A 57,671-nucleotide genomic window follows, 5' to 3' on the forward strand; every position below is an offset into this window, starting at 1 on the left:
GATAATGAAACCGGTGCGGTTTGGGCTGAGCCGGTGGGGCTAGAACCGAACAAGTTGATTGCACCAAGCTTAGTCGATTTTATCGACATGCTGGCGTTCAAAAAGCACGATTAATGATTTACATGTAAAGTTGAGGATAGCCACTTTAAAATAGTGGCTACTAACATGAAAGAAGCTTTGCGGTTTCTTTAATACATGGCTTACCAAGATACGGATAAGCGTTGCTTTCTGTGATTCTGTTATGGCAGGCGTTTTTCTAACTGGTTTATTTGTTTGCTGAGCTTTGCTACTTGCTGATTTAATTCGCTGATTTGTGCGATTAACGGTGCTAATAGCTGCTCTAGTTGTTTGTCAGAAGCCTCTGCGCCTACAGATGAGTGTGCTGTGTTGTCTTTAGCTACAGTTTGCTCGGGTTTACCAAGCTCAGGGTTGCTTTGCCATGTTTGTAAACCTTTTATGATTTGAGTTAACGGCGTGCCTGGACCCAATTTTCCTTTGATTAACGCAACCGAAGGTGTTTTGCCTTGCTGAGCTAGTTGATAAGCTGTTTGATAGATATTTTGTAAATTGCTCATAATAAAAACAAATTTTGTTAAATTGACAAAATAATAGCGAAAATAACTAAGCTTGTCACTGGTTATTGTTGAGGTGATTTGTTAAATCCCTTTTAAAACAATAACTTAAAATAGTTGGCAACCTATTTGCTTTATTAGTCATGACAAATTTAAGAAAATACTCAGTAATGGATATTAAGAGAGAATAATATGAAAAAATCATTAGCCGCTTTATTACTTGCCGCCCCAATGACCTTAGCGTTGTCTGGTTGTATTGTCGTTGCACCTGGCTCAGATGGTGATTACTCACATTTTACGGCTGATCATGAAGAGCGTGAATATCAAAATCGCAAGAAAATTGCTCGCTTAACAGTTGGTATGGAATACTTAGCTGCACAAGATTATCTTGGTGTACCAGATTTTTCAGAAGTTTATGATAAAAATGGTGAATCTATTCAAGTGTTATATTACCGCACTAACCGAGTTCACGCTGATAGTCAAACGACCAAAGATGAGTGCACGCCACTGGTTTTCAAAAACGGCAAGCTGAGCAGTTGGGGCGATAGTGCTTACCAGCAAATCTAAACGGATTTGAGTGTGTTAGCTCGCTAACGCCATGTGCTTACAATATGTACTTTACGACAGGTATTTTACGTAGCGTAAGGCGTTTTACAGCGCCGGCTGTTCATTGTCATCTGAGCAGTTAAATGTCGCGAACGTTGCTAACGAGCAGACCCACTATTCACGACTAACCAATAGGCCAATGCGATAGCTTGGCCTATTTTGTTTCTGCAACCTTATACCAACATCATCACAGGCGCACCGAACGAGTTACTGTATCAAAGCATAATTGTTGGAGGGCGATGTATTTTAATGTTATTTGCTACGTAACATGCAGTCAAATGTATCAACCACTTCGCTCCAGTCTGAGTCTTGTTCTAGCGCTTGTTCGATAAAGCGTGATTGTGATGAGTTCCAAAATGGTGCTTCAGATAAACGCATATGCTCAGGTATGCCTTTATGCCGCTCTATAAATATCTTCATCGACTGTTGGTTGTTGTCCAAACCAAGTTGCGCAAATAAATTGCTAAGATTGTGTTGTGATAAATCCATAGAAACCTCACTGGCTAGCATTATTCGACCTTAGTTATTGCAGTATAGGTGTTGTATCAAATGCATCCAAAAATTCGTTGACTTATTTTCCCTTGCCTTGCTATGGTTCATTGGTAACAGTTTGTTTTTAATTTGGTTTTATGTATGTAATTGGTGTAAAAAAGACATCGATTCATATCTGTGAGGGCAATGATGAACGATGTGAAGTTAAAGACGGATAACGAGGTGAGAGTCGCCTACTTAACGGCTCCGGAGCTAAAACTTGCGGCATCATTGCTGTATCAGGCGTATCATGATGACCCTGTTTTCATGGAGCTGTTTGGCAACGATAGTGGCGACTATGAAAAAAAATTACGCGCGGCCATCCGAGAAGAGCTCGCTGCATTTTGGCAGGCCAAGCAACTCATACTGGGAATATACAGTGGTGAAGCATTAGTTGGCGTCGCCTGCTTACATAGCCCGACTGATGAATTTGGTGCCCAGCGATTTTGGCATTGGCGTTTGAAAATGATGTTATCGGCAGGCTATGTCTCGACTAAGCAAATGATGCAAAAAGAGCAGCAAATCATCGAAGCGGTTACCATGACGCGTTATCATATTTTGTCATTTGTCGCCATTCACCCCTTGCATCAACATCACGGCTTTGGTCACTATTTGATGGCCGCAATTAATACCGTGCTAGAAGAAGATCCTGAAAGTGAAGGCGTTGTTGTCTATGTGACGTCAGATAAATATAAGGCGTTTTTTAATGAGTGCCTTTATACGACGTTAACCGACATTAGCGTTGGTAAGGTGACAGGACCATTAATGGTACATTATCGTGAGCAGATGTCATGACACAAAAGCGCTACACCAGTTTCAAAGAGTTTTATCCGTTTTATTTGTCGCAACACCAACATCCCCGCTGTCGAGCACTACACCTTATTGGCAGTGCTTTAGTTATCGTCCTTTTTCTCTATGCAGTACTAACCGGTCAATATCGTTTACTGTGGCTATTACCTATTGTTGGCTATGGATTCGCTTGGCTCGGTCATGCAGTATTTGAAAAAAACAAGCCTGCGACGTTTACCTACCCTTTGTATAGCTTTATGGGGGATTGGGTGATGTTTTATCAAGAAATTCGCCGTCGTTTAACGCCATAATGTGTATAAGTTGGCATTGAATCAATTAGATAAGGCCTCGTAAACATAGGTGAGTGTTCGCTTTACGCTGAGCGTTACCTATAATACTGCTTTTGTTTTTAGTTTATTGCCATAGTGAAAACAATGACTGAAACCTTTGGATGTATTCCCCTAATTTCAATCAAACCCCAAATAAGCTAATAACCAACCATGAAACTAAATGCTCTGGCGTTTTTGCTTCGCATAACAAACATGACTATGACACCAATAAGCAAGTTTGCATACACAAATCTGCGTTTGTACGATACCAGCATTGTCAGTAAATTGATGACATAATTACCTACACGCTCGCTGGTGATGTAATAGAGTACCTTTGGGTAATTTAAATAACCATTTTTGAGAAAAGTAACATGGCTAAGCCACCACCGGTAACACCTACGCGCTCACGAAGACGCCTATCACATTGGTCAATAATACTCGCGACGGCATTTCTTATAGTGATTGGTCTTGGCTATTTTTTGGGGATAGTTTCTTTGCCATGGCTGTTAATATATGCCGTGACGAGTATTTTCACCTTTTTTGTTTACGGTATCGACAAGTGGTCTGCTAAGCGAGGATCGAGGCGTGTACCTGAAAGTAGCCTACATATTTTATCGTTGATTGGCGGTTGGCCTGGCGCTGCGTGGGCGCAACAGCTATTTCGCCATAAATCGCGAAAACAACCTTTTCGCTTGATCTTTATAGTGACAGTTTTTGCGAATCTGGGTTTGCTTATTTATGCTGTTTATTACGCAAGTCAGCACGGTATCGCCTTTTAACGAAAAATATAGGTGCCTAACATCAATACAATGTTGCCATAGCGACCAGCTGTCGCTAAGTAAGTAGCAAATGGTGACTCGCTTTCTACCGTAAGGAAGGTGGAGATAGGCATACGATATTCGTATTGTTAGTGAAAAGTGCTGTATTTGGTTATTAAATGTCACTTTCGTTTTAATTTTGCGCATACAGCGAATTTTTTCAAAAAAAGTGTTGACCTTGAATCCGAAAAACAGTTTAATAGCGCCCGTCTTCAGGACACGCCCAGATAGCTCAGTCGGTAGAGCAGGGGATTGAAAATCCCCGTGTCGGTGGTTCGATTCCGCCTCTGGGCACCATATTTTAGTTAACGGTGATATCACGGTTAACGGTGCCAAAGCATCAATGATGCTGCACACAGTTTAGTGTGCCGACTTAGCTCAGTTGGTAGAGCAACTGACTTGTAATCAGTAGGTCGCCAGTTCGACTCCGGCAGTCGGCACCATTTATTTGTCATAAAGACACGCCCAGATAGCTCAGTCGGTAGAGCAGGGGATTGAAAATCCCCGTGTCGGTGGTTCGATTCCGCCTCTGGGCACCACTATTTAGTTAACGGTATTTTATACAGTTAACGGTGCCAAAGCATCATTGATGCTGCACACAGTTTAGTGTGCCGACTTAGCTCAGTTGGTAGAGCAACTGACTTGTAATCAGTAGGTCGCCAGTTCGACTCCGGCAGTCGGCACCATTTATAAGAAAGCCCCAACTTCGGTTGGGGCTTTTTTTATGAGAAAAATTAAGTAGCGATGTAGCACGTTGCCGCCTAATTTGCTTGTATATCCTTTCGCTTGTGTATAACTCTCGACTATCTGACACTCATTTATTATGTTTTTACCTCACAGTTAAATACAAGCGCTCGATACTTTCTCTGACAACTTTTAATCTAATGGGATTGCTATAAGCGAGCGTTCAGCTGTTCTACGGTGTGACTGCTTCTCTATATATGTAGTCCGATAACGATAATTTTCGTTTGTTATTTACGCCACTTTATCACCGTCCCACACCAAAACTGGTTGATTTGTAGCCAGATTTTCGTTTTACTAAGTTCTGCTATGTCAATAACTTAAGGTCTACGGTCAAAATGAAAAAAGGTATTTTTGCGTTATTTCCTTTGTTGGTAATTGGGTTTGCCACGCACGCTGATGAGGAAGGTGATATGTCGAAACACACCAAGTTGAGTCCGCCTATTGCGGAAAAAATCCCTAAGACGTTGCGAATCCATGGTGATGAACGCACTGACTACTATTATTGGCTTCGTGACGACAGTCGCAGCGATGCAAAAATATTGGCACATCTACAGGCTGAAACTGATTACGCAGAGGCCAGCTTAGCACATACCGAAAAGTTACAAGCGGCCTTGTATGAAGAAATGATCGGACGCTTAAAAAAGGATGACAGCTCGGTACCGTACACGAAAAATGGCTATACCTACCAAAGCGCTTATCAGCCAGGTAAAGAATACCGCATTTACACTCGCAGTAAACTCGGTAGCACGACTCGCGAAGTGTTGCTTGATGCCAACAAACAAGCTGAGGGGCAAGAATATTATGCCAATGCCGATTTACAAGTAAGCCCTGACAACAAGCTCCTCGCGTATTCAGAAGACGTATTAAGCAGGCGGGTATATGCCGTCAAGTTTAAGGACTTAACGACTGGCAAGTTGTTAACGGATGAGTTAGTTGGCACCACAGGGCAAGTGGTTTGGGCAAACGATTCAAAAACAGTGTTTTATATTGCTAAAGACCCACAAACATTGCTTGGTGATAAAGTTTATCGTCATGTCTTAGGAACCCCACAAGCGGATGATCAGTTGGTGTATGAAGAGAGCGACAAATCTTTTTACACTTGGCTAGGGAAATCACTCGATGATCAATATATTGAAATTTTTCATAATAGTACGGTCAGTCTTGGTGTATCGTTGCTAGATGCAAACAAACCAGAAGGAACGTTTGCTTTAGCCCATCCCATTGAGCGTGATCTTGAATATAGTATTCAACCGCATGGTAATGAGTTTTACATCCTTACCAATCATAATGCGAAAAACTTTAAAATAGCCAAAGTATCCAAAACAGATATTGCTGATAAAACGAAATGGCAAGATGTGGTTAGCCATCAACAGGATACTTTAATTAGCAACTTGCTAGTTCTTAATGATGCGTTGGTTTATACGCAGCGACAAAACGGTTTGATGAGCCTTAAAATTATGGATTTGGCCACGCAAAAGGTAGCTGAAGTGCCATTTAGTGAATCGTTGTACTCGGTCGCGTTAGGTACTAATGTCGACTTTAATGCCGATAAGGTACGGATTAATTATCAAAGTATGATCACACCGGCATCGGTTTATGATATTAACTTGGATTTATCTGCGCGCAACTTGTTAAAGCAAGATGAAGTGCTCGGAGGCTACGATCCACAGCACTATGACTCGCAAAGGATCAATTTGACGGCTCGTGACGGTGTGAAAATTCCAGTGAGTATTCTGTATAAAAAAGACTTATTCAAAGCCGATGGTACTAACCCACTACTTCAGTACGCCTATGGCTCGTATGGTTCGACCAATGATCCTAGGTTTAATAGTTCAGTACTGAGCTTAGTAGATCGTGGCTTTGTCTATGTTATTGCTCATATTCGCGGTAGCTCAATGCTTGGCCGAGCGTGGTATGAAGACGGTAAACTGTTGAATAAGAAAAATACCTTTAACGATTTTGTTGATGTAACCCGCCAATTGGTTGAACAGAAATATGGGGCGAAGGATAAAATATTTGCTTATGGTGGTAGCGCTGGAGGTTTGTTAATGGGCGCGGTCATCAATCAAGCACCTCAGTTGTATAAGGGGGTCGTAGCCGCAGTGCCGTTTGTTGACGTGGTGACTACGATGTTAGATCCGTCTATCCCATTGACGACGAATGAATACGACGAGTGGGGTAATCCTGAAGATAAAACCTATTACGACTATATGCTGTCGTATTCACCATATGACAATATTAAAGCTCAAGATTATCCTAATGTTTTGGTCACGACAGGGTTACATGACTCACAGGTGCAATACTTTGAACCTGCGAAGTGGGTTGCAAAATTGCGTGATTACAAAACCGACAATAACGCGCTGCTATTTCACGTCAATATGGAAGCCGGTCATGGCGGCGCATCGGGACGTTATCAGCGTTATAAAGAACGCGCCATGGTTTATGCCTTTATGCTCGATTTACTTAAATAGCATATCGCTACAGTGACGTTAAGCTAAAAAAGCCTGTTGTTATACAGGCTTTTAACTATCGATGATGATATTTTGGGGCGTTACATTGCGACAATGTTGCGTACCAACATGGAAAGTTGCGCTACTCAGGTTGCTGTCGTTGTTTATTAAGTATGCAACAAAGGATTAGTTTGCCGACTTAGGTTGTTTTTGTAACAAACAATCAAATACGCGCACGTTACGTTTTATTTTATTGTTCATGTTTTGGGCATCGCGTTTACTGCCTAAATAGCCACTACGAACAATATACCAATTACCGCTTTGGACAACACTCATGTTAAACACAGGGCTAACTTTGTTGGCAAGGCGTAATGCATCACTGTATTGGCGAAACGCCCCACACCGCAGTCGATAAGGTGTCGGGTCCGGTACATCATAGGCGTCAATATCGATGTCTTTATTTTTTGTTAGTAAATCTGGGTAGACAAAGTCAGGCTCGGGTAACGCTGGTAACTCAGCTTGCTGTTGCTTACTGACTTTAACCGTGTTGCTGGTAGTCTCTTGGGCTACCTTAGTTTGAGCTTGGCCATCAATTTCTTGTTGTCTTGTGGCAACTTGCTCTGTGGCTATGTCATCAACGACGACTTCATCGGTCACCGTCGAATCTGATTGTGACGATATAGCGATAATGCTTATGATCAAACACAGACAACCACCAGCAATAATACCGTATTTTTTATACAGTGATGATTGTTGTTTGCTGTTGTCGGGTTGATCGTAGCGTCTCGGGCGTTTCCCTGACGTTTTATTAATGTAATCCATACCAGTGTTATTAGCGCTTATCTTTTAATTTGAATGCATAGGCAAAGGAGAGCGTGACGATTAGCATAATCCCAGTACCCGTTTATTTTTAGACGATTGCTTGATTGGCTATTTAACCACTGTGGTCAGCCAAATTCAAAGGGTTCCGTGCATTTAAAGGAAAAATTTTATGGTCTATGTTGTTGTTAACACGACATGGTGAACATTCGATGTGATAGCTCATCATAATGGTATTGCAGGAAACTATATTGTTAAACGCTAGAGCGGTTGCAGTTGGTAATAAAAAACGCCAACAGGTTGTTGGCGTTTACTAAGGACATTATCGGTTTATTCGTCTACCCGATCACCGATTTTATTGAGAACGTCAACCGCACCATCGCATACCGCGATGATCGATTTACCTTTTTTAAATTCGTCAGAAATAATGACACGACCACCGTTTTTTTGCGGGAATGTGGCAACTTCGTGATTTAACTGCAGTGAGTCGATGTCGTAGTAGAGAATGGTTACTTGACGTTGGATAATTTCATCAGCCATGAGATGTGTTTACTAACTCCAATAAATATAGGGTTGAAATCGCATTACACCGACCTTGGTATGCGGTTTTCAGCCTTCCTTTGTGTCCAGTCCATGGCCGTTAAATTCATGTTAATAGGGCTATTTATATCGAACTCAGCACGATAAGTAAACTAATAAACGAAAACAGTACTTTTATTATGGAAAAAGGGTGACAACCTGTTCGGTTTAGGGTTTAATCAATAGTCCGTGAAAATGCCGATTGTCGTGATATATCACACGATAATCTTAATCGCTTTTCGTGCCAAGTAAGGTGCAAATCAATACGCCACTACGGTTAAAAATAAAATCAATAATTCCGGCGTCGAGCGAAAGAATGCAGTGCAGAAACATAGCCATTTATGCTATGATTCTTGCGTGATAATAATAATTGAGAGTCCATCCGCTAGGGGTGTGTCTCAAGTTTAGGGAAAGCATCGTTTTATGACCGATCTGGCTAAAGAAATCGTTCCTGTTAACATTGAAGACGAATTAAAAACGTCTTACCTCGATTATGCGATGAGTGTTATCGTAGGGCGTGCTTTACCTGATGTACGAGATGGTTTAAAACCGGTACATCGTCGTGTGCTATATGCAATGCACGATTTAGGTAATGATTGGAACAAGGGTTACAAAAAATCCGCCCGTGTTGTAGGTGACGTAATCGGTAAATATCACCCTCATGGTGATACTGCGGTTTATGACACTATCGTGCGTATGGCGCAACCATTCTCATTACGTTACATGCTGGTAGATGGCCAGGGTAACTTCGGTTCTGTCGACGGCGACTCAGCCGCGGCAATGCGTTATACCGAAATTCGCATGCAAAAAATCTCGCATGCATTACTTGCCGATCTTGAAAAAGAAACGGTTGATTTTGTTCCTAACTATGATGGTCAGGAACAAATGCCAGCCGTACTGCCGACTCGCGTACCTAACCTGCTTATTAATGGTTCATCAGGTATTGCTGTTGGTATGGCAACCAATATTCCACCGCACAACCTAACCGAAGTCGTTAACGCTTGTGTAGCGATGATCGATAACCCAGACATTACCGTTGACGAGCTTATCGAGTATATCCCTGGCCCAGATTTTCCAACAGCGGGTATTATTTCTGGCGTTTCAGGTATTCATGAAGCTTACCGTACAGGCCGTGGTAAATTAAATATTCGTGCCCGTACCGAAATCGAAGTTGACGAAAAAACCGGTAAAGAAACCATTGTTGTTCACGAATTACCATATCAAGTGAACAAAGCTCGTCTAATCGAGAAAATGGCTGAGCTGGTTAAAGACAAGCGTCTTGAAGGTATTTCTGCGCTGCGCGATGAGTCGGATAAAGACGGCATGCGCATGGTCATTGAAGTTAAACGTGGCGAAGTCGGTGAAGTGGTTCTTAACAACCTATTTAAACTGACGCAAATGCAAGTAAGTTTTGGTATGAATATGGTTGCTTTGAGCAACGGTCAGCCAAAATTGTTTAACCTTCGTGATATGATCGACGAATTCATTCTACATCGTCGTGAAGTGGTCACGCGCCGTACTATCTTTGAATTGCGTAAAGCTCGTGAGCGTGCTCACATCCTTGAAGGCTTAGCGGTTGCATTATCAAATATCGATCCGATTATTGAATGCATTAAGAGCTCACCAACGGCTGCAGAAGCGAAAGAAAAGCTGACTTCGCAAGGTTGGGCACTTGGTAATGTCGCTAACATGCTTGAGCGTGCAGGTGTTGATGCCGCGCGTCCAGAATGGTTAGAGCCAGAATTTGGTATTCGCGATGGTAAGTACTTCTTAACGGTACAGCAAGCGCAAGCTATTCTTGATCTTCGTCTGCAAAAGCTTACTGGTTTAGAACATGAAAAGATTCTAAATGAATACAAAGAGTTATTAGACTTCATCGCAGAGTTGCTACATATTTTAGCTAGCCCAGAGCGTTTGATGGAAGTGATTCGTGAAGAGCTAGAGCAAATTCGTGAAGAGTTTGGTGATGAACGTCGCAGTGAAATTTCATTGGTATCGCACGATTTATCACTTGAAGATTTGATCACAGAAGAAGATGTCGTTGTTACCCTTTCTCATGAAGGCTACTGTAAGTACCAACCGCTAAGTGAGTACGAAGCGCAGCGCCGTGGTGGTAAAGGTAAAGCAGCGACCAAGATGAAAGATGAAGATTTCATCGAGCGCTTGCTGGTTGCCAACACCCACGACACCATTTTGTGTTTCAGTAACCGTGGTAAGCTGTATTGGTTGAAGGTTTACCAGTTGCCATTAGCGACGCGTACCGCACGCGGTCGTCCGATTGTTAATATTCTGCCATTAGAAAATGACGAACGTATCACGGCTATTTTGCCAGTTCGTGAATACGAAGCTGATAAGTTTATCGTTATGGCAACGGCATCGGGCACCATTAAGAAGACGCCACTTACTGCGTATTCACGTCCTCGTGCTAACGGTATTATTGCCTTGAACTTACGTGATGATGATACCTTAATTGGTGTTGATATTACCGATGGCACCAATGACATCATGTTGTTTAGTGATGAAGGTAAAGTGGTTCGTTTTAATGAAATGGCGCGTGATGCCGAAACGGGTGAGATTAAAATCGACCCTGAAACAGGTGAACAAGTTCATGCATTGCGTGCGATGGGCCGTACGGCTACCGGTGTTCGTGGTATTAAGCTTGAAGGCGATCAAAAAGTGGTATCACTTATTGTTCCACGTTCTGAAGGGGCGATTTTAACCGTAACGGAAAATGGCTATGGTAAGCGTACCGAGCTTGAGGAATACCCAGCTAAATCTCGTGCAACCAAAGGTGTTGTCTCGATCAAAGTCAGTGAACGTAACGGACCTGTTGTTGGTGCTGTTCAGGTAGACGATAACGATGAGATTATGTTGATCACTGATAACGGTACCTTGGTTCGTACTCGCGTTAATGAAGTGAGTGTTATTGGTCGAAATACCCAAGGGGTACGACTGATAAGAACCGCTGAAGATGAGCATGTTGTTGGCTTGCAGCGAATTGAAGAAATCGATGCAGATGATGATGAGCTAATTGATGGTGAAGTTACTGAATCTACATCAGAAGCGACATCTAACGAAGCTGATAATCAGCAAGCGATAGAAGATGACGCAAACAACGAGTAAGTTGTCATAATGACATAGTAAAATGAGCGGTTAATTCCGCTCATTTTGTTTTTAACGCCCTGTGAATATCAGATCCTTGGCAAAGATGGTTACCTGTCATTCTTCGATGCGGTAACGTTAAACCTCAATGTTAGGTAATACTCTAAATATAAGTAGCATAATGAAAGACGTATTTAATTTTTGCGCCGGTCCGGCAATGTTACCGAAACCTGTCATGCAACGTGCGCAGCAGGAGTTTTTAAACTGGAACAACACGGGCTGTTCGGTGATGGAATTATCTCACCGTGGCAGTGAATTTATGGCGTTAGCGGCCCAAGCCGAAGACGACTTACGCCAACTGATGAATATTCCAGATAACTACAAAGTATTGTTTTGCCATGGCGGCGGTCGAGGTCAGTTTGCCGCGGTACCGTTAAATTTACTCGGTCGCGAACAAACAGCTGATTATATTGTCAGTGGCTCTTGGTCTAAAGCAGCGGTAGCCGAGGCTGAAAAATTTGGTGATATTCGTCAAATCGACGTGTTGACTCAAGTGGATGGAAAGCATGCGGTGAAGCCGGCAAGTGAATGGGGTATTAATCCGAATGCCGCGTATGTGCACTATTGTCCAAACGAAACCGTTGACGGGATTGAAATTTTTGAGGTGCCCGACACTGGCGATATCCCTTTGGTTGCTGATATGTCGTCAAATATCTTGTCACGAAACATCGATGTATCCAAGTTTGCGTTAATCTACGCTGGCGCGCAAAAAAATATCGGTCCATCGGGTTTGACCTTAGTCATCGTTCGCGATGATCTGCTTGGTCGTCAGCAGCAAGGCACCCCGGTAATTATGGACTATCAGCAAACCGCTAAGTCAGATTCTATGTTTAATACGCCACCAACTTATGCTTGGTATTTGGCATCGCTTGTCTTCGAGTGGCTAAAAGACCTTGGCGGTGTGGCAAAGATTGAAAAACTTAACGCTGAAAAAGCCGCTGTTCTGTATGACTATATTGATCAATCAGAATTTTATTTGTCGAAAGTCGATAATGGTAATCGTTCAAAAATGAACGTGCCATTCTACTTAGCAGATGAATCTTTGAATAGCCTATTTTTAGACGAAGCAAAGCAAGCTGGTTTATTAGCGCTTAAAGGCCATCGTTCGGTTGGAGGCATGCGCGCGAGCATTTACAATGCGATGCCTATTGCAGGTGTGCAAGCATTAGTCGCCTTTATGCAAGCGTTTGCCATAAAACATTCATCGTAATAATCAACTAATCATCATTATTGTGTAAAGGAAGTACTATGTCGGGATCTTTAACTTTTGTGGCCAAGCCTGTCGCGGGTAATGTTGCTGGTGATGTTTTGGTACCGGGCGATAAATCTGTATCACATCGCTCTATTATGTTTGGCTCTCTAGCTGATGGTGTATCGCACGTTAAAAACTTTTTGCCCGGTGACGACTGTCTCGCGACGATGAACGCATTTAAAGCTATGGGCGTGCAAATAGAAGGACCTGATGCCGATAACAATGTCACCATTCATGGTGTTGGTATTCATGGTTTGCAACAGCCCAAACAACAAATAGATATTGGCAACTCAGGTACCTCCATTCGCTTAATGTCAGGCATTTTAGCAGGTCAAAATTTTGCTACATCAATGGCAGGAGATGTGTCATTGAATAAGCGACCTATGATGCGAGTAGTAACACCTCTGCAGCAAATGGGAGCCGATATTCACGCCAGTGACGATGGTACCCCGCCGGTCGTAGTAAAAGGTGGTAGTATTTTAACGGGTATTGACTATGTATTACCAATGGCCAGCGCCCAAGTTAAGTCATGTGTGTTGTTGGCAGGATTATATGCTAACGGCACAACGACGGTAACCGAACCTGGTATCACTCGCGATCATACCGAACGTATGCTCAAAGCGTTTGGTTACCAAGTAGATGTTGATGGTAATAAGGTATCTGTGCAAGGTGGTGGACGCTTAACGGCGTGTGATATTACCGTACCTGGTGATATATCATCAGCGACTTTTTTTATTATTGCCGCTTTGATTGCCAAACAGGGCAGTTTAACATTGCGTAATGTTGGTATGAACCCGACGCGTATTGGTGTGCTAAACATTGTTAAACAAATGGGTGGCAACATAGAGATCACAAACCAGCGTTTTGCCGGTGCAGAACCTGTTGCCGATTTAGTGGTACATGCATCCGCTTTACATGGTATCGATATTGAAGAAGCCGATGTACCGTTGGCGATTGACGAATTCCCTGCTATCTTTATTGCCGCAGCATGCGCACAAGGCACCACGCGTTTGCGTAATGCACAAGAGTTGCGTGTGAAAGAAAGTGACCGCATTCAAGCCATGGCGGACGGCTTAGTCGAGCTTGGTATTGACTGCACTGTGGTGGATGATGGTATCGATATTATTGGTGGAAAAATGACCGGTGGAAAGATAAATTCACACCATGATCACCGTATTGCTATGTCTTTCGCTATCGCATCGTTACGTGCAAGTGATACAATAACCATACTTGAATGTGAAAACGTTGCAACATCATTCCCAACCTTTGTCGACATAGCCAACCGTGTTGGTTTGCACATTGAACAGAACGTAGAAAAGCAACAATAAAACAAAATTAGGATAGTTATGCCAGATTCAATCCCTTTAATTACAATTGATGGTCCAAGCGGTGCAGGTAAGGGGACAGCAGCAAGGATGGTTGCTGATCAGCTTGGTTGGAATTTCTTAGATAGCGGTGCCATTTATCGTGTGTTAGCGGTTGCCACAGAGCATCATGGTATTGACGTCGATAACGAAGAAGCGGTTATTCCGTTAGCATCACATTTGGATGTTGAATTCACTATCGGTGACAATGGTGAGTCGCGTATCTTACTTGAAGGTGAAGACGTCACTGACAATATTCGTACTGAAGTGGTTGGTGCTATTGCCTCAAAAGTGGCGGCATATCCGCGTGTACGTGAAGCGTTATTGCGTCGCCAGCGTGCATTTCGCGAAGCACCTGGGCTAATTGCCGATGGTCGAGATATGGGCACGGTTGTTTTCCCTGACGCCAAAGTCAAAGTATTCCTAGATGCTAGTGCCGAAGAGCGTGCAAAAAGACGATTTTTACAGTTGCAAGAAAAGGGTGAAGATGTTAGTATCGAGCGCCTTTTGGAAGATATCCGTCAACGGGATGAGCGAGATCGCAATCGCGCAGTAGCGCCATTAGTCCCGGCCGAAGGTGCGTTAATTATTGATTCTACGCAATTATCAGCAACGCAGGTGGTTGAGAAAATCCTTGCATTTGCCAATGAAAAATTGAGCTAAATCAGCACATTTCTGAGTAAGAAATAAACCAAAATTAGCGCCGAAAGATTTTATGATATCAACCAATCCCGGTTGATATCTTTGTTTATGGCTTACTGCAAGGAAGCACGAAGTCAATTTAACAACCCCATGAAACAATGACGTTGATTGGATTAATAACTGAGTTACATACAAGTTATGACTGAAAATTTTGCACAGCTTTTTGAAGAAAGCTTAAAAGAAATCGAAACACGCCCTGGTTCAATCATCAAGGGTATGGTTGTACGCATCGAAAAAGATAACGTATTAGTTGACGCTGGCCTTAAGTCAGAGTCTGTTATCTCTATCGACCAATTCAAAAACTCTGCTGGTGAAGTAGAAATCAACGTTGGCGACGAAGTTGACGTAGCTCTAGACGCTACTGATGACGGTTTCGGTGAAACTATCCTTTCTCGTGAGAAAGCGAAGCGTTTCGAAGCTTGGCAGTTCCTTGAAAAAGCTTACGAAGAGAAAGAGACTGTTGTTGGTGTTATCAACGGTAAAGTTAAAGGTGGCTTCACTGTTGAAGTTTCTAACATCCGTGCCTTCCTACCAGGTTCTTTAGTAGATGTTCGTCCAGTACGTGACACTGCGCACCTTGAAGGTAAAGATTTAGAATTCAAAGTTATCAAGCTTGATCAAAAACGCAACAACGTTGTTGTTTCTCGTCGTGCAGTTATCGAATCAGAAAGCTCAGTTGAGCGCGATGCACTTCTTGAAAACCTACAAGAAGGTCAAGAAGTTAAAGGTATCGTTAAGAACCTTACTGATTACGGTGCGTTCGTTGACCTTGGTGGTATCGACGGTCTACTACACATCACTGATATGGCTTGGAAGCGTGTTAAGCACCCAAGTGAAATCGTTAATGTTGGTGACGAAATCAGCGTTAAAGTTCTTAAGTTCGACCGTGAGCGTACCCGTGTATCACTAGGTATGAAGCAATTAGGCGAAGATCCATGGGCAGCTATTGCTAACCGTTACCCAGAAGGTTCTAAGCTAACTGGTCGCATCACTAACTTAACTGACTACGGTTGTTTCGTTGAAATCCAAGAAGGCGTTGAAGGTCTTGTTCACGTTTCTGAAATGGATTGGACTAACAAAAACATCCACCCATCTAAGGTTGTTAACCTAGGTGACGAAGTTGAAGTTATGGTTCTTGAAATCGACGAAGAGCGTCGTCGTATTTCTCTAGGTCTTAAGCAATGTATCCCGAACCCATGGGAAGAGTTTGCTAAGAACTTCAGCAAAGGTGACAAAGTTACTGGTAAGATCAAGTCAATCACTGACTTCGGTATCTTCATCGGTCTTGAAGGTGGTATCGACGGTCTTGTTCACTTATCTGACATTTCTTGGAATGGCGGTGAAGAAGCTGTTCGTGAATACAAGAAAGGCGATGAGATCGCAGCTGTTGTACTACAAGTTGACCCAGAGCGTGAGCGTATCTCTTTAGGCGTTAAGCAAACTGAAGAAGATCCATTCAACAACTACTTAGCAGACAACAAGAAAGGTGCCGTAGTTACTGGTACTATCGTTGAAGTTGATGCTAAAGGTGCTAAAGTTGAGCTAGCTGAAGGCGTTGAAGGTTACATCCGTGTAGCTGACATCTCTCGTGAGCGCATCGAAGACGCAACTACTGAGCTAACTGCTGGTGACAGCATTGAAGCTAAGTTTGTTGGTGTTGATCGTAAGAACCGCGCTATCAGCCTATCTATCAAGGCGAAAGACCAAGCTGAAGAGCGTCAAGCGTTAGAAAACGTTAACGCTGCTGACGAAGGTTCATTCACCAACGCAATGGCTGAAGCATTCAAAAACGCTAAAAACTAATTTACCCTTGTAAATTGATTTAGACGTAGATAAAAGCCGCTCATCTGAGCGGCTTTTTTGTTGCTTGCTGATCGCTAATGTCACCTCAACAGCACTACGTTTCACTGTTATACTCTTCAAATATCACACTTTTTGCGACTTTTAATAAATAAATATCTATTTTTTTGCTTTAACTATTTGAACAAACAAAAATTTTTATTAAAATTACTAGTTAGGTAATCCGAAAGCCTATATAAAGAAAGTAAGGCTTCACCGTAGGGTGTTCTAAGCGAAAACACCGATTTCGGTATCATTAAACGCTGGGGTTCAAATGACTAAATCAGAGCTAATAGAGAAACTTATTGATAAACTCGATCATTTAGCTGCAAAAGATGTTGAGTTGGCCATCAAAGAAATTATTGAGATGATGGCAAATACGTTAGAAAGTGGAGAGCGTATTGAGATCCGTGGCTTCGGTAGTTTCAGTTTGCATTATCGCGCGCCTCGAACAGGCCGTAATCCAAAAACTGGTGAGTCAGTGGAGTTAACGGGAAAATATGTACCGCATTTTAAACCAGGTAAAGAATTACGCGAACGTGTGAATATGAGCCTGTAATGCAACATCAGTTTTGCAATCGTTGAAGAATTAAAAACGCCGTTTGATTTATCAAGCGGCGTTTTTTGTTTGAGAACATATAAGTCAAAAAATAATGTGACTATTAAAGCCAATGGCTATTAGATAGGACTTTTTTATTAAAAGTCGCTAATTATTTTATTGATAACACTGAAATTTAATTTAAATCACCATATACTATGAGGCAATGAGACTAACATAAGAGAAGTACATTGAAACTCTATTTTAGTATTTTGCTATTGTTCATTTTGTTGTTGGTTGCCTTTATCTTTGGTACCCAGAACAAGCAGATAGTTGAGTTAAATTTTTTGATTGCTCGAGCGGATATTACTGTGGCTATGGCTGTGAGTATTTTCACCGCGATCGGGGTTGCCATTGGCATCATGTTAGCTCTTGTCTTTTCGTTACAGCGTAAGCTGGCTCGTCGAAAAAAACATCGCTCCTCGTAGTCGACAAGACGGAGTCATCGTATGTTTGAATTGTTGTTTTTGTTGCTTCCAGTTGCCGTCGGTTACGGTTGGTTTATGGGACGTAATAGCGTTAAACAAAAAGACCAAAGTGCTAAAGACGAACTCACCATAAAATACTCCACAGGCTTAAACTATTTATTGTCTAACCAACAGGACAAAGCAATGGAATACTTGCTTGAAGCGTTGGAGGTGGAAGATGATACCGTTGAAGCGCATTTTGCGATGGCAAATTTATTCCGCAAACGCGGTGAGTTAGATAGGGCGCTTAAAGTACATGAATATTTAGTGCGCCAGCCAACGTTATCCGATCCTCATAAGCAACAATCATTGTTTGAATTAGGGCGCGACTTTTACGCTGCAGGTTTATTTGATCGCGCTGAAAAGCTCTTCCTGAAATTGATCAAAAGCTCTACGTATAGCGTCAAATCATTAACGTATTTATTATCCATTTACCAATCAACCAAAGATTGGCACAAGGGCATTAAATTGCTTAAGCCTGTTGTTAAAGGGCAGGACAAGAAGCAAATCCATGTGTTGGCGAACTTTTATTGTGAGTTGGCAAATATCGCACTCGCTGATAACGATCAGATAAAACAATTAGAATTATTACAAAAAGCATTAGAGCTTGATCCGACATCGTCTCGAGCTAATTATCAAATGGCTGAACTGTTTGAGCAAAATGAGCAGTTTAGTAATGCCTGTCAGTGTTATAAGCAAATTTTTTATCAAGATCAGGAGTTTTTTCCAGACGTTATTGATAAAATGCAGGGCATATATGAGCGCAGTGATATGAGCGATGAGTTTTACGCCTTCATGCGTGAGGTTCATGAGCAAACGGGTAGCACAACGGCGCTCATTAAATACCTATATTATGTTGAGCAAACAGAATCAAAAGACAAAGCACAAGAATATCTTTTACACGCATTAAATCGACGGCCAACCATTCGTGGCTTTAAACATTTCGTCAAAATGCAATTGGCGGATAGCCCTGATGAAGAAACCGCAAAAAGCTTAGATGTTATCAGAGAGTTGGTTGCAGCCTATTTGAAAGTGCGCCCAAGATATTGCTGCCGAAGTTGTGGGTTTAACTCAACAGTACATTACTGGTCATGTCCATCATGCCATGATTGGGAACAATTAAAGCCGGTACGCGGCTTAGAAGGAGAATAAGTTAATGTCAGACGCGAAGGTTGTTGTCGCCCTGGATTTTGCTGAACAAGCACAAGCATTGTCATTCGTTGATAAAATACAGCCAAGTGACGCTAAATTGAAAGTCGGTAAAGAGATGTTTACTCACTTTGGCCCTGAATTTGTAAAAGGTTTAGTTAATCGTGGTTTTGATGTTTTTCTAGATTTAAAGTTTCACGATATTCCCAATACGGTTGCTAAGGCTGTCCAAGCCGCTGCCGACCTTGGCGTGTGGATGGTGAACGTTCACGCCAGCGGTGGTACTAAAATGATGACTCAAGCTAAAACAGCACTTGAGTCGTATGGTGATGATGCACCGTTATTAATAGCGGTGACTGTGCTTACCAGTATGTCAGAGCATGATCTGCGTGAATTAGGTATTAATGTAAGCCCTGAGCAACATGTAATGAACTTGGCTAAACTAACCCAACAAGCGGGCCTTGATGGTGTAGTATGTTCAGCTCAAGAAGCAGCAATGTTAAAACAAAATCTTGGCCAAGACTTTAAATTAGTAACGCCTGGTATTCGCCCTGTGGGTAGTGCTGTAGATGATCAAAAACGAATTATGACACCACCTCAAGCGATCGATTTAGGTGTTGATTACCTAGTAATAGGACGGCCAATAACTAAAGCTGCCGATCCACACCAAGTTCTGCAAGAAATTAATCAATCTATCATTGTGTAATGATGGTTTTACATCAAGATAAATTAATAGGAAATAGCTATGCCAAAGGCAAGTGACATCAAAAAGAATCAGGCGATTGAACATAATGGTCGCGTATTTTTTGTAAAAGATATCCAGCGTTCGGTTCCTCAGGGTCGAGCTGGTGGTAGTATTTACCGTATGCGTTTATACGATGCCGTAACTGGCGGTAAAGTAGATGAGTCGTTTAAAGATTCAGATATGCTAAATTTAGCTGATTTAACACGTCGTCAAGCGATGTTTTCATACGTTGATGGTGATGAATGGGTGTTCATGGATAATGAAGATTACACCCCTTATAACATCAATGTATCGTCTATCAGTGATGAAGCACAATTCATAAATGAAAGCACAGAAGGTCTTTACGTGGTGATCATTGACGGTAACCCGGTATCGGTTGAGCTACCACCAAGCGTTGACTTAGAGGTGGTTGAAACGGATCCGTCAATCAAAGGCGCATCGGCGACCTCTCGTACTAAGCCTGCGACATTAAGCACGGGGTTAGTCATTCAGGTGCCAGAATACATTTCTACTGGTGATCGTGTTAAAGTGAATACCGAAGAAAAGAAATTCATGAGCCGCGCAGATAAGTAGTATTTTCGCGACGCTAACAAAAAAACCAAGTAATTGTTACTTGGTTTTTTTATGCCTGTATTTTGCTAGCGACTTTTTAACGTTCAAGCCTTTCTATGACTGGTCGCTGTAAAGGTACCATGGCACATTTTTTGTGTTGTTTTTTCAATGTACTTCACTATGGTTAATGTTAGCTCTGAGAAATAACGGTAGAGCGCATTCACACCCTAAATTTCGTAAAGGAACTACGTATGAAAAACTTTATAACACCACTTTTTATACTGGCTTTAGTCGCGCCTATGCTGGCTATAGCAGAAAGTAACACGCCAGCTGCTGTTGTAGCAAAAGCAGAAGGGCGTATCGATATTAACTCAGCTAACGCTCAACAGTTAACAGAACTCAAAGGTATTGGTCTTAAAAAAGCTCAGGCGATTATTGAGTACCGTAATAGCCATGGTCCGTTCAAAGCTCTGAGTGATCTGACAAATGTCAAAGGCATCGGTGATAAGTTTGTTGAAAAGAACGCTCAATATATGAAGCTGTAATGCTAATCCACTAAGTTACCCGCCTCACAAGACGCAGTTATAACAACGTTGAGGGTAACAAATAAAAAAGCCCGATATTAATATCGGGCTTTTTAGTCATGTCATGTGCTTAATCAAACGGTCTATTAAGACTTTTCTGCACTGCTATGGTTTATGGCTTTGTTGGGCCAGCAGACGCTTTATTACTTGCAAAAGCTACTGCAGCAGACTTGTCAGAGCGAACAACGTCTGTGCGCTGTTCGACAGACAATGCTTGCGTCGGTAATTCAGTTGACGCAGGCTCAACAGACGCAGGCTTGGCCATTGCTGCTGAAGCATGACCTTTGAACGCTTTTTTAGCCTTGGTTGCTACTTTAGTTGCTACTTTAGTTGTTGCTTTAGTTGCTGCTTTGCGTGCAGCAGGAGCAACAGCAACGTCAGGCTTAGCTACTACATCCGCTTCAGCTTTAACGTCAGGCTTAGCAACTACTTCCGCTTCTGATTTAGCGTCAGGCTTAGCAACGACTTCCGCATCTGTTTTAACGTCAGGCTTAGCAACTACTTCCGCATCTGTTTTAACGTCAGGCTTAGCAACTATTTCCGCTTCAGCTTTAACGTCAGGCTTAGCAACTACTTCCGCATCTGTTTTAACGTCAGGCTTAGCAACTACTTCCGCATCTGTTTTAACGTCAGGCTTAGCAACTACTTCCGCATCTGTTTTAACGTCAGGCTTAGCAACTACTTCCGCTTCTGATTTAGCGTCAGGCTTAGCAACGACTTCCGCTTCTGCTTTAACGTCAGGCTTAGCAACTACTTCCGCTTCTGCTTTAACTTCTGGTTTAGCTTCAACATCTACTGCTTTGCCGCTTTCTTGCTCTGCAGCACTTGGGTAGCGAGCTGTAACCGGATCTTCTTCGATACGCTGCTCTACAACTTGATTTTCGTGTTCAGCGTTATCTTGCTTTTCTTTACGACGACGTTGACCTGATGAACGAAGGTGACGTGGTGAACGGCGGTTGCGTTGGCGACGTTCTTTCTTGTCATCTTGCTCAGAAGTCGCATTATTGTCTGATACGTCTTGAACATCTTGCGCAGTTGTGGCTTCAGTAGCTTGACTATTATCTTGCTCTGTCGCTTTCATATCCGCAATATTGCTGTCGTTAGTCAGCTCTGGTTCTGCCGACTTCTCAGGTGCTTTGCGCTTATCTTTGCGTGGCGTATTCTTAGCTTTGTTGCTTGGCTTTTTGTCCGCTTTCGGTTGTTGCTCAGATGCTACGGCTTGTAAGCTATTATCGTCGGTGTTGGTGTTAGCGTCTGTTGCTTGTTCGTTTACACGAACTTTTTTACGAACGTTACGACGTTGGCGACGCTCTGCAACTTTTTCCTCTTTAGCTTTTGGCTCTTGAGGTTGTTTCTTAGCTTGCTGATTTACGCTTGATTTTTGTTGCTTGCCTTTATTGTCTTGCGCATCACGCTGCTGTTTTTCACGTGTTTGCTTGATTTCTGGCTTATCACTAGTGCGCTGCTGATCACGGCCTTTACCACGACGGTTTTGGTTACGTGGTTTACGGCGGCGGTCATTGTCACGCTTTTTAGGTTGCGATTTTTTCTCTTGCTCTTTATCTTCTGATGAAAATAATGACTTGAAAAAGTTGCCAATAGCCGTGAATAAACTCGGTGATGTGTCTTTTGCCTCAGACTTTTCAGCTTTTACCGGCGCCGGCTGCTTCGGTGCAGTCATGCCTTGTAATGCTGGCTCGTCTCGCTTAGCCACATCTTTTTGGAATTTAGGCATTACCGCTTCTTCAACCACTGCTTCTTTAAGCTTCATTTCATGGCTAGCAACGGTTGTGGTTTCATCATCACGTACGCGCAATACTTCGTACTGTGGTGTTTCCATCGCGCTATTCGCTAGAATAAGAACTTTCACCTTATGGTTACGCTCGATATGACCAACAGCGTTGCGTTTTTCATTTAGCAAGTACGTGGCTACGGCAACAGGCACTTGAGCATGCACTTGCGCTGTTTTGTCCTTAATGGCTTCTTCTTCCATTAAACGTAATACCGATAATGCAAGTGATTCAACACCACGGACATTACCTGTACCGCTACAACGAGGACAAACGTTTTGACTGGTTTCACCAATCGATGGACGTAAACGCTGACGCGACATTTCCATCAAGCCAAATTTAGATATACGGCTTAGTTGGATACGGGCACGGTCGCCACGTACCGCATCTCGCATACGGTTTTCTACTTCACGTTGATGACGAACTGGCGTCATATCGATAAAGTCGATAACCACTAGACCACCTAAATCGCGTAAGCGTAACTGACGAGCAATTTCTTCGGCAGCTTCTAAGTTAGTGTTAAATGCGGTCTCTTCGATATCACCACCTTTGGTAGCACGTGCTGAGTTGATATCGATAGAGGTTAATGCTTCGGTTGGGTCGATAACAATTGAGCCACCAGATGGTAAACGTACTTCTCGTTGGAACGCTGATTCAATCTGTGATTCAATTTGATAGTGGGTAAACAAAGGTACGTCACCTTTGTACAATTTCACTTTATTGATAAAGTCTGGGCGCACTAATTCAATGTGCTGCTTAACCTGTTCAAATACCTTAGGTCGGTCAACAACAATTTCGCCAACATCGCGACGTAAATAGTCACGAATTGAACGTAGAATAACGTTTGATTCTTGGTGAATTAAAAATGGTGCAGGACGTGACTGAGCGGCATCTTCAATTGCGCTCCAGTGTTGCAATAACACATTTAAGTCCCACTCAAGCTCTTCGTATGCTTTACCGACACCAGCGGTGCGAACGATTAAGCCCATGCCTTTTGGCAGGCTAAGTTTAGCTAAAGATTGTTTTAATTCAGTGCGCTCGTCGCCTTCAATACGACGAGAAATGCCGCCTGCTCGTGGGTTATTTGGCATCAATACTAAATAACTACCAGCGAGTGAAATAAAGGTTGTTAATGCCGCACCTTTTTGGCCGCGCTCTTCTTTATCTACCTGAACGATAACTTCTTGGCCTTCCTGTAATACATCTTTAATGCTTGGACGGCCTTGGAAGGTGTAACCTTCAGGGAAATAACTACGGGCAATTTCCTTCATCGGCAAGAAGCCGTGACGCTCGGCACCGTAGTCAACAAATGCGGCTTCGAGAGATGGTTCAACTCGGGTAATGGTACCCTTATAGATGTTTGCTTTTTTTTGTTCGTGGCCCGGGCTTTCGATATCTAAATCGTACAGACTTTGACCGTCAACAAGTGCTACGCGGAATTCTTCCGACTGAGTAGCATTAATTAACATGCGTTTCATATGGTTTATGACTCTATTTGTTATTACAAGTCACAATTGGCGAGCAGGTGCAAAGCTATCTTGCCTATTAAGCAGACAGAAAAGTAGAGAAACAGAGGGTGGCAGCCTCACGGTTGTCAACTCCCTAACATATTGGGACTGTTACGTTTTTATATCGCTACCGACATTCTTGTATGACAAGTTCCAGCTTTATAATGAGCGCCTACTCGCGCCTGAATTTGCTTGGTCGCTTGTGTTACAAGGTTGCGTTAGCGCAATAACTTATACACATCGCACAAATTGTGCTTGTTTTGTTAATCACTCTTTTTGTTGGATTTGTCGTTTATGCTTCGGCTCTGGCAGGTTACTTTGGCGCCAGTCAAGCAATGGGCAATGCTGTTGTTATATCGGTGCAATATGCTCATCCATATTCTGATGACAGAGATTACGATTGTTGTATAACAAAGTTGCCGCAACAAACCTCTTACGATCCTGAAGAGTGCGTTTTAAAATTCTATTTAATTATTACGTATTAACTCAAGTTATCAATACGAGCGTTGGCCCGAAAATTTGAGTTATTACTGGTTGCCAGTCGTTTTTTCGGCAACCTTGCCATTATCCCACTAATTTGCACCATAAGGCAATGATTTTGAGTTACAAATTTGCGCCGAACTTGAAAAAAATGTGTTAGACTTCGCGACATGAAAAAAGATTTCCCATTTAAACGTCGTAAAACGTCGAAAACTGGCGACGGTGTGGCACAAAATAACACCTCTAATCGCCGCAATAGTGCGACGTCGAATCGTAAAGCGACACACACTAAACAACAGCAAGCATCGAAACCAAGCGTAAACCAAGCGCCTGCTCACACTGCTGATGATGTGCTTGAAAAACCGCAAGTAAGATTTTTTGATATTGACGCCGACGGCGCAGGCCAGCGTATAGATAACTTTTTACTAAAGACCCTTAAAGGGGTACCGAAAAGTATGATTTATCGCTTGCTTCGTAAAGGCGAAGTTCGTGTTAATAAAAAGCGAGCCAAGCCAGAATATAAACTTCAGGCTGATGACGTGATTCGAGTTGCACCAATTCGTGTCGCTGAGAAAGAAGACGTGGTATCGACCAAGCTTGATAAGGTTGCCAATTTAGAAAAACAAATCTTGTTTGAAGACGATTGTCTTATTGTGATTAATAAACCGTCGGGAATGGCGGTACATGGTGGCAGTGGTTTGTCGTTTGGCTTGATTGAAGCGTTACGCGCGTTGCGTCCACAAGCGAAAATGTTAGAACTTGTGCATCGTCTTGACCGTGATACATCGGGCTGTCTTGTGGTTGCTAAAAAACGCTCATCGCTACGTAGTTTGCACGAGCAACTTCGTAATAAAACGGTGCAGAAGTTTTATCATGCCTTAGTAAAGGGGCATTGGCCTAGCAAACTGACAAGAGTAACTGAAGGTCTTAAGAAAAACGAACTGAAATCAGGCGAGCGCGTAGTATTGGTTGATAACCTCAATGGTAAAGAGTCTGAAACACGTTATAAAGTGTTATACCATTACGAAGGTGCTTCTTTAGTTCGCGCATTTCCGGTTACCGGGCGGACGCATCAAATTCGTGTACATTGTCAGTGCTCTGGGCATCCTATTGCATGCGACGCCAAGTATGGTGCCGATGATTTTACGGCGCGTATGAATGAGCAGGGCTTAAAGCGTTTATTTTTGCATGCCCATTCCATTGAATTTACCCATCCAAAAACAGAGCAACGGGTGCGTTTCGAAGCCCCATACGATGGTGACCTAACCGCTATATTAGCTAAGCAGACGATCAAAACGTATTAATTGTATTAATTAACGTAACGTTTAACCTCTAGGCAAGTAATAGCCTAGAGGTTACTTAACCTATACCCGCCGAGAATTTTCCTTTAGTTATTCCTATTCTCCGTTACCTGACAATGCGCTGTGACTTAGCTCAAGCATTAACAACATCGGTTAGCTACATCCTGATATGAATTAGGTTAGCGTTAATATTTAGTCTTACTAGCTCAGCACTAAACTACTTAAGCTCTAAACTACTTAAGCTCCATTGCTTGGTTGAACAATATACAAATGCGACGTTTGAAACGAGCCGTGGTATTTTTTGCTGTCGCTATGTCTTGCGTTTGTTGTTTGCTGTTTTTCATCGATATCTCTCCATAAATGTGTTCATCGTGTAAACTATAAAACCTAAACCTTGGTTGAGGTAAAGGCTTTTTTTACGTAAAGTGGAATTGATTTTAAGTTGTGTGCAAAACGCGAGGGATGACTTATGGAAGCAAATTTAACAGTTGGCCAAATTGCCAAGCGAGCGGGCGTTAAAGTTTCAACACTGCACTTTTATGAACAAAAAGGATTAATAAGAAGTTGGCGTAATCAAGGTAACCAGCGTCGTTACAAAGCTGATGTACTAAGGCGCATATCCGTGATAAAGGTTGCACAAAATTTAGGTATAAGCTTGGCGGAAATAAAGCAAGTATTTGCCACCTTACCTGATACCAGAACTCCCACCAAACAAGACTGGCAACACATATCAAGTGCTTGGCAACAGCAACTGACCGAGCGCATAAACCAACTACAAAAACTGCAAGAGTCTTTAGATTCATGTATTGGCTGTGGCTGCTTAAGCTTAAAAAATTGTCCTTTGTATAATCAAAATGATCATCTTCAGGCACAAGGCCCAGGTCCGGTATTACTGCAAGCTAAAGCAAATAACATCGATTGATGCATTACCCCATAAAAAATAAAAAAATGAAAAAAGTTAACAGTGCTTGTAATAATTCGCATTGTGACGCCACTAATAGGTTATAAATCAACAATGTGGTTTTAATTGCTCATTAGTATCGCGAACGTAAGCGGACAAACTCTACGATAGATAGCAATGAAAACAGCTTATATAGGGAATAATAAGAGGAGCGAATGGGACAGGATTATTACACACAACATATATTGCCGTATGGCGCGATGATCGCCAAAGTCGTGCGGGCTTACAGTTATACAGAGCAAGACTTTGAAGATCGCTACCAAGAAGTATGTTTACAAATTTGGCGCTCAAGGCATAGCTTTAAGCAACAATCGGCGATGTCTACGTGGATATATCGAATTGCGGTAAATGTTTGCTTAACGTTTGCAAAAAAGGAGCGTAAGGATGTTCAGCATGTCGATCTCGATACTGCCTCAGTCGTCGCTGAACCACAGGGCGGGCATGATATTAAGCAGCTTTACGCGGCAATTCGCCAGTTATCTGAACTCGATAGGGCGATTATTGTGCTTTATCTTGACGACTATCAATACAAGCAAATCGCCGAGATCATTGGTATCAAAGCCAACAATGTGGGCGTGCGGATTAATCGTATTAAGCAACAACTTTATAAGCTGATTGAGCAAGGTGAAGCATTACCAATGAATAAGCCTGCACAACAACACATATTACAAGGAGAAAGCCAGTGACCGATCCACTTAAGCAAATTTGGCATAATGACGAACAACAAGAATATCTAAACTTGCCAAAAATAAATGATTTATATACACAAAAGTCGCAATCGTTAATTGAGCGCTTTGAACGAAGCTTTGCAATTAATATTGTTGGCATAGCGGTTGGCGCAACTTTGGTTGCAGGTTATTTACTTTATCAACAGTTATACCTTTTAACGCTATTTATTGTGGTATCTGGGGCTTGGATGACCCTGCTTGGTAAGAAAAATCAGCGCCTGTTACAGCATATCGATAAACAACAAGATACATTTCATTATTTACAGACGTTCGATGACTGGTTAGAAGCCATGATGCAACAATATGATAAATTGTATCGCGTGTTCTACCCATTGTTGTTTTTGGTAACAATAGCTGAATTTAATTTAGCCAGTGCAGAAACAATAGAGTCGATAACAACAAAGGTACCGTTTGTATCTGTGTTTATTTTAGACTCACTATGGCATGTACTCACCGTGATCAGTATTAGCGCGATATTATGCTACTTCGGTGCGTGTATTTATCGCTTCGACATGAAGATGACCTACGGTGATCAGTTAAAAGCACTAAAACAAACACTAGCCGATATGCGTTCATTACAATCGTAGGCTATTTGCCAACAATGTGTTGATTCATGATGAGCCGAGCCAGTATATCTTTAACTAATGGACTGGCTCGTCATAAGGCGAAAGTTAAATTGTTTTAGCGCTAATTGACTCGTTAGTATTACTTTGGCCTAACATGAATATACCAAGCCAGATAAACCAAATAATTTGAGTGATGCCAAAAATTTCGGTGAAGACTTCATCGGGGTATATTGTTGCAATACCAGAAACGCCTACAATTATACCAATGTAATTAAGTCCTCGCGGGAATTCTTCCGCTTTTAAAGCTGCTATACTAACCAACAGTACCCAAAGTCCACCAACCAGCTCGTTTCCTCCCCCAAGGCTTTCGATTAGCACTGAAATCATTCTCCACATATCAAAAGCTTTCTCGGCGGATAAATCCATCAGGTTAATTGCATGCGAAAGCCCAATATTTGCCAGCATGCCACTTGCAATGACCAGAACAACCCAAACAACGCCGAAGACAGAACCCACTTTAACAATTGGAGCATTTGTTAGTTTTAGTTTTTCATATAAGCCAACAACAAGAACAGCTAAAAAAATTCCAAACACTGCATACATCAGAAAATAAATCATTGAAACTACAAACTGATTTTCTGCCAAATATGCCATTTTTTCTGATGCAGCACCTTCGGAGGGATATGCCCAAAAAGCGCCAAAGTACACAAAGGCAACAATATAAATCAATGCTTCAAAAATAGCTGAAACGCCTACAACTTTTTGTAGATTATTCATTAATAACTATCCCGTTTTATTCGTAATGCTAACGCCGTTTTAAGCGGCAAATTATAGTTGGCTAAAATAAGTGAGGCACGAACAAAAAGCCAACTGTAATTTGTCCGACTTGAAAACCCTTGTTATAAGGCTAATGCGCCACCCAGTTGAAAAAGTCTTCTGTTGATTTACAACTTAGATATTTGGCCTCAGGTACACCATTAACTTTAAATTTATATCCTCTATCATTATGCCAGTATGTTGCAGTAGTAGTTTTGATCCAACAATCAAGCCATTCATCATGATGAGGAATTTTGCATTTGTCTTTACGAAGTGGAACTGAGTTTATTGTAATTTGGCTTGATTCAGGAACTTGAACCCATTTAGAGATTGAATCCCATTCATTAGGCTTTTTTATAAAACGAACGGAATTACTATCACTCTTAGATTCACCATCGCTTTGCTCTAAAACAATGATCATATCTTTAACAGTCCTAAATTTTCGTTCGATAGACTTTTGCTCGCCTTCGCAAACTTGTTCAGATGCGTTAGCTAATGAACAGATAAAAAATATTGAACACAAATGACGAGCCATTCTCTAGCCTTATAACGCCCGCCTAACACGCAATGTGTTGGCGTGGCTTTTTGCGTTGTTTGCCAAAACCATGACAACTAATCATTGTCGGAGTTTAGGCGCTTGTTAGGCTTCGAGATCAAAGCTTTGTAATCGAAAGGGTTTTTAATAAAACCCAATATTAATATTGCAGCGAAAAATATGCTTTTACCTATTTCAATAGTAAACAGCATCGGATCTGAAGAATAAGTTATTAACCCATGATAACGAGTGTACGTCGTGCCTTCAAAGTAAGCGTCATATAGGTCGGTATATGGAAGGTAAAACAACCCAACACACCATAGCCTGATAATGAAATGTACAATTTTACCATCTGTTTTGGTAACAATGGACACAGCGGGTTTTTCTATACTTTTTTCTTGAATTGGGTTTTCTTCATTTACGACAACAGGTTGTCTTTTTAGTAATTCTGATTCAATAGTTTTAAATCGTTCAGGGTAACTACCTCTGTCAATTGAGCCCATAGCTTCTTTTAGTTCAGAGGTAGAATAATTCTTATAATCGGGTTCAATACTCATAATTTACTTAGAAGCCTAACGCTTATTATGTAGACGTCTCAGTAATGTCGCCTACGATTATCAAATTAAAATACCAGAAATCCTAGCCAATTCATACTGTTACTAATGTAGTATCGCCACTGATTTATTTGTTGGGGATATTACTGACACTTCATTGTAATATGCCCTTATAACTATCATCTTTTAATCAACTATTTCATGATGTTAAAGGCTGTGAACGTGGTTGTTTGGTGGGTTACTGAGAATTCTTAGTAATGTCGAGGGTATTTGATTCAAACGGCTGTATCTCGCAAACACTGGTCGTTAGAGTCCTCTAGGTTATTATCGAATCTAATATGAAATACGTGAACGTCAGATAGATACAAACAAAAAGGCTCGTCTAATTACGGTGACGAGCCTTTTTATATCGTTATCTGTAATATAAGGAAGGGGGATAGTTTATGTGGCTATTGCTGGGCCAGCACATCAAAACCTTGATTTTTTAATAGCTGGTGCAGGCGAATCAACGGCAGGCCAATTAAGGTATTTGGATCTGCGCCTTCAAGTGACTCAAATAAACAAATACCAAGCGCTTCACTTTTAAAGCTTCCTGCGCAGTTATATGGTTGCTCTGCTAATAAATAGTTGTTTATTTCGCTATCGGTTAACTCTCTAAAGTTAACATAAAAAGGCTCAACCAAAACTTCTGACTCGTTTGTTTTACTGTTATGCACACACAGCCCTGTTAAGAAGGTGACGGTTTTACCACTAAATGATTGTAATTGTTTAACCGCGTTTTCGTGGGTGTGTGGTTTACCTAATATATTACCTTCAGATAAGGCCACTTGATCAGAGCCGATAATCAAGGCGTTAGGGAAATCATTGGCAACCGCTTGTGCTTTTAATTTAGCTAAGCGTGCTACAAGCTGCTCGGCCGTTTCGCCGTCAAAGGCCGTTTCATCAACATTGGGTTTGGCGGTAGCAAAGTTAATATTAAATTTATCTAATAGCGCCTTGCGAAAAGGCGAGGTTGAAGCAAGTACTATTTGAGTCATATCGGTTATTGTGTATATATATGTGAGGGCATAGTCTAACGGAAAATATCTCTAATGGCTAAATAGCGGTAACGGTTTTGACGTTTTATGGCGCCTATTTATAGAGGTGACCAAGTTAATCTAGGGTTAATGACGCAAAATTGTTCACAATTAACTCACTTGTGTTAAAATTTGTCACGAATTAAGCAAAAGCACCGATTAGATTGAATTTTCTTTTGACACAAGGCAAGACAGCCTTTAATATGCGCGGCTTATGAAAGATCTTAAACTTCCGGTTAGCATAGACCCATACAAAAGCGCGCAACGCCGCTTAGTTTGTGAAGGTTATTTTGAAATAACCGGTTTAGATAGATTGCTTGCTGAAGCTGATACAGCTAGCGAGCATGTAAATGTTTTAATAAATTTTGATGTTGATGAACAAGGTTTGATTGTTATCAGCGGTGAGGCATCAACCCAAGTTTATTTAACATGTCAGCGTTGTAATGATGCATTTATGCAAGAGCTGAAAGTCAACTTTGCTTACTCTCCTGTTAAAAATGAAGAGCAAGCAGAAGACTTACCAGAGCATTATGATGCCGTCGTTTTAGATGAAAATGGTGAAGTCAATTTACGCGAATTAGTGGAAGATGAGTTAATTCTTACGATTCCACTGATACCGAAACATGACCTTAAGGACTGTGCTGCTGATGCAGATACAACTTGGGGTAAGTTACCGGATACGCTTGAGAAACCGAATCCATTTGATGTTTTAAAAAAACTCAAGTAACTTTTTTTGAATTAGGAGTAAGGTAATGGCCGTACAAAAGAGTAAAAAATCTCGTTCAAGACGTGGCATGCGCCGTTCACACGACGCATTAACTGCTGAGAACTTATCAGTAGATAGCGTATCTGGCGAAACTCATCGTCGTCACCACGTAACTGCCGATGGCTTTTACAAAGGTGAAAAAGTTATCGCTAAATAAGCGAGTTAACTTTTGCAGTATCTAACGGTCGCGTTAGATGTTATGGGGGGCGATAACGGCCCCCTTGTAACAATTCCCGCCGCAAAAATGGCTCTGCAACAGATGCCATATCTTAAGCTCATCCTATGTGGCGACAAAATTGCTATTGAAGCACACTTAAAACATCACGATCTCTTAAATCACTCTCGCATTAGCATTGTTCATACTACACAAATTGTCGATATGGACGAAAAACCAAGTATTGCGTTACGCTCAAAGAAAGACTCATCAATGCGCGTTGCCATTAATTTAGTTAATGACGGCAAAGCAGATGCTTGCGTCAGTGCTGGTAATACAGGTGCATTACTCGCCACCGCCCACTATGTGCTAAAAATGCTACCTGGCATTAATCGTCCTGCGCTTGTTTCTCATTTACCAATAGCGGATTCTAACCGCCACGCCCTAATGCTTGATTTAGGCGCTAATGTCTTTGTTGATTCTGACACCTTATTCCAGTTTGCTGTTATGGGCGCTGTAATGGTTGAGGAAGTCGAAGGCATTGAATCACCAAAAGTGGCATTACTCAATATGGGCTCTGAAGATATCAAAGGCAGTGATCATATTCGCCAAACAGCCGCCATGCTTGAGCAAACCGACGGTATTAACTATGTTGGCTTTATTGAAGGTAACGATATTTTTTCTGGCAAGGTCGATGTCATCGTTTGTGACGGTTTTGTCGGAAACGTTGCGTTAAAAACCTGTGAAGGGGTTGCTAAGTTGGTGATGTCAAAAGTGTCCAAAATCATCAATGAGAATATATTTACCCGTTTTTTGGGTGGATTACTCAATCCAACCTTAAAAAAAATCGTAAAACGCCTGAACCCCGACCAGTATAACGGGGCAAGTTTGATAGGATTACGCGGTATTGTGGTGAAAAGCCATGGTAACGCGACGAGCTCGGCATTTTATAACGCCATTGCTGAAGCAGTAAAAGAAGTTGAAAGACAAGTTCCACAAAAAATTCATCATAAGGTGGAACAAACGTTACTAAAAAGGTTTCAATAAAATATGTATTCACGAATTGTAGGCACTGGGAGCTACTTTCCAGAGCAAGTTCGCTCCAATGCCGATTTAGAAAAAATGGTGGATACCACCAATGAATGGATCTTAGAAAGAACCGGTATTCAAGAAAGACGCATTTCCGCTGAGCATGAAAACGTAGCCTATATGGGCGCAAAGGCCGCAGAGAAAGCCTTGGAAATGGCTGGTCTTAAAAAAGAAGACATCGATATGATTGTTATGGGTACGACCACTAATCATGTTGATCTGCCAAGCGCTGCTTGTTACGTACAAAAATATTTAGACATGCCGTATATTCCGGCATTTGATGTGGCAGCTGCGTGTTCTGGATTTATTTATAGCTTAAGTATCGCCGACCAATATATTAAGTCGGGTATGGCTAAGCGTATTTTAGTGATTGGTGCCGATGCGATATCACACATGTGTGATCCTGACGATCGTGCCACCATCATTTTATTTGGTGATGCCGCTGGCGCGGTAATTTTAGAAGCCAGCGAAGAGCAGGGCATCATCTCAACTCACTTGCACTCTGATGGTAACTATGGCGCATTACTAGGCGCTAACTCACCAAAACGTGGTGATCCGTTAACCGAAGAGAAGGCCTACATTTACATGAAAGGCAATGAGGTATTCAAGTTTGCGGTAACGCGCTTAAGCGAAATCGTTACTGAGACTCTTGAGCACAATAACATGGACAAATCAGACATCGACTGGTTAGTTCCTCATCAAGCCAACCTACGTATTATCGCGGCTGCAGCGAAAAAGCTAAGCTTACCAATGTCACAAGTTGTGGTAACGCTTGATAAATATGGTAATACGTCTGCAGCGACGATTCCAACAGCGCTTGATGAAGCCGTTCGTGACGGTCGTATTCAGCGTGGTCAAACTATTTTAATGGAAGCCTTTGGTAGTGGTTTTACCTGGGGTAGCGCATTAGTTCGTTTTTAAAAGGTTTACAAAATAATGAATAATAACTTAGCGTTTGTATTTCCTGGACAAGGCTCACAAGCGGTTGGCATGTTAGCTGACCTAGCCGATAACGAGATTGTTAAGCAAACGTTTGCTGATGCATCAGCAGCGTTGGGTTACGATCTTTGGGATCTTATCCAAAATGATGCTGACGGAAAACTGAATCAAACTCATGTAACTCAACCTGCATTATTGGCATCAAGTGTGGCAATTTATCGTGCATGGCAAGCGGCTAATGGTAAAGCGCCTGCAGTGCTTGCTGGTCATTCATTGGGTGAGTACTCAGCATTAGTCTGTGCGGGTGTGTTATCACTTGAAGATGGTGTAAAACTGGTTGAAAAACGTGGTCAGTATATGCAACAAGCGGTGCCTGCGGGCACTGGCGCAATGTACGCTATTATTGGCCTAGATGATGCCGCTATTATTAGCGCATGTGAGCAGGCAGCAGAAGATCAAGTGGTGTCAGCTGTAAACTTTAACTCACCTGGTCAAGTCGTTATTGCTGGTAATAAAGAAGCGGTTGAACGCGCTGGTGCTTTATGTAAAGAAGCAGGTGCCAAGCGTGCATTGCCATTGCCGGTTAGCGTACCGTCACACTGTGCATTAATGCAACCAGCAGCTGAACAGCTAGCTGCCGACTTAGCTGATATTACCTTTAATACGCCAACTGTTGATGTAATTAACAACGTTGATGTAACAATCGCGGCAAATGCGGACGCGATTAAAGATGCGCTTGTACGTCAACTATATAGCCCAGTACGTTGGACCGAAACGGTTGAAAAAATGGCTGCAATGGGCGTTGATACCGTGATCGAAATGGGACCGGGTAAAGTATTGCAAGGTCTAGTAAAAAGAATAAATAAACAAGTAGCGTGTAGCTCGGTTAATACAGCCGAGACATTGGCAACGGCATTGGAAGGTTAATATGTCATTATTTTCATTGGAAGGGAAGGTAGCACTTGTAACAGGTGCAAGCCGTGGTATTGGTAAAGCGATTGCTGAGCAATTGGCTGCGCACGGTGCCAAAGTTGTTGGTACAGCAACATCACAAGGGGGCGCGGATGCAATCTCTGCGTACCTAGGTGACAATGGTCAAGGTTTCGTTTTAAACGTAACCGATAACGAATCAATTGACGGGTTATTCGAAGCGATTAAAGAAAGCTTTGGCGGTGTTGATATTTTGGTAAATAATGCCGGTATCACGCGTGACAACCTGATGATGCGTATGAAAGACAGCGAGTGGGATGACATCATTGATACCAACCTAAACTCACTGTTTAAGATTTCTAAAGCGGTAATGCGCCCTATGATGAAAAATCGCGCCGGTCGTATTATCAATATTGGCTCAGTTGTTGGCTCTATGGGTAATGCTGGTCAGGTGAACTACGCGACCGCAAAAGCGGGTCTATTAGGCTTTACTAAATCGTTGGCAAAAGAAGTCGCATCTCGTGGTATTACGGTTAATGCTATCGCCCCAGGCTTTATCGATACCGATATGACCAAAGCGTTAAATGACGACCAACGCCAAGCGATTTCATCGCAAGTACCGGCTAATCGCTTAGGTCAACCAGAAGAAATTGCCGCCACAGTGGTGTTTTTAGCATCTGATGCGGCTGGCTACATTAACGGCGAAACTATCCACGTTAACGGTGGCATGTACATGGTTTAACCACTTGGTTTGATAAAACGGCAGAAATTGCAAGATTTATACAAATGCTTGCATTTTCGCCGAAGTTAAGCCATAAATATCGAATTGGTCATCAGGTTTGACCAGCAGGTGATTTTACTTTTTATGCTTGCAACCATGCCTTTTGACGAATAAACTACACGCAATTATTAAAAATCATATTGCTAATTTTAGTGAAGGAAAAAAAATGAGTACTATCGAAGAACGCGTAAAAAAAATCATCGTTGAACAACTAGGTGTTAAAGAAGAAGAATGTAAAAACGAAGCATCTTTCGTTGATGATTTAGGTGCAGATTCTCTAGATACTGTTGAACTAGTAATGGCTCTTGAAGAAGAATTCGACACAGAAATCCCTGATGAAGAAGCTGAGAAAATCACTACTGTTCAATCAGCTATTGACTACGTTACAGCAAACAGCTAATAACGAGTTAAACGAAGAAGGCGGTTAGATAACCGCCTTTTTTGTTTGTGCAAAACGATAATACGGAGAGAAATACTATTATGCGTCGAGTGGTTGTTACCGGTTTAGGGATGTTAAGTCCTCTAGCTAATAATGTCACTGATACTTGGCAAGGCTTAATGGCCGGCAAAAGTGGCATTTCGATGATCGAACATTTAGATACCAGCGACTTTTCAACAAAATTCGCGGGTATGGTAAATGGCTTTGACCCAGTTGATTTCGGTATTGCCAAAAAAGAAACCCGCAAAATGGATTTATTTATCCAATACGGTATTGCTGCGGGTAATCAGGCGTTAGCGGATTCTGGTTTGGAAGTGACAGAGCAAAATGCAGGTCGTATTGGTGTTGCGGTAGGATCTGGTATTGGTGGCCTAACATTAATTGAAGAAGGCCATAAAAAAGCATTACAAGGTGGTGTTAAAAAATTATCGCCATTTTTCTGTCCATCGACCATCTTAAACATGATATCAGGCCATTTATCGATAATGCATGGTTTGAAAGGGCCTAATATTGCGATTGTTACCGCGTGTACCACTGGGGTACACAATATAGGTCATGCAGCGCGAATGATTGCCTACGGCGATGCGGATGCGATGTTGGCTGGTGGTGCAGAAAAAGGCTCAACTATGCTCGGCATGGGCGGCTTTATGTCGGCTCGAGCTTTGTCGACGCGCAATGAAGCACCGCAGCAAGCTTCTCGTCCATGGGATAAAGACCGCGACGGTTTTGTATTAAGTGACGGTGCCGGCGTGATGATGCTTGAAGAGTACGAACACGCTAAAGCACGTGGTGCAAAAATTTACGCTGAATTGTCGGGTTTTGGTATGAGTGGTGATGCGCATCATATTACCTCACCACCAACCGATGGTTCGGGTGGCGCAGCAGCAATGCGTAATGCGTTAAACGATGCCAAGGTAGCAGCAGATAAAGTGGGTTACATTAATGCCCATGGTACCTCAACACCTGCTGGTGACATTGCTGAAACCAATGGCGTTAAGTCAGTATTTGCTGATCACGCATACAAACTGATGATGGGTTCGACCAAATCGATGACCGGTCACATGTTGGGTGCTGCCGGCTCTGCTGAAGCTATCTTTACGGTATTGGCACTTGTTAACCAAGAAGTACCGCCGACCATAAACCTTGATAACCCTGGTGAGGGATGTGATCTTGATTACGTTGCTCATACAGCACGTCAAGCTGAATTAGAATATGCGTTATGTAATTCATTCGGCTTCGGTGGCACTAACGGCTCATTATTATTTAAGCGTGTATAGTCGATCTGGCATCACTCGCTAATCTTTAAACAGAGATTGGTCAAATACCCAAATACTGATATAGTGTTTGGGTATTTTTATTTCAGCGCAGACAATGATAAAAACCAGTAAGCGTTAATGATAGATAATAATTCTAATGACATACACATCGGTTAATTTCTCACAACAACATACCTTAAATGTTAAGGATCGAGGCCTTGCCTTCGGTGATGGTGTGTTTACCACAGCAAGGGTTGTTCGAGGGAAAGTCGAATACGTTGAACAGCACATACAACGTCTAGTCGATGCATGTCAGCGTTTAGCGTTAGATAATGTTCCCTTTGCAACAGTGCGTGACGAAATAAATAAAGCGGCTGTTGACATTAACGATGGCTGTTTAAAAGTGATCATCACAGCCGGTGAATCCAACCGAGGCTATGCTCGTGCTAACCCCATTGAGCCAACGGTTATCGTCCAAACGTCCGCTTACCCAGTGCACTACCACCGTTGGCAAAACGAAGGCATTTGTTTAGCCGTAAGCCAGTTGCAATTGGGCATTAATCCCATGCTTGCAGGGATCAAGCATTTAAACCGATTAGAGCAAGTGCTTATGCGCAATGAACTTGACGGTTTAGCGGCCGATGAGCTAGTGGTGAGCGATGTCAATGGCCATGTCGTTGAATGCTCTAGTGCGAATATTTTTTGGCAACAACACGGTCAATGGTTTACACCCGATTTATCGTTAGCCGGCGTTAATGGTATTATCCGTCAACAGTTAGTTAAAAAACTTAACGCAAAAATTGTAACCACAGACGTTAATGCACTTTTTAACGCCGATAGCATATTTATTTGTAATGCTATTTTGGGGATAGCACCAGTGGTTCGCTTGGCTAATAAAACACTAGATATTGACGCAAAATTTATTTGCGGTCTGCAGCAATCTATAAAGGAATAACTCATGTACTTGCGTTTCGCGTTTGCGGTGGTCTTTATGCTAATCACCGTTGTAGGCGCTATCACTTATATTTATGTACAGATGAATACTCACATGTTACGCACTTTGCCTATTCAGGGCGAGGAGCTGTATTCATTGTCATCGGGTAAATCATACAATTATTTGCTGAACGATTTTAAAGTAAAGGGGTATATAGACTCGACCTTTTACTATCGTTTATACGGTAAACTTAACCCAGAGCAAACACGCTTGAAATCTGGTGCTTATCGTTTAAGCGAAGGCATGACCATGTTAGATGTGTTGCAAGTTTTGCTGTCGGGTAAAGAAGCACAATTTAAAATCACCTTTATCGAAGGCACCACGTTTAAAGATTGGCTGCACCTGCTTAGCGAGCGACAACATATTAAACAAACCCTTGAAGGGTTGGACGAAAAACAAGTATTAGCACAAATAACCAGTAAATTTGACCACCCAGAAGGTTTATTTTTTCCAGATACATACGTGTATACGGTAGGTAGTAAAGATATTGATATTTTGCAGCAAGCTTACCAACGAATGGAGCGTGAATTGGCTCGTAGTTGGCAAACGAGATCTGAAAAACTACCTTATAAATCGTCATATGAAGCGTTAATTATGGCCTCATTAATCGAAAAAGAAACGGGTAAGCTTGCAGAGCAACCACTCATTGCATCGGTGTTTATTTCGAGGCTGCGCAAGGGGATGCGTTTGCAAACCGATCCCACCATTATCTACGGTTTAGGTGATCGTTATACTGGTGATATCACTTACGCTAACATTCGTGAGAAAACGGCATATAACACCTATCAAATAGATGGTTTGCCGCCTACGCCAATCGCGATGCCGGGTAAGTCGGCAATTGAGGCGAGTATGCATCCTGCCAATAGTGATTACTTATATTTTGTAAGCAAAGGCAATGGTGAGCACTATTTTTCAACATCATTACAAGAGCACAACCGTGCCGTAAATAAGTACATCCGAGGTAAAGAGTAAGCAATGGATACGAGTCAAGCGCAAGGGAAGTTTATTGTCGTCGAAGGTATTGAAGGGGCTGGTAAATCTTCGGCCATTGACGTTATCGAACAGGTTTTAACCGAGATGTCTATTCCGTATATCAAAACCCGAGAGCCAGGTGGTACGCCTATTGCGGAAAAATTACGTGCATTGGTTAAAGAGCCAAGTGATGAAGTTGTAACTAAAGAATGTGAGTTATTGCTGATGTATGCCAGTCGCTCACAATTGTTAGCGAATAGAATTATGCCAGCCTTGGCGCAAGGCACTTGGGTTATAGGTGATCGTCATGATCTGTCGTCAAGGGCTTATCAAGGTGGTGGTCGTCAATTTGATGATACATTAATTGATACCATTGCCGGAATAACCTTAGGCAACTTTAAACCCGATTTAACCTTGTACTTAGATATTGAACCAGAGATCGGTCTGCAACGAGCGCAAAATCGTGGTGAGCTTGATCGCATTGAGCAAGAGAAAATCGATTTTTTCCATCGTGTTAGAGACAAGTATCTGCAATTAGCTGAGCGAGATGATTCCATATTCGTTATCGATGCAGGACAAACCATGGACCAAGTCCATCAAGATATTCGCCAACTATTAAGCCGAGAATTACATGGATGAGTTTGCGTTAGCCGACGACGCTGAAGATACAATTGATAGGCCGTGGCTGGAGCCGACTAAGCAACAATTATTGACTAGCATTGTTGCCAATAATTTACCTCATGCGTTGTTATTACACGGCAGTTACGCTGCTGGACAGCGACCTTTAGCATCTTGGCTTGCTGCTCGATTACTGTGCCAACGCAATATTGAACAATTGCAGCCCTGCGGGCAGTGTAAAGCGTGTCATTTGTGGGCCGCTCAGTCGCACCCTGACTTGGTGGTAATCGATACCGGTGATAAAGCAATTAGCGTTAATGATATTCGCATTGCATGTCAGTCACTAGAAAAAACAGCACAACTTGGGCATAACAAAGTTGTGCTGATTAACCGGGCAGAGCTATTAACGACAGCTGCCGCGAATGCCTTATTAAAAACGCTTGAGGAGCCAACATTAAAGAGTTATTTATTGTTGGTTTGTAATCATATAGAGCAATTGTTGCCAACCATATTATCTCGTTGCGCCAAAGTCGCCGTGACACCTCCCACGGGCCCTGAGCTTGCTAATGTGGCATCTAATAAACAGGCCGTGCATGCTTTTAGTACGGTAAGTGAATTGCATGAGTTATACGATGACAACGTGTTTGCTGATAAGCAGCAGTTTGTGGTTGACTTGCAGCAGTTTTTGCAACATTTTGATAATAGCAATGAGTTGGCCGAGCAAATAAGTCTTCATCAGCACGGTATGCGTTGGCTATTGTCAACGTTCGAAGCGATGTATCGTTATAAAGCTGGTTGGACACAAGCGTTAGCGAGTGCTGATTTAGTATCAATAATCGAACACTATACTGAGCAACAGCTATTTGATTGTTGGACTGTATGTGTTAGTGCCAACAAACAACTAAAAACGTTATCGCAAGCCAATAAAACCTTTACAGTGGAAGCATTACTGGTCAAAATCGAGCAATGTTTAGCTCAATAATCGACTAGAAGAATAATGATAAAAGGATTGAACACCGATGCATAAATTTGAATTAGTATTTGATAATGACCGCGAGCTGTACATGTCGTTTATGCCGTTTTTAAAGTCAGGTGGCTTGTTTGTTAAAACTGATGAGCAATTTGAACTCGGCCAGCAGGTTGATCTTGAAGTAACCTTACCTGGCGAAGACGACGTTGTCGCAATGGAAGGTAAGGTCTGTTGGATCACGCCACATGGTGCGCAAAATGGTACTCAGCCGGGTGTCGGAGTTAGCTTTGTGACTGATGAACATAATGTTCGCAACCGTATTGAGGCAAAACTTGGCCGACTGCTTAATTCAAAAGAGCCTACCTATACCATGTAAGGGCGCTTGTTGTCAGAGAAAAAGCGCTTAACGCACCGTCGACAATAGATTAAAATAGCCAAGGAGCGCGAGTCGCTCCTTTTTCATTCGTGATTTACCCTGTTCTTTGGTATTAACCACGTACCAAGGTTCACTGCCAATATTTACCGTAAACGGAGTAGTTGTGTTTATAGATTCTCACTGCCATTTAGATCGATTAGATTTAACCGACTTTGATAACAACCTTGATAATGTTGTAACAGCAGCAAAAAATGCTGGTGTGGAGCAAATGTTATGTGTGTCGGTTACCTTAGATGGTTTTCAATCCATGGCAGAGAAAACCGCCAAATACGATAATGTACACATATCATGTGGCGTGCATCCGTTAAACCAAGAAGATGCGGTAGAGGAATCTGAGCTTTTAGAGTTAGCAAGCAACGAACGGGTTATCGCCATCGGTGAGTCGGGTTTAGACTATTTCTACGCACCAGAAACACAAGAAGTGCAACGGGATGCCTTTCGTAAGCATATTCGTGTCGCGCGTAAGTTGAATAAACCAATTATTATTCATACCCGTGATGCTGTCGAAGATACTTTGCAAATTATGCGTGAAGAAAAGGCTGATGAAGTTGGCGGTATTTTGCATTGCTTCACCGAGAGTTGGGAAATGGCCGAGCAAGCAATTGCCATGGGCTTTTATATTTCCTTTTCAGGCATTGTTACATTTAAAAATGCGGCAGCGTTAAGACACGTTGCCAGCAAAGTACCTGATGATCGTTTTATGATTGAAACCGACTCCCCATATCTGGCTCCTGTACCTCATAGGGGAAAGCAAAACCAACCCGCTTATGTGGTTGAAGTGGCAAACATGTTAGCAGATATTCGAGGTCAGTCTATAGAGCAAATAGCACAATTATCGTCAGCAAACTATCGTCGCTTATTTAAGCTGTAATTCGCATACTTCCTTATCGTCATTGCTCGTTTACGATAAAACATATGTATCATTCGCTTAAACGTGGAACAGACAAAAAAAAGCCCGTAGCAAAAGCTCCGGGCTCAGGGGAATGGCTCATAGGTTGAGCCTGCGCTAATAAATTCTGTTTATGCAGTCACTTAAACGATAAAAATTTTGTCTGTTATCTGTTGTTATCGTCATTTCTGCATCGGCTTGGACTTTTAAGTCTAGTACAATCCAATTAAAACGCCAACTTTAGTTAATTTAATTTAAATCTATATTTATCAATCGCTTACTTTGTTTTTACTGTTTTTACTAAACGGTTGTGAGCAATTTTCTTACATGTTGATCACAGTTTTTCCACAATTTTTAATGCCTTAGCATGAGCTTGATTATATCGATTTAGCAGCGGATTTTTTAAAGAGTAAAAATCTTTTTTCTTGTCGACAATTTTTTTTCGTTTTACGAATCTAAATAATATGCTTATTTTTTAATGGCTTAACAAAGCAAAATTATAAACAAACAATATCATAAGGGTATGTGTATGAAGCGTGTTTTATTGGCTTTAGGGTTAGTGAGTACAGCAGTTATGGCGTCAGAAGAACAAGCAAGTGTGGATTTTGTCCAAGATTCTTACAATTACTGCGTCGATTATGCAGAAGGTGAAGACAACAAAGATCAAGCCATTTTATTATGCGTTAACGAAGAGCTTGAAGCGTCAGGTTACAAGACATTTAAATCAGTAAAAGAAATTAAAGACTTTATTAAACAAAAGTAAGTAAATACGAATGCTATGAGTGGCTATTTTGCTAAGCATGTACAGCTAAGTGATACGCAGAGCTCTGGTTTTCATGTAACGTTACGACCTTGAGTGACACTACAACATTACTCAAGGTCGTTTATCTTAGTTGAAGGCCGTTTTTATCTGCTAGCTCGCGATGAGGTTTGATTGATGCAGCTAACAATTTTAACCATGGTTATTCGGTACAAACAGGTCGTGACAATAATAACCGTATTAGCGTGTTCATGATTTTCAATTAGGGTTCTTATCAGCACTTGTGTATGAACTGGTTGCTAACATTGACTTCATGATGTTGAGATATGTGTCTACCCAAAACCTTGCTTTGTTTTCGAAAAGATAATTCAGTAACTTGTCATGTTCATTGGCGCTTATAGCGAGGTAATCACCACCCACACCGTGCATTAAAATGTTGATTAATTTTATATTTGGCGGCTGGCTTTCAATAAAGTTAATGATCTCGGTTGCTGTGATATTATCGGCAACGATTACTGTGGCAAAGTCTTGGGGCTCTTGTCCTTTAATTGCGATGAACATAGAGGATACGGCGGATAGATAATTTTTCCCGCCAGCATACTTATCGAAGCATGGTGGCGTAAACGTTCGCTCTAGCTTACCGTCAACGGCAGCTAATAACGTGTTAGCAACGCCTACTTCATCAACCATTTCTGCCACAGATTTATGATCCAGATCATTGTGAAGTTCAACCCAATCCCGATTGGCTTTTGAACCTTGGCAGGCATGAAATAGGGTGTGATTACCAAGTTCATGGCCTTGCTCGGCGAGAGAGCGCCATTCACCTAATCGCAATTGAAATGATGGAGACTTAGGCACCACATAAAATGACGCCTTGAGCTGATATTTATTGAGAGCGGGTACAGCAATATCGAGTTGGCTTGCCAATGCATCATCATATGACAGGCTGATTGCCACTTTCGCAAATGAATGGCTACAAAATAGGGCGATAATAACAACTAGGTACTTCATCATTCTTGTATTTAGTTTAATCTGAGAATTGCTCTATGCCTTCGATTAGCAATCTAAATGTGATAAAGACAATAGATGCTGTGCTATGAGTTAAATTAACTCTTGAACTTGCTAAAAGCAAGTCGTCAGATAACGTTAATGTTAGAACAGAAATTGGTAGAACCCCCCCTAACATACTGATAGTAATATAAAAAGAAATGCTGTATGTTAGAAAAAAACAATTACATAAGGGGTTTCTTAGATGAGAACTATTATCTCGTTATTTGTCGTTATATTTATCAGTGGTTGTGCGCAAGTTTATGTTCCACCCATACCTGACTATAGTGTCTCTAAGCAAGGTAAAATAGCGATTTATGTGCAAACTAAAAATAATCCAACTCATACCCATATTGGAACCACAATTTTCAATAACTTTGAGAAAGCTTATCCGTTCTCTTGGAACATGCAACGCTCTATAGTCGATAGCTTTACGGATGAATTGCAAGGTAAACTAGGATATCAGGTAGTTGATATAAGTGATGATACGTTGGCTACCAAGTTAACTAACTTTGTAGAAATAAAAAACAAGCAGTGGCAGTTCACACAAAACAGTGCCCAACATCGAAACTTTCTTATTGAACAAGGTTATGAAGCAGTAATTGTTATTAGGGAGTCTCCATCACTAGCTTCGCTAGAGTGCTCTCAATATGGCTGCAATGAATTTTATAGCCAAGGGGTAGGACTTTTTACACGTAGTTTTCTAGGTATGGATCGCTATCACGCTTCAGCCAGTTATGATATATCGATAGAGCTTCTGACATTACCCATTGAATTGACACAGTTAAATGAGTTCCGGGCGATGACACAATGGCAACGTAAAAATAAATTAGTAGACAGCTTTAATGATCCAAAAGTATTTGATGATATAACTGAACAAGAGTTAAAGCCGATACAGGATGAAATATTAAATTATTTTACTGAGTTAGCACAATTGACAGGTTCTTATATGAACTATAGCAATCCACCAAAAAATGAAGCAGCAAAGACGGCTTCTACCCAATAACCGAATAGCGTTACACTTTAACGCTGTAGTAAGAGCCTTTAAGTGAGTGGGGTCTAAGTGCCCCCCATTTTAAAATATCCTATAGCTAGTTAGAGAGTTCATTAAAACGCGATGACTTGCCCCTTCATGGGGATTTCTGCTCTTATCTTAAGCGTTTGCCAAATTTTATGGCCAAGGGTATCTAACGCATCGGCTTCACCGTGGACCAGCACGACTCTTGGTGCGGGCGAGAAGTGGTTTAACCAATCTAACAATCCTTGCTGCCCAGCATGAGCCGAAAAGCCTCCTAAGGTTTCGATATTGGCATTAACTTGTAATGTTTCACCAAATAACTTGATGTATTTAACCCCATCAACAATAGCTCGACCAGGGGTTCCTTGCGCCTGATAGCCCACAAAAATAACGGTATTTCGCTTATCCCAAATACGATGCTTGAAATGATGGGTAATGCGCCCACCGGTACACATACCGCTACCAGCAATAATAATGGCATGATTTTTAATATTATTGATAGCCATTGAATGTTCGGCCTCAATAGTTAAATGCAACGATGAAATAAAGTTTTTCAATAAACTTGCATCGCCGGTTGATAGCGACTGTACTCCTTCGCAATCAAGCGTTGTTAACCAGTCATCGTAAATACGAGTAACTTCGATGGCCATTGGACTATCAAGAAAAATCGTCCAGTCATCTAATTCATTATTCTGTTGTAATTTGCCTAAATACAGTAACAGCTCTTGAGTTCTACCCACCGCGAATGCCGGTATCAATGCGTTACCACCTCTTTGAAATGCGTCGGCTAAAATTTGCTTAAACTGCGCCATGGTGTCAGTTAAGTCACGATGATTTCTATCGCCATATGTACCTTCCATCATGACGACATCGGCGTGCTCAACAATCTCAGGATCGTTCATTAAAACGGTACCGTGTTTGCCTAAATCACCACTGTAAACTAATGTTTTTTTGCTTTCATGCTCTGTTATCGTTAACTTGCTAATGGCCGAGCCAAGAATATGACCAGCATCCAGTAACGTGGCATCAATGTCAGCAGATACCGAAAAGCGTTGTTTGTAGGCCATGGGGCGGCACAGTTTGAGTACATTTTCTATATCTTCTTTTGTGTATCCTTCATTTATGATGGGTTTTCCCTGTCGTTGATTTTTGCGGTTAATTCGCTTGAGGTCATTTTGATAAAGGCTGTAAGAATCGAACAACATGATCGGTAACAGTTGTGCCGTAGCTAACGTACAATATATCGGGCCTTTAAACCCTTCGTGCACTAACATGGGTAATCTGCCACTGTGATCGAGATGGGCATGAGAAAGAATCACTGCGTCTATCATCGCAGGATTAAAATCAAATGGCTCAGCTTCTAGATGACGTCGCACGCGACTGCCTTGATGTAGCCCACAGTCGAGTAATACGGTACTTTTGTTGGTTTTCAGTAAATGACACGAACCTGTAACTTCTTGGGCTGCGCCGTAACATGTTATGGTGGCCAATAGATGCTCCTGTTGTAACACAAAGTGATCGCATTATTTCCTGTAACTATAGCAGGGGAACTATGTTGCTAGATGATTAACTGCGCTAGAGTGTTAGCCGAGCAAAGGCATTTTAAACTAAGCTTTTAAGCTTAACGGTTTCAGCGATACGAAGTGTATGATCTATTTTCAATTGTAGTTTTGTTAGCGTCCTTCAAAAATAACGTCATTTACACCGCGATTTATACATGCCACAATCCAGCTAAACCTTATCTTTTTACTAATACATGGATTCACTTAACGTCGTTAACTTAGTTCAATCTGGCACAATAACAGTGGGTATATTAGGGGGCTTTTTGTTATGGCGAGTACAAGAGTTTAAAGGGATTGCTGTATTACTATGTCTTATCACAGCAGCGTGTTTGATAAATATCGTAGAAGAAACGGGTATCACTCGAGACTGGTATTTAATCAGTCCTGTTTTCATTATTCTATTTGGTCCAGCAACGTATTTGGCGGCGAAATATGCGCTTAACAGTCGTTTAAATAAGCAAGATTATTGGCACTTGCTACCTGCGCTTATCGCATTGCCGTTCACTTCTTATGTCCATGTTATTATTGCCCTCGGTACTCTTTGGCGAGTGATATACGCCTTCCTTACAGCATCCATGTTAATTAACTATAAAAAGCACATGGATGAGCAACGCTCAGACTCGGATGAATATTCACTAAATTGGCTTGTGTGGCTACTGATTATTGTCACTATATTCAACCTGATTGATTTATTACGACTTAACCTTCAACCAGTGTTGCCATACGACGTGAACGTATTGGGGCAGGGTATTAATAACTTTGTTTGGTTAATCGCTAGCATGGTCATTATATACCGATTTGCTAATTTAGATGGCCTGCCGAAACAGCCCAAGAAAGTGAACCAGAGCAGTGCAGACACGTCTAATGAGCAAGGCTATGAAACAATATTCGTCGAATTAAATAAACTCATCCTTGAAAATCAGTGGTATTTAACACCGCGTTTAACACTAGCAAATGTTAGCGAATTAACAGGTATTCAAACCCGAGATATATCCCGAGCAATCAATTTGCATACCCAAAAATCGTTTAATGAATACATTAATCAGTTTAGAGTAAAGGCTGTATGCGAAAAATTACAAGCCAATAGTTATAACTCATTAACGGATATCGCATTTAATGCTGGCTTTAGTTCGAAAGCCTCCTTTAATAAAGTGTTTAAACAGGTGCTTGGTAAAACGCCTACAGAATACAAATTAAGTCTAGGATCATGATTATTCCAGGTGAAAATCATGATCCTAGACGCTTCTAAGTAAGGCGCGTGTTAATTTCTCTACATATTATTTAAGAGGAGTTAATCATGAATCTACAAACGCTAATAATAACATCTATAGTGTTTATCTTGTCATTGTTTACGTCGCCAGCATCTGCTGCAATACAGCAAGGCAGTAATAGCTTTATACTCAAAAACGTTAACATCGTTGACGTTGAAAATGAGCGCATAATTTACAACCAAACTCTGTACATAAAAGACGGCATCATCGCTTCAATATTAAACGAGCGCGAAACCACTTCGTTAGACGTTACCGGCGTAAAATCCTATAACGCTGATGGCGGTTATATCACACCTGGGTTAATCGATATGCACGTCCATATATACGAGCCAGCGGCTTACTTGATGACGTTAAGTCATGGGGTAACTCATGTGCGCATCATGAATGGTGTACCAAAGCAACTGGAATGGCGAGACAAAATCGCTGCAGGCGAAATGCTAGGCAGTACCTCAACAGTGAGTAGCCCTATTATTTCTGGCAACAAAAGCGCACTTTTGCAGCACGGCGTAGCAACGGCAAGTGAGGCAAAGCAAGCGGTGGCGAAATATCATCAACAAGGCTATGACTTAATCAAGGCGTATGGTAGTCTCAATCAAGAGACTCTTACTGCCATTGTTGCAGAGGTTAATGCACGCAATATACCGGTTGCAAAACATGGCCCCCACGCATCGGGCGATATGCCGATATCGGCTTTGACAGGCTTTCAATCTTTTGAACATGCCGAAGATATTTACCAGGGGCCATTAAACTATACATTTGATGCCGATAAATTAGCGGCGATAGCCAAAGAAATAAGCGCAGTAAACGTACCCGTTACGCCAACGCTGAATATTTTTTATCAGCTGACAAAATTAAGTAATGAAAAACACCATTACCTTGAGCAACAACCAACACAGTACATACCGAACATTATTAAGTTTCATGCAAACAGAGATCAGGTTAAGCGTTGGCTAACTTCGTCAAAAGAGATGGCGTTACATAACAAGCGAACCATGGAATTTTTGCGATACACAACAAAAGTCTTAGATCAACATGGCGTTGAGTTACTGGTGGGATCGGATTCTGGCGTACTGCTATCGCCTCATGGGATTGCCACTCATACCGAAATGCAGCTGATGCATGAGTCTGGCTTGAGTAACTTTGATGTGTTGGCTGCAGCCACCATTAACCCAGCCAAAGCATTAAAGTTAGATAAACAAATAGGCAAAATTGCACAGGCATTCAACGCTGATTTTATATACACAAAAAACAACCCCATTGAAGATTTAGCAACGCTTAAACATCCAGTAGCTGTGGTAAAAAATGGCTTCTGGTACGCTAGCCATGAGTTGAACAGAATGCGCGATGAGGCTATTGAGAAAAGAAGCGTCTGGCAAGAAGCGACCACACTTTACCAAGCATTATAATGACTCGCCTTTGGACATCAGCAACTAAGATAATAGCTGCCGATGTGCTACCAACTAAACTATGTGGCAATTTAATAACCATGCGTGGCATTGAATCGACTGCAGACAACTGGCTACAATCATCCAAATGGACCATGTTAGCAGGGCACTAGATTCTATATAGTCATGTACCAATAAAGCATTAGCTTGATACGCTACAACATCGCGTTATTTGAAGGCCCTGATGATAGGAGGCCTCAAAAAATAACGAGCGCTTCATTTTCAAACATATGTTTGTCGTACAAAACTGGTGTAAAAACCTTGTTATAAGCGGAAATATTCAATTGAGCTTGATTATTGTCGACAATATTTCCTTTTAGCCCTTGACTTCAAGTTTAATTTAGCTAGTATCTTTCGGTATCACTTAGATTGTCGACAATTTTAATATTGTGAAAAACCCAGCACAAAAAATCGCCGTAACCACCGCTGACAAAATTTTTGAAAGCCTACAGTACGATATTGTTGAAGGACATATCGCTCCGGGTAGCAAGATCAGTGAACCCGAGCTTTCTAGAAAATATCAGGTGAGCAGATCAACACTGCGGGAGGCGTTAAATCGTTTAGAAAAGTGCCACTTAATTGAACGCAAAGCCAATGTCGGCTCTCGTGTTGTCGAATGTACGATTACCGGTTTATTAGAAATTTATCAGGTACGTGAGGCATTAGAGGGCATGGCTTGTCGTTTAGCGGCACAGAATATGAGTGATGCAGAAATTGCTGAGTTAAAAAGTGTACTCAACGTGCATGCCAATACCGAAGGCCTCAAAGAGGGCGTGGCGTATTATCAAGAAGAGGGTGATTTAGATTTTCACTATCGTGTCATTCTTGGTAGCCACAATCAGCAGTTAATCAATATTTTATGTTTTGAGTTATATCATTTGGTACGTATGTATCGTTGTCAATTTGGTATGAACAGTCCTCGGGCAACACGGGCTTTTGATGAACATCGACATATTTTAACTGCCATTGTCGACAGAGACGGTGAATTAGCCGAGATGTTAATGCGCCGACATATTGCCGCATCTCGCAAAAATATCGAAAAAAAATTACAAAGAACACAAGAAAAGGAAGATTAACATGACAACAAGACTGTCTCCTGGCGCTAAGTTCCGTCAGGCACTGGAAAACAATAAGCCGTTGCAAATCGTTGGTACTATCAACGCCTATTCTGCAATGATGGCCGAGCAGTTAGGTCACCAAGCGATTTACTTATCAGGTGCTGGTGTTGCGAATGCCTCGTATGGTCTGCCAGATTTAGGTATGACTTCTCTTAATGACGTTATCGCTGACGTACAACGCATTACCTCAGCATCATCTTTGCCATTGTTGGTTGATATCGATACCGGTTGGGGTGGTGCATTTAACATTGCTAAAACCATTCGTGATATGGAAAAAGCTGGCGCAGCTGCGGTGCACATAGAAGATCAGGTAGCGCAAAAGCGTTGTGGTCACCGTCCAAATAAAGAAATCGTATCTATTGAGGAAATGGTTGATCGTATTAAAGCGGCAGTTGATGCTCGTACTGATCCAAACTTTTTCATCATGGCGCGTACTGATGCGTTTGCTCAAGAAGGCTTAGAAGCTGCTATCGAGCGTGCACAAGCATATGTTGCTGCTGGCGCTGACGGTATTTTTGCCGAAGCGGTACAAACCGAAGAGCATTACCGAGCTTTTGCTGACGCATTAGACGTACCAATCTTAGCGAACATTACTGAGTTTGGTAAAACAGAACTTTGGAATAAAGCGCAGTTAGGCGAGTGGGGATGTGCAATGGTACTTTACCCATTATCAGCGTTCCGAGCGATGAACAAAGCGGCTGAAAACGTATACAAGACCATTTTAGCTGACGGCGACCAAACCGCGGTACTTGATACAATGCAAACGCGTATGGAGCTATACGATTACTTAGGTTACCACGAGTACGAGCGCAAGCTAGATTCGCTGTTTGCCGAAGGCAAAAATAAATAATAACAATGATTACAGCGCCGATTTCGTTCCATGTGTTTACTGAAATACGGCGCCCACATTACAACAAAAATTAATAGGAAGAGAATATGGTAGATAAAAAACTAGGTGGTGCGGGCCTTCGTGGTCAAAGTGCAGGTGAAACCAAACTATGTACAGTTGGTAAGTCTGGTACAGGTTTAACATATTGTGGTTATGACGTATCAGATTTAGCCGAAAACGCGACATTTGAAGAAGTGGCTTACTTACTATTTAACGGTGAACTACCAAATCAAGCAGAGCTAGACGCGTACAAAGCTGAACTAAAAGAAATGCGCGACCTACCTCAGGCTCTTAAAGAAGTGCTACAACGCATTCCACAGTCTGCACACCCAATGGATGTTATGCGTACGGGTTGTTCTTTCTTAGGCAATATTGAGCCAGAAAATGACTTCTCAGAGCAAAACCGCGCAGCTAACCGCTTACTAGCGGCGTTTCCAGCGATCATGACATATTGGTACCGCTATTCGCACGAAGGTGTGGAAATTGATTGTGTAACCGATGAAGACTCAATTGGCGGTCATTTCCTTAAGCTATTAACCGGTAAAACGCCATCTGACTTACACCGTCGTGTTATGGACGTATCTCTGATTTTATACGCAGAGCACGAGTTCAATGCGTCTACCTTTACCGCACGTGTTTGTGCGTCAACGCTATCTGATATGTTCTCATGTATCACTGGTGCTATCGGCTCACTTCGCGGTCCACTGCATGGTGGTGCTAACGAAGCGGCGATGGATATGATCCAAAAATTCACATCACCGGATGATGCCAAAGAGCAAATGGCTGGCATGCTAGAGCGTAAAGAAAAAATTATGGGGTTTGGTCATGCGGTATACCGCACCTCAGATCCGCGTAACACCATCATTAAAAAATGGTCTGAAAAGCTTTCTCACGAGTTCGGCGACACGTCATTGTATGATATCTCTGTAGCGTGTGAAGAGTACATGTGGGATGCCAAGCAACTATTTTGTAATGCGGATTTCTTCCATGCATCGGCATATCACTTCATGGGTATTCCAACAAAATTATTCACACCAATTTTCGTATGTTCACGCTTAACTGGTTGGGCAGCTCACGTAATGGAGCAGCGCGAAAATAACCGTATTATTCGTCCAAGTGCGGATTACGTAGGTCCTGAACCACGCACGGTACAACCAATCGCAGAGCGCTAGTAGACGTTATTTTACGCTCAACACCCATACGTGAATTTAGGGGGACAATCGTTCCCCCATTATCAGAATTTTCTTGGATATTGATATGAATTACCAATTCCGCAAACCACTTCCTAATGCCAATATCGACTTTTTCGATACGCGCGAAGCGGTCGATGCATTAAAACCTGGTAGCTACGATACGCTGCCTTACACATCGAAAGTACTAGCCGAGCAACTGGTACGCAAATGCGATCCTGCAACATTAAACGATAGCTTATTACAGCTTATTGAGCGAAAACGTGACCTAGACTTTCCATGGTATCCAGCACGCGTTGTATGTCATGATATTTTAGGGCAAACAGCCTTAGTTGATCTTGCTGGCCTTCGTGATGCGATTGCTGACAAAGGTGGCGATCCAGCGAAAGTGAACCCAGTGGTACCAACGCAACTTATCGTTGACCATTCGCTAGCGGTTGAAGCACCGGGTTTTGACCCTGAAGCATTTGATAAAAACCGCGCTATTGAAGACAGACGTAACGAAGATCGTTTTCACTTTATCGAGTGGACCAAAACCGCTTTTGAAAACGTTGACGTTATTCCAGCCGGTAACGGCATTATGCACCAAATCAACTTGGAGAAAATGTCGCCGGTGATTCAAGCGCGTGACGGTGTTGCTTTCCCAGATACCTGTGTTGGTACCGATTCGCACACGCCACACGTTGATGCGTTAGGTGTTATCGCGATTGGTGTTGGTGGCTTAGAAGCAGAAACGGTTATGTTAGGTCGCCCGTCGATGATGCGTTTACCTGATATTGTTGGAGTGAAATTAGTTGGTGAGCGCCAACCCGGTATTACCGCCACCGATATCGTTTTAGCATTAACTGAGTTTTTACGCGAACAGCGAGTTGTTTCAAGTTACCTAGAGTTCTTTGGCGACGGTGCTCGTCAGCTGACCATTGGTGACAGAGCGACAATTTCAAACATGACGCCAGAGTTTGGAGCATCAGCGGGTATGTTCTACATTGACGAGCAAACCATTGATTACTTGAAACTTACCGGTCGTGATCCAGAGCAAGTTGCGTTAGTTGAAACTTACGCGAAACACACCGGTTTGTGGGCAGACTACATGACGGACGCCATTTATGAGCGCGTATTAGAGTTTGATTTATCAAGCGTTGTGCGCAATATGGCGGGTCCTTCTAATCCACACCGCCGGTTACCAACGTCAGCATTAGCTGAGCGTCAAATTGCGGGTCAATGGCAACAACCTGATTTAGACAACTGGCAAGGTAATATGCCAGATGGCGCTTGTATTATTGCGGCTATTACCAGCTGTACCAATACCTCTAATCCTCGTAACGTTATTGCCGCCGCACTATTAGCGAAACGTGCTAATGAGTTAGGTTTAGTGCGTAAACCTTGGGTTAAAACCTCATTTGCGCCGGGTTCAAAGGTTATTAAGTTATACCTTGAGGAAGCTGGTCTTTTGACAGAACTTGAACAACTCGGTTTTGGTATTGTTGGCTATGCATGTACTACTTGTAACGGTATGTCAGGCGCATTGGATCCGCAAATTCAACAAGAAGTTATCGATCGTGATTTATACGCCACGGCCGTATTGTCGGGTAACCGTAACTTTGACGGTCGTATTCACCCATACGCAAAACAAGCATTTTTAGCATCACCACCTTTGGTTGTGGCTTATGCGCTTGCTGGTACCGTGCGTTTTGATATTGAACAAGATGTGCTAGGTCAAGACGCCAACGGCAACGATATTTGCCTTAAAGACTTATGGCCATCAGACGAAGAAATCGATGCCATTGTTAAAGCTGCGGTAAAACCAGAGCAGTTTAAGAAAATTTATCAACCGATGTTTGAAATTCGCAACGTTGATAACGCGGAAAGCCCATTATATGAATGGCGTGAAATGAGTACCTACATTCGCCGTCCGCCATACTGGGAAGGCGCCTTAGCGGGTGAGCGCACCATGCGTGGTATGCGTCCTCTTGCGGTACTAGGTGATAACATCACCACCGATCACTTGTCACCATCAAATGCTATTTTGGCATCAAGTGCTGCTGGTGAATACTTGGCGAAAATGGGCTTACCAGAAGAAGACTTTAACAGTTACGCAACGCACCGTGGTGATCACTTAACGGCGCAACGTGCAACGTTTGCTAACCCTAAATTGCTTAACGAAATGGTTCGCAACGATAACGGCGATATTATTCAAGGTTCATTGGCACGTATTGAGCCAGAAGGGCAACAAAGCCGCATGTGGGAAGCGATTGAAACCTACATGGAGCGTAAGCAGCCATTATGTATTATTGCTGGTGCCGATTACGGTCAAGGTTCATCGCGCGATTGGGCGGCAAAAGGCGTACGTCTTGCAGGTGTTGAGACAATCGTTGCAGAAGGTTTTGAGCGTATTCACCGTACTAATTTAGTTGGCATGGGGGTATTACCGCTTGAGTTCGTTGACGGTAATACCCGTCATACTTACGCCATTGACGGTAGTGAAACCTTTGATGTGGTTGGCACACCTGCACCAGGTGCATTAATGACTGTTGTTATGACTCGCACAGACGGTAATGTTGTCGAAATTCCTGTTAAGTGTCGCTTAGATACGGCTGAGGAAGTGTCGGTATACAATGCCGGTGGTGTTCTACAAAAGTTCGCTCAAGATTTCTTAGAGTCTAACGCTTAACGTGTTGTTTGTGTTGTTTTCTGTGTCGCTTTTTATGTTGAGAGTGCTCACCTAGTACACAAGGCTTAGCGTTTTCGCTTTGAAAACAAGCCAGCAAACAACGCACACACCGTCATAGGGCGTACATTACTTATAGTAATTAAAAAGCAGTAAATAACCTATTTACTGCTTTTTTATAACAATAAAAGGAGAGAGCAATGGCTCATATTCCTCAAGTTAAAATCCCAGCTACGTATATGCGTGGCGGCACATCGAAAGGTGTGTTTTTTAATTTGGCTGACTTACCAGAGCGTTGTCAGGTTCCGGGTGCTGCGTGTGACAATATGTTATTGCGCGTTATTGGTAGCCCAGATCCTTATGGTAAACAAACCGATGGCATGGGCGGCGCAACCTCTAGCACCAGTAAAACGGTAATTTTATCGAAAAGTGATAAAGCCGATCACGATGTTGATTACTTGTTCGGCCAAGTGGCTATAGACAAAGCGTTTGTTGACTGGTCAGGCAATTGCGGCAATTTAACGGCAGCAGTGGGTAGCTTTGCTATTTACTCTGGCTTGGTTGATGCTGAACGAGTGCCAGATAACGGTATTGCTACCGTGCGTATTTGGCAGGCAAATATCAACAAGACCATTATTGCCAAAGTACCTATGGTGAATGGTCAGGTACAAGAAACTGGCGATTTTGAACTCGACGGTGTCACTTTTCCGGCCGCTGAAGTACCGGTGGAGTTTGTTGCGCCCGTTGATCCAAGTGAGGCGATGTTTCCAACAGGCAACCTCGTTGATACATTAGAGGTCCCAGGTGTTGGTACCTTAAACGCGACGATGATCAACGCAGGTATTCCAACCATTTTCTTAAATGCGAGCGAGCTTGATTATACCGGCACCGAGTTACAAGACGACATCAATTCAAGTAGCGAAGTATTAGCGCGTTTTGAGCTTATTCGTGCACATGGTGCGCTGAAAATGGGCTTGATTGAATCTATTGATGAAGCAGCATCACGTCAGCACACGCCGAAAGTGGCCTTTGTTGCTCCAGCAAAATCATATACCGCATCAAGTGGTAAATTTATCGACGAACAAGCGATTGATTTGAATGTACGGGCTTTGTCGATGGGTAAATTGCATCACGCAATGATGGGTACCGCTGCTGTTGCTATTGGTACAGCTGCCGCTATTCCAGGTACGCTTGTTAACCTTGCAGCCGGCGGTGGTGAGCGCGAAGCGGTCACTTTTGGTCACCCATCAGGGACGTTAAAAGTGGGCGCACAGGCGAGTTGTGTTGACGGCAACTGGCAAGTTAACAAAGCCATTATGAGTCGCAGCGCGCGCATTTTAATGGAAGGCTGGGTACGTATCCCCGGCGATAGCTTTTAATGGGTATTTGAAACTATAGCTAGCTTATAATATTAAAACGCCGGATTAACTGCATATTGGTTAATCTGGCGTTTTCGTTTTCGTTGTCGAGCGAGGTATTAATTTCTGTTTATTGAGATTGGTTGTTCTTTTTATGCCATAAATACCAGCTGTAAATAACGGGAATTAACGCTGCTGGTAAAATCAGCCAAAGCATTAAATGCACCAATTTTTGTTGAGCGACCACAAACGACAGGCATAAGCCAACAATCCCTGCCAACATAAATAACCGCCCACCTAAATAGTGTGTTTTACGCCAATTTTCATCACTTGATAACGTCCATGGTGTACGAATACCAATAAAAAAATTACTGCGAGTTTTGGAGAGAAAATTCCCTATGACCATATACAGTAAGAACACGGCTAGCATCAGCAAACGTACCATAGGCACGTCATAACCCATACCTAGCGCAATATTTGCACTAGCGATTAACGCCAACAGTAAACATGTCGCTAAACCAATCCAACCTTTGGCTTTTTCTGATTGTTGTAGGTTTTCTTTACGCGGTTCTAAATGTGATAAGAAAGTAAGCAATAGTAATATCGCGCACATGATCGCGGGTGGGTAGGTTAGCGCTATCCACAATGGCGTGTAACGGTCTACTTGCCCATGAATATTCCAATGCTGTGGGATGAGCATATCATTGGGCAACAGCCAAAGCCCGCTCAAACAGGCGATTAATGTGACGAGCAACACAAGCCACGCGCTTCGCATTGCATTCATAGTTCATTCTCCTTTTTGTGACTTGAGTTTGTTGGCTTGAATAATGAATAAAGTTGATTGAGAAGATCTTCAACCACACTGGTCTTGAGACTATAGATGATGGTTGTGCCACAGCGCTCGGTAGCAACCAAATCGGCAGACTTTAATACATTTAAGTGCCCTGATAACGTCGATTTGGTTATATTGAGTTGCTCGGCTATCTCTCCTGCATTGCTATCGCCTTTTTTTAACAGAGCAAGAATGTCTCTCCGTACGGAACTGGAAAGCGCTTGGAAAACGTCTGCCACCGTAACTCCTGATTAAAAATTAAACTGCTATTTCGTAATTTAGCGAAATACCGAAATAAAAGCAAGTTTGGCTAT

57 protein-coding genes and 4 tRNA genes (1 of these 61 cut by a window edge) are annotated in these 57,671 nt (G+C 42.1%); 48 read left to right on the forward strand and 13 right to left on the reverse strand.

Annotated features, from left to right (window positions below):
- Positions 1-114: the 3' end of a SecY-interacting protein gene (gene syd, locus ACAX20_RS05565; RefSeq protein WP_371189160.1), read on the forward strand. It extends 441 nt beyond the left edge of the window; only the last 114 of its 555 coding nucleotides appear in the window; its start codon lies beyond the left edge, outside the window; it ends in the stop codon at positions 112-114.
- 125 nt (positions 115-239) lie between these two features.
- Here the strand turns inward: syd and ACAX20_RS05570 are convergent, their stop codons facing one another.
- Positions 240-575, reverse strand: a complete 336-nt coding sequence (locus ACAX20_RS05570; protein WP_371189162.1) for a DNA-binding protein — start codon at positions 573-575, stop codon at positions 240-242.
- Positions 576-764: 189 nt separating this feature from the next.
- On the opposite strand from ACAX20_RS05570, the gene ACAX20_RS05575 reads away from it, so the two are divergent.
- Complete coding sequence (locus ACAX20_RS05575) at positions 765-1,139, forward strand: DUF3192 domain-containing protein (protein WP_371189163.1); 375 nt, start codon at positions 765-767, stop codon at positions 1,137-1,139.
- A gap of 291 nt (positions 1,140-1,430) precedes the next feature.
- On the opposite strand, the gene ACAX20_RS05580 is transcribed toward ACAX20_RS05575, so the two are convergent.
- Complete coding sequence (locus ACAX20_RS05580) at positions 1,431-1,667, reverse strand: DUF2789 domain-containing protein (RefSeq protein WP_371189165.1); 237 nt, start codon at positions 1,665-1,667, stop codon at positions 1,431-1,433.
- Between the two features lie 192 nt (positions 1,668-1,859).
- Here ACAX20_RS05580 and ACAX20_RS05585 point away from each other — a divergent pair, with 192 nt between their 5' ends.
- The 8 genes from ACAX20_RS05585 to ACAX20_RS05620 all read left to right on the forward strand — a co-directional run bounded on the left by ACAX20_RS05585 (position 1,860) and on the right by ACAX20_RS05620 (position 6,860).
- Entirely contained in the window at positions 1,860-2,504 is a 645-nt protein-coding gene (locus tag ACAX20_RS05585; protein WP_371189588.1) for a GNAT family N-acetyltransferase, read from the forward strand.
- The gene (locus tag ACAX20_RS05590; protein WP_371189166.1) at positions 2,501-2,809 is read left to right on the forward strand and encodes an Mpo1-like protein; all 309 of its coding nucleotides are present in this window, start codon (positions 2,501-2,503) and stop codon (positions 2,807-2,809) included. Before ACAX20_RS05585 ends, ACAX20_RS05590 begins: the two co-directional genes overlap by 4 nt.
- A 389-nt stretch (positions 2,810-3,198) precedes the next feature.
- Positions 3,199-3,606 (forward strand): DUF1294 domain-containing protein, encoded by a 408-nt coding sequence (locus ACAX20_RS05595; RefSeq protein WP_371189167.1) that lies wholly within the window; start codon positions 3,199-3,201, stop codon positions 3,604-3,606.
- Between the two features lie 260 nt (positions 3,607-3,866).
- Positions 3,867-3,942, forward strand: a tRNA-Phe gene (locus ACAX20_RS05600).
- Between the two features lie 70 nt (positions 3,943-4,012).
- Positions 4,013-4,088: transfer RNA gene (locus ACAX20_RS05605), tRNA-Thr, on the forward strand.
- Between the two features lie 20 nt (positions 4,089-4,108).
- A tRNA-Phe gene (locus ACAX20_RS05610) sits at positions 4,109-4,184 on the forward strand.
- Positions 4,185-4,255: 71 nt separating this feature from the next.
- Positions 4,256-4,331 (forward strand) — tRNA-Thr (locus ACAX20_RS05615).
- Between the two features lie 393 nt (positions 4,332-4,724).
- Positions 4,725-6,860, forward strand: a complete 2,136-nt coding sequence (locus ACAX20_RS05620) for a S9 family peptidase (protein ID WP_371189169.1) — start codon at positions 4,725-4,727, stop codon at positions 6,858-6,860.
- Positions 6,861-7,025: 165 nt separating this feature from the next.
- Here the strand turns inward: ACAX20_RS05620 and ACAX20_RS05625 are convergent, their stop codons facing one another.
- Positions 7,026-7,661 carry an SPOR domain-containing protein gene (locus ACAX20_RS05625; RefSeq protein WP_371189170.1) on the reverse strand — a complete coding sequence of 212 codons (636 nt, stop codon included), beginning with the start codon at positions 7,659-7,661 and terminating at the stop codon, positions 7,026-7,028.
- A gap of 327 nt (positions 7,662-7,988) precedes the next feature.
- Positions 7,989-8,198 carry a TIGR02922 family protein gene (locus tag ACAX20_RS05630; protein ID WP_371189172.1) on the reverse strand — a complete coding sequence of 70 codons (210 nt, stop codon included), beginning with the start codon at positions 8,196-8,198 and terminating at the stop codon, positions 7,989-7,991.
- A 462-nt stretch (positions 8,199-8,660) separates the two neighbouring features.
- On the opposite strand from ACAX20_RS05630, the gene gyrA reads away from it, so the two are divergent.
- The 11 genes from gyrA (at position 8,661) to ACAX20_RS05685 (ending at position 20,612) form a co-directional block, all read left to right on the forward strand.
- On the forward strand, positions 8,661-11,360 hold the full coding sequence (gyrA, locus tag ACAX20_RS05635; RefSeq protein ID WP_371189173.1) for a DNA topoisomerase (ATP-hydrolyzing) subunit A: 2,700 nt from the start codon (positions 8,661-8,663) through the stop codon (positions 11,358-11,360).
- Between the two features lie 160 nt (positions 11,361-11,520).
- Positions 11,521-12,609 (forward strand): 3-phosphoserine/phosphohydroxythreonine transaminase, encoded by a 1,089-nt coding sequence (gene serC, locus ACAX20_RS05640; protein ID WP_371189174.1) that lies wholly within the window; start codon positions 11,521-11,523, stop codon positions 12,607-12,609.
- Positions 12,610-12,647: 38 nt separating this feature from the next.
- Positions 12,648-13,979 carry a 3-phosphoshikimate 1-carboxyvinyltransferase gene (gene aroA, locus ACAX20_RS05645; RefSeq protein WP_371189175.1) on the forward strand — a complete coding sequence of 444 codons (1,332 nt, stop codon included), beginning with the start codon at positions 12,648-12,650 and terminating at the stop codon, positions 13,977-13,979.
- A gap of 18 nt (positions 13,980-13,997) precedes the next feature.
- A complete protein-coding gene (cmk, locus tag ACAX20_RS05650; protein ID WP_371189176.1) occupies positions 13,998-14,678 on the forward strand; it encodes a (d)CMP kinase in 681 nt (226 codons plus the stop codon).
- 177 nt (positions 14,679-14,855) lie between these two features.
- On the forward strand, positions 14,856-16,520 hold the full coding sequence (gene rpsA, locus ACAX20_RS05655; protein WP_371189177.1) for a 30S ribosomal protein S1: 1,665 nt from the start codon (positions 14,856-14,858) through the stop codon (positions 16,518-16,520).
- Positions 16,521-16,830: 310 nt separating this feature from the next.
- Positions 16,831-17,115 carry an integration host factor subunit beta gene (ihfB, locus tag ACAX20_RS05660; protein ID WP_371189178.1) on the forward strand — a complete coding sequence of 95 codons (285 nt, stop codon included), beginning with the start codon at positions 16,831-16,833 and terminating at the stop codon, positions 17,113-17,115.
- 230 nt (positions 17,116-17,345) lie between these two features.
- The gene (locus tag ACAX20_RS05665; protein ID WP_371189179.1) at positions 17,346-17,582 is read left to right on the forward strand and encodes a lipopolysaccharide assembly protein LapA domain-containing protein; all 237 of its coding nucleotides are present in this window, start codon (positions 17,346-17,348) and stop codon (positions 17,580-17,582) included.
- Between the two features lie 21 nt (positions 17,583-17,603).
- On the forward strand, positions 17,604-18,773 hold the full coding sequence (lapB, locus tag ACAX20_RS05670) for a lipopolysaccharide assembly protein LapB (protein WP_371189181.1): 1,170 nt from the start codon (positions 17,604-17,606) through the stop codon (positions 18,771-18,773).
- Between the two features lie 4 nt (positions 18,774-18,777).
- Entirely contained in the window at positions 18,778-19,476 is a 699-nt protein-coding gene (pyrF, locus tag ACAX20_RS05675; protein ID WP_371189182.1) for an orotidine-5'-phosphate decarboxylase, read from the forward strand.
- Positions 19,477-19,515: 39 nt separating this feature from the next.
- On the forward strand, positions 19,516-20,088 hold the full coding sequence (yeiP, locus tag ACAX20_RS05680; protein WP_371189183.1) for an elongation factor P-like protein YeiP: 573 nt from the start codon (positions 19,516-19,518) through the stop codon (positions 20,086-20,088).
- A gap of 230 nt (positions 20,089-20,318) precedes the next feature.
- Positions 20,319-20,612, forward strand: coding sequence for a ComEA family DNA-binding protein (locus tag ACAX20_RS05685; RefSeq protein ID WP_371189184.1), 294 nt, complete (start codon positions 20,319-20,321; stop codon positions 20,610-20,612).
- A gap of 151 nt (positions 20,613-20,763) precedes the next feature.
- On the opposite strand, the gene rne is transcribed toward ACAX20_RS05685, so the two are convergent.
- Positions 20,764-23,919 carry a ribonuclease E gene (gene rne, locus ACAX20_RS05690; RefSeq protein ID WP_371189185.1) on the reverse strand — a complete coding sequence of 1,052 codons (3,156 nt, stop codon included), beginning with the start codon at positions 23,917-23,919 and terminating at the stop codon, positions 20,764-20,766.
- A gap of 680 nt (positions 23,920-24,599) precedes the next feature.
- Here rne and rluC point away from each other — a divergent pair.
- From rluC to ACAX20_RS05710, 4 genes are all read left to right on the forward strand, one after another.
- A complete protein-coding gene (gene rluC / locus ACAX20_RS05695; protein WP_371189187.1) occupies positions 24,600-25,733 on the forward strand; it encodes a 23S rRNA pseudouridine(955/2504/2580) synthase RluC in 1,134 nt (377 codons plus the stop codon).
- A 466-nt stretch (positions 25,734-26,199) separates the two neighbouring features.
- Complete coding sequence (gene soxR / locus ACAX20_RS05700; RefSeq protein ID WP_371189188.1) at positions 26,200-26,652, forward strand: redox-sensitive transcriptional activator SoxR; 453 nt, start codon at positions 26,200-26,202, stop codon at positions 26,650-26,652.
- A gap of 194 nt (positions 26,653-26,846) precedes the next feature.
- Positions 26,847-27,377: an RNA polymerase sigma factor gene (locus ACAX20_RS05705; RefSeq protein ID WP_371189189.1), complete on the forward strand. Its 531-nt coding sequence runs from the start codon at positions 26,847-26,849 to the stop codon at positions 27,375-27,377.
- Positions 27,374-28,006, forward strand: coding sequence for a hypothetical protein (locus ACAX20_RS05710; protein ID WP_371189191.1), 633 nt, complete (start codon positions 27,374-27,376; stop codon positions 28,004-28,006). The genes ACAX20_RS05705 and ACAX20_RS05710 overlap by 4 nt, the downstream gene beginning before the upstream one ends.
- Before the next feature lie 84 nt (positions 28,007-28,090).
- Here the strand turns inward: ACAX20_RS05710 and ACAX20_RS05715 are convergent, their stop codons facing one another.
- The 4 genes from ACAX20_RS05715 to ACAX20_RS05730 all read right to left on the reverse strand — a co-directional run bounded on the left by ACAX20_RS05715 (position 28,091) and on the right by ACAX20_RS05730 (position 30,927).
- Positions 28,091-28,762, reverse strand: coding sequence for a hypothetical protein (locus tag ACAX20_RS05715; RefSeq protein WP_371189192.1), 672 nt, complete (start codon positions 28,760-28,762; stop codon positions 28,091-28,093).
- Positions 28,763-28,892: 130 nt separating this feature from the next.
- The gene (locus tag ACAX20_RS05720) at positions 28,893-29,336 is read right to left on the reverse strand and encodes a hypothetical protein (RefSeq protein WP_371189193.1); all 444 of its coding nucleotides are present in this window, start codon (positions 29,334-29,336) and stop codon (positions 28,893-28,895) included.
- Positions 29,337-29,413: 77 nt separating this feature from the next.
- On the reverse strand, positions 29,414-29,893 hold the full coding sequence (locus tag ACAX20_RS05725) for a hypothetical protein (RefSeq protein ID WP_371189195.1): 480 nt from the start codon (positions 29,891-29,893) through the stop codon (positions 29,414-29,416).
- Positions 29,894-30,339: 446 nt separating this feature from the next.
- Positions 30,340-30,927 carry a nucleoside triphosphate pyrophosphatase gene (locus ACAX20_RS05730; RefSeq protein ID WP_371189196.1) on the reverse strand — a complete coding sequence of 196 codons (588 nt, stop codon included), beginning with the start codon at positions 30,925-30,927 and terminating at the stop codon, positions 30,340-30,342.
- A 253-nt stretch (positions 30,928-31,180) separates the two neighbouring features.
- Between ACAX20_RS05730 and yceD the strand changes: the two genes are divergently transcribed.
- The 15 genes from yceD (at position 31,181) to ACAX20_RS05805 (ending at position 42,962) form a co-directional block, all read left to right on the forward strand.
- Entirely contained in the window at positions 31,181-31,693 is a 513-nt protein-coding gene (gene yceD, locus ACAX20_RS05735) for a 23S rRNA accumulation protein YceD (protein ID WP_371189197.1), read from the forward strand.
- Positions 31,694-31,718: 25 nt separating this feature from the next.
- Complete coding sequence (rpmF, locus tag ACAX20_RS05740) at positions 31,719-31,889, forward strand: 50S ribosomal protein L32 (RefSeq protein ID WP_068545224.1); 171 nt, start codon at positions 31,719-31,721, stop codon at positions 31,887-31,889.
- A gap of 12 nt (positions 31,890-31,901) precedes the next feature.
- Positions 31,902-32,933 (forward strand): phosphate acyltransferase PlsX, encoded by a 1,032-nt coding sequence (gene plsX / locus ACAX20_RS05745; RefSeq protein WP_371189199.1) that lies wholly within the window; start codon positions 31,902-31,904, stop codon positions 32,931-32,933.
- A 3-nt stretch (positions 32,934-32,936) separates the two neighbouring features.
- Positions 32,937-33,896: a beta-ketoacyl-ACP synthase III gene (locus ACAX20_RS05750; protein ID WP_371189200.1), complete on the forward strand. Its 960-nt coding sequence runs from the start codon at positions 32,937-32,939 to the stop codon at positions 33,894-33,896.
- A gap of 15 nt (positions 33,897-33,911) precedes the next feature.
- Positions 33,912-34,841, forward strand: a complete 930-nt coding sequence (gene fabD, locus ACAX20_RS05755; protein WP_371189201.1) for an ACP S-malonyltransferase — start codon at positions 33,912-33,914, stop codon at positions 34,839-34,841.
- Position 34,842: 1 nt separating this feature from the next.
- Positions 34,843-35,586: a 3-oxoacyl-ACP reductase FabG gene (fabG, locus tag ACAX20_RS05760; protein ID WP_371189203.1), complete on the forward strand. Its 744-nt coding sequence runs from the start codon at positions 34,843-34,845 to the stop codon at positions 35,584-35,586.
- Positions 35,587-35,791: 205 nt separating this feature from the next.
- Positions 35,792-36,025: an acyl carrier protein gene (acpP, locus tag ACAX20_RS05765; RefSeq protein WP_290251577.1), complete on the forward strand. Its 234-nt coding sequence runs from the start codon at positions 35,792-35,794 to the stop codon at positions 36,023-36,025.
- 80 nt (positions 36,026-36,105) lie between these two features.
- Positions 36,106-37,341 carry a beta-ketoacyl-ACP synthase II gene (fabF, locus tag ACAX20_RS05770; protein ID WP_371189204.1) on the forward strand — a complete coding sequence of 412 codons (1,236 nt, stop codon included), beginning with the start codon at positions 36,106-36,108 and terminating at the stop codon, positions 37,339-37,341.
- Between the two features lie 136 nt (positions 37,342-37,477).
- Positions 37,478-38,275, forward strand: coding sequence for an aminodeoxychorismate lyase (gene pabC / locus ACAX20_RS05775; RefSeq protein ID WP_371189206.1), 798 nt, complete (start codon positions 37,478-37,480; stop codon positions 38,273-38,275).
- A gap of 3 nt (positions 38,276-38,278) precedes the next feature.
- Positions 38,279-39,286 (forward strand): endolytic transglycosylase MltG, encoded by a 1,008-nt coding sequence (gene mltG, locus ACAX20_RS05780; RefSeq protein WP_371189207.1) that lies wholly within the window; start codon positions 38,279-38,281, stop codon positions 39,284-39,286.
- Positions 39,287-39,289: 3 nt separating this feature from the next.
- Positions 39,290-39,925: a dTMP kinase gene (tmk, locus tag ACAX20_RS05785; protein ID WP_371189209.1), complete on the forward strand. Its 636-nt coding sequence runs from the start codon at positions 39,290-39,292 to the stop codon at positions 39,923-39,925.
- Positions 39,918-40,886, forward strand: a complete 969-nt coding sequence (locus ACAX20_RS05790; RefSeq protein ID WP_371189210.1) for a hypothetical protein — start codon at positions 39,918-39,920, stop codon at positions 40,884-40,886. The genes tmk and ACAX20_RS05790 overlap by 8 nt, the downstream gene beginning before the upstream one ends.
- 37 nt (positions 40,887-40,923) lie before the next feature.
- Positions 40,924-41,250, forward strand: coding sequence for a PilZ domain-containing protein (locus ACAX20_RS05795; protein WP_371189211.1), 327 nt, complete (start codon positions 40,924-40,926; stop codon positions 41,248-41,250).
- Positions 41,251-41,413: 163 nt separating this feature from the next.
- Positions 41,414-42,181, forward strand: coding sequence for a TatD family hydrolase (locus ACAX20_RS05800; protein ID WP_371189212.1), 768 nt, complete (start codon positions 41,414-41,416; stop codon positions 42,179-42,181).
- Between the two features lie 547 nt (positions 42,182-42,728).
- Positions 42,729-42,962, forward strand: coding sequence for a hypothetical protein (locus ACAX20_RS05805; RefSeq protein ID WP_371189213.1), 234 nt, complete (start codon positions 42,729-42,731; stop codon positions 42,960-42,962).
- A gap of 255 nt (positions 42,963-43,217) precedes the next feature.
- On the opposite strand, the gene ACAX20_RS05810 is transcribed toward ACAX20_RS05805, so the two are convergent.
- The gene (locus ACAX20_RS05810) at positions 43,218-43,973 is read right to left on the reverse strand and encodes a polysaccharide deacetylase family protein (RefSeq protein WP_371189214.1); all 756 of its coding nucleotides are present in this window, start codon (positions 43,971-43,973) and stop codon (positions 43,218-43,220) included.
- 238 nt (positions 43,974-44,211) lie between these two features.
- Between ACAX20_RS05810 and ACAX20_RS05815 the strand changes: the two genes are divergently transcribed.
- Positions 44,212-45,012, forward strand: coding sequence for a hypothetical protein (locus ACAX20_RS05815; RefSeq protein ID WP_371189215.1), 801 nt, complete (start codon positions 44,212-44,214; stop codon positions 45,010-45,012).
- Between the two features lie 101 nt (positions 45,013-45,113).
- Here the strand turns inward: ACAX20_RS05815 and ACAX20_RS05820 are convergent, their stop codons facing one another.
- The gene (locus ACAX20_RS05820; RefSeq protein WP_371189216.1) at positions 45,114-46,514 is read right to left on the reverse strand and encodes an MBL fold metallo-hydrolase RNA specificity domain-containing protein; all 1,401 of its coding nucleotides are present in this window, start codon (positions 46,512-46,514) and stop codon (positions 45,114-45,116) included.
- Positions 46,515-46,915: 401 nt separating this feature from the next.
- Here ACAX20_RS05820 and ACAX20_RS05825 point away from each other — a divergent pair, with 401 nt between their 5' ends.
- From ACAX20_RS05825 to prpF, 7 genes are all read left to right on the forward strand, one after another.
- On the forward strand, positions 46,916-47,797 hold the full coding sequence (locus ACAX20_RS05825) for a helix-turn-helix domain-containing protein (RefSeq protein WP_371189217.1): 882 nt from the start codon (positions 46,916-46,918) through the stop codon (positions 47,795-47,797).
- Positions 47,798-47,883: 86 nt separating this feature from the next.
- Positions 47,884-49,263 carry an amidohydrolase family protein gene (locus ACAX20_RS05830; protein ID WP_371189218.1) on the forward strand — a complete coding sequence of 460 codons (1,380 nt, stop codon included), beginning with the start codon at positions 47,884-47,886 and terminating at the stop codon, positions 49,261-49,263.
- A 425-nt stretch (positions 49,264-49,688) separates the two neighbouring features.
- The gene (locus ACAX20_RS05835) at positions 49,689-50,378 is read left to right on the forward strand and encodes a GntR family transcriptional regulator (protein WP_371189589.1); all 690 of its coding nucleotides are present in this window, start codon (positions 49,689-49,691) and stop codon (positions 50,376-50,378) included.
- Positions 50,379-50,391: 13 nt separating this feature from the next.
- A complete protein-coding gene (prpB, locus tag ACAX20_RS05840) occupies positions 50,392-51,270 on the forward strand; it encodes a methylisocitrate lyase (RefSeq protein ID WP_371189591.1) in 879 nt (292 codons plus the stop codon).
- A gap of 86 nt (positions 51,271-51,356) precedes the next feature.
- Positions 51,357-52,481, forward strand: a complete 1,125-nt coding sequence (gene prpC / locus ACAX20_RS05845) for a 2-methylcitrate synthase (RefSeq protein ID WP_371189219.1) — start codon at positions 51,357-51,359, stop codon at positions 52,479-52,481.
- A gap of 85 nt (positions 52,482-52,566) precedes the next feature.
- Positions 52,567-55,170, forward strand: coding sequence for a Fe/S-dependent 2-methylisocitrate dehydratase AcnD (acnD, locus tag ACAX20_RS05850; protein WP_371189220.1), 2,604 nt, complete (start codon positions 52,567-52,569; stop codon positions 55,168-55,170).
- Between the two features lie 197 nt (positions 55,171-55,367).
- On the forward strand, positions 55,368-56,546 hold the full coding sequence (gene prpF / locus ACAX20_RS05855) for a 2-methylaconitate cis-trans isomerase PrpF (protein ID WP_371189221.1): 1,179 nt from the start codon (positions 55,368-55,370) through the stop codon (positions 56,544-56,546).
- A gap of 109 nt (positions 56,547-56,655) precedes the next feature.
- On the opposite strand, the gene ACAX20_RS05860 is transcribed toward prpF, so the two are convergent.
- Entirely contained in the window at positions 56,656-57,309 is a 654-nt protein-coding gene (locus ACAX20_RS05860; protein ID WP_371189222.1) for an SdpI family protein, read from the reverse strand.
- Entirely contained in the window at positions 57,306-57,596 is a 291-nt protein-coding gene (locus tag ACAX20_RS05865) for an autorepressor SdpR family transcription factor (RefSeq protein ID WP_371189223.1), read from the reverse strand. Before ACAX20_RS05865 ends, ACAX20_RS05860 begins: the two co-directional genes overlap by 4 nt.
- Positions 57,597-57,671: the final 75 nt, after the last annotated feature.

Origin of the sequence: Thalassotalea sp. Sam97 (genome assembly GCF_041379765.1) — a bacterium.
GTDB lineage: Bacteria > Pseudomonadota > Gammaproteobacteria > Enterobacterales > Alteromonadaceae > Thalassotalea_A > Thalassotalea_A maritima.

Bases quoted from the DNA above. Each gene is read 5' to 3' on its own strand.
- ACAX20_RS05570 (WP_371189162.1), bottom strand. From the start codon at position 575: ATGAGCAATTTACAAAATATCTATCAAACAGCTTATCAACTAGCTCAG.
- ACAX20_RS05575 (WP_371189163.1), top strand. From the start codon at position 765: ATGAAAAAATCATTAGCCGCTTTATTACTTGCCGCCCCAATGACCTTA.
- ACAX20_RS05580 (WP_371189165.1), bottom strand. From the start codon at position 1,667: ATGGATTTATCACAACACAATCTTAGCAATTTATTTGCGCAACTTGGT.
- ACAX20_RS05585 (WP_371189588.1), top strand. From the start codon at position 1,860: ATGAACGATGTGAAGTTAAAGACGGATAACGAGGTGAGAGTCGCCTAC.
- ACAX20_RS05590 (WP_371189166.1), top strand. From the start codon at position 2,501: ATGACACAAAAGCGCTACACCAGTTTCAAAGAGTTTTATCCGTTTTAT.
- ACAX20_RS05595 (WP_371189167.1), top strand. From the start codon at position 3,199: ATGGCTAAGCCACCACCGGTAACACCTACGCGCTCACGAAGACGCCTA.
- ACAX20_RS05620 (WP_371189169.1), top strand. From the start codon at position 4,725: ATGAAAAAAGGTATTTTTGCGTTATTTCCTTTGTTGGTAATTGGGTTT.
- ACAX20_RS05625 (WP_371189170.1), bottom strand. From the start codon at position 7,661: ATGGATTACATTAATAAAACGTCAGGGAAACGCCCGAGACGCTACGAT.
- ACAX20_RS05630 (WP_371189172.1), bottom strand. From the start codon at position 8,198: ATGGCTGATGAAATTATCCAACGTCAAGTAACCATTCTCTACTACGAC.
- gyrA (WP_371189173.1), top strand. From the start codon at position 8,661: ATGACCGATCTGGCTAAAGAAATCGTTCCTGTTAACATTGAAGACGAA.
- serC (WP_371189174.1), top strand. From the start codon at position 11,521: ATGAAAGACGTATTTAATTTTTGCGCCGGTCCGGCAATGTTACCGAAA.
- aroA (WP_371189175.1), top strand. From the start codon at position 12,648: ATGTCGGGATCTTTAACTTTTGTGGCCAAGCCTGTCGCGGGTAATGTT.
- cmk (WP_371189176.1), top strand. From the start codon at position 13,998: ATGCCAGATTCAATCCCTTTAATTACAATTGATGGTCCAAGCGGTGCA.
- rpsA (WP_371189177.1), top strand. From the start codon at position 14,856: ATGACTGAAAATTTTGCACAGCTTTTTGAAGAAAGCTTAAAAGAAATC.
- ihfB (WP_371189178.1), top strand. From the start codon at position 16,831: ATGACTAAATCAGAGCTAATAGAGAAACTTATTGATAAACTCGATCAT.
- lapB (WP_371189181.1), top strand. From the start codon at position 17,604: ATGTTTGAATTGTTGTTTTTGTTGCTTCCAGTTGCCGTCGGTTACGGT.
- pyrF (WP_371189182.1), top strand. From the start codon at position 18,778: ATGTCAGACGCGAAGGTTGTTGTCGCCCTGGATTTTGCTGAACAAGCA.
- yeiP (WP_371189183.1), top strand. From the start codon at position 19,516: ATGCCAAAGGCAAGTGACATCAAAAAGAATCAGGCGATTGAACATAAT.
- ACAX20_RS05685 (WP_371189184.1), top strand. From the start codon at position 20,319: ATGAAAAACTTTATAACACCACTTTTTATACTGGCTTTAGTCGCGCCT.
- rne (WP_371189185.1), bottom strand. From the start codon at position 23,919: ATGAAACGCATGTTAATTAATGCTACTCAGTCGGAAGAATTCCGCGTA.
- rluC (WP_371189187.1), top strand. From the start codon at position 24,600: ATGAAAAAAGATTTCCCATTTAAACGTCGTAAAACGTCGAAAACTGGC.
- soxR (WP_371189188.1), top strand. From the start codon at position 26,200: ATGGAAGCAAATTTAACAGTTGGCCAAATTGCCAAGCGAGCGGGCGTT.
- ACAX20_RS05705 (WP_371189189.1), top strand. From the start codon at position 26,847: ATGGGACAGGATTATTACACACAACATATATTGCCGTATGGCGCGATG.
- ACAX20_RS05715 (WP_371189192.1), bottom strand. From the start codon at position 28,762: ATGAATAATCTACAAAAAGTTGTAGGCGTTTCAGCTATTTTTGAAGCA.
- ACAX20_RS05720 (WP_371189193.1), bottom strand. From the start codon at position 29,336: ATGGCTCGTCATTTGTGTTCAATATTTTTTATCTGTTCATTAGCTAAC.
- ACAX20_RS05725 (WP_371189195.1), bottom strand. From the start codon at position 29,893: ATGAGTATTGAACCCGATTATAAGAATTATTCTACCTCTGAACTAAAA.
- ACAX20_RS05730 (WP_371189196.1), bottom strand. From the start codon at position 30,927: ATGACTCAAATAGTACTTGCTTCAACCTCGCCTTTTCGCAAGGCGCTA.
- yceD (WP_371189197.1), top strand. From the start codon at position 31,181: ATGAAAGATCTTAAACTTCCGGTTAGCATAGACCCATACAAAAGCGCG.
- rpmF (WP_068545224.1), top strand. From the start codon at position 31,719: ATGGCCGTACAAAAGAGTAAAAAATCTCGTTCAAGACGTGGCATGCGC.
- ACAX20_RS05750 (WP_371189200.1), top strand. From the start codon at position 32,937: ATGTATTCACGAATTGTAGGCACTGGGAGCTACTTTCCAGAGCAAGTT.
- fabD (WP_371189201.1), top strand. From the start codon at position 33,912: ATGAATAATAACTTAGCGTTTGTATTTCCTGGACAAGGCTCACAAGCG.
- fabG (WP_371189203.1), top strand. From the start codon at position 34,843: ATGTCATTATTTTCATTGGAAGGGAAGGTAGCACTTGTAACAGGTGCA.
- acpP (WP_290251577.1), top strand. From the start codon at position 35,792: ATGAGTACTATCGAAGAACGCGTAAAAAAAATCATCGTTGAACAACTA.
- fabF (WP_371189204.1), top strand. From the start codon at position 36,106: ATGCGTCGAGTGGTTGTTACCGGTTTAGGGATGTTAAGTCCTCTAGCT.
- pabC (WP_371189206.1), top strand. From the start codon at position 37,478: ATGACATACACATCGGTTAATTTCTCACAACAACATACCTTAAATGTT.
- mltG (WP_371189207.1), top strand. From the start codon at position 38,279: ATGTACTTGCGTTTCGCGTTTGCGGTGGTCTTTATGCTAATCACCGTT.
- tmk (WP_371189209.1), top strand. From the start codon at position 39,290: ATGGATACGAGTCAAGCGCAAGGGAAGTTTATTGTCGTCGAAGGTATT.
- ACAX20_RS05790 (WP_371189210.1), top strand. From the start codon at position 39,918: ATGGATGAGTTTGCGTTAGCCGACGACGCTGAAGATACAATTGATAGG.
- ACAX20_RS05795 (WP_371189211.1), top strand. From the start codon at position 40,924: ATGCATAAATTTGAATTAGTATTTGATAATGACCGCGAGCTGTACATG.
- ACAX20_RS05805 (WP_371189213.1), top strand. From the start codon at position 42,729: ATGAAGCGTGTTTTATTGGCTTTAGGGTTAGTGAGTACAGCAGTTATG.
- ACAX20_RS05810 (WP_371189214.1), bottom strand. From the start codon at position 43,973: ATGATGAAGTACCTAGTTGTTATTATCGCCCTATTTTGTAGCCATTCA.
- ACAX20_RS05815 (WP_371189215.1), top strand. From the start codon at position 44,212: ATGAGAACTATTATCTCGTTATTTGTCGTTATATTTATCAGTGGTTGT.
- ACAX20_RS05830 (WP_371189218.1), top strand. From the start codon at position 47,884: ATGAATCTACAAACGCTAATAATAACATCTATAGTGTTTATCTTGTCA.
- prpC (WP_371189219.1), top strand. From the start codon at position 51,357: ATGGTAGATAAAAAACTAGGTGGTGCGGGCCTTCGTGGTCAAAGTGCA.
- acnD (WP_371189220.1), top strand. From the start codon at position 52,567: ATGAATTACCAATTCCGCAAACCACTTCCTAATGCCAATATCGACTTT.
- prpF (WP_371189221.1), top strand. From the start codon at position 55,368: ATGGCTCATATTCCTCAAGTTAAAATCCCAGCTACGTATATGCGTGGC.
- ACAX20_RS05860 (WP_371189222.1), bottom strand. From the start codon at position 57,309: ATGAATGCAATGCGAAGCGCGTGGCTTGTGTTGCTCGTCACATTAATC.